The organism is Desulfobulbus alkaliphilus (assembly GCF_016918545.1).
Taxonomy (GTDB): Bacteria; Desulfobacterota; Desulfobulbia; order Desulfobulbales; family Desulfobulbaceae; genus Desulfobulbus; species Desulfobulbus alkaliphilus.
In genome coordinates this window covers 1-56,513 of sequence record NZ_JAFFQC010000020.1, presented here as the reverse complement: position 1 = coordinate 56,513, position 56,513 = coordinate 1, and the positions used below count along the sequence as shown (strand labels likewise).

The 56,513-nt window shown below is 54.9% G+C and carries 58 protein-coding genes, 1 pseudogene and 2 riboswitches (1 of these 61 running past the window's edge); of the genes and pseudogenes, 41 read left to right on the top strand and 18 right to left on the bottom strand.

The features are described from left to right. The 4 genes from nifD to nifH all read right to left on the bottom strand — a co-directional run. Positions 1-371 carry the 5' end (the start) of a nitrogenase molybdenum-iron protein alpha chain gene (gene nifD, locus JWG43_RS11670; RefSeq protein WP_205243109.1) on the bottom strand. Its footprint begins 1,267 nt before the window's first position, so the window shows 371 of its 1,638 coding nt (coding positions 1-371); it begins with the start codon at positions 369-371; the stop codon falls past the left edge of the window. A gap of 28 nt (positions 372-399) precedes the next feature. Next, entirely contained in the window at positions 400-774 is a 375-nt protein-coding gene (locus tag JWG43_RS11665) for a P-II family nitrogen regulator (protein ID WP_205243108.1), read from the bottom strand. Beyond that, positions 771-1,118, bottom strand: coding sequence for a P-II family nitrogen regulator (locus JWG43_RS11660; RefSeq protein WP_205243107.1), 348 nt, complete (start codon positions 1,116-1,118; stop codon positions 771-773). The genes JWG43_RS11665 and JWG43_RS11660 overlap by 4 nt, the downstream gene beginning before the upstream one ends. Positions 1,119-1,253: 135 nt before the next feature. Beyond that, positions 1,254-2,081 carry a nitrogenase iron protein gene (nifH, locus tag JWG43_RS11655; protein WP_205243106.1) on the bottom strand — a complete coding sequence of 276 codons (828 nt, stop codon included), beginning with the start codon at positions 2,079-2,081 and terminating at the stop codon, positions 1,254-1,256. Positions 2,082-2,498: 417 nt separating this feature from the next. Here nifH and JWG43_RS11650 point away from each other — a divergent pair, with 417 nt between their 5' ends. Both JWG43_RS11650 and JWG43_RS11645 read left to right on the top strand, forming a co-directional pair. Continuing rightward, the gene (locus tag JWG43_RS11650) at positions 2,499-3,602 is read left to right on the top strand and encodes a permease (RefSeq protein ID WP_205243105.1); all 1,104 of its coding nucleotides are present in this window, start codon (positions 2,499-2,501) and stop codon (positions 3,600-3,602) included. Positions 3,603-3,606: 4 nt separating this feature from the next. Next, entirely contained in the window at positions 3,607-4,323 is a 717-nt protein-coding gene (locus JWG43_RS11645) for a TIGR03943 family putative permease subunit (RefSeq protein ID WP_205243104.1), read from the top strand. 125 nt (positions 4,324-4,448) lie between these two features. Here JWG43_RS11645 and JWG43_RS11640 read toward each other — a convergent pair whose 3' ends face one another. Beyond that, complete coding sequence (locus tag JWG43_RS11640; protein WP_205243103.1) at positions 4,449-5,765, bottom strand: hypothetical protein; 1,317 nt, start codon at positions 5,763-5,765, stop codon at positions 4,449-4,451. Between the two features lie 135 nt (positions 5,766-5,900). Continuing rightward, a complete protein-coding gene (locus JWG43_RS11635) occupies positions 5,901-6,623 on the bottom strand; it encodes a type 1 glutamine amidotransferase (protein WP_205243102.1) in 723 nt (240 codons plus the stop codon). 554 nt (positions 6,624-7,177) lie between these two features. Here JWG43_RS11635 and JWG43_RS11630 point away from each other — a divergent pair. Beyond that, positions 7,178-7,549 (top strand): hypothetical protein, encoded by a 372-nt coding sequence (locus JWG43_RS11630; protein WP_205243101.1) that lies wholly within the window; start codon positions 7,178-7,180, stop codon positions 7,547-7,549. Positions 7,550-7,624: 75 nt separating this feature from the next. Next, the gene (locus JWG43_RS11625; RefSeq protein WP_205243100.1) at positions 7,625-8,695 is read left to right on the top strand and encodes a cyclic nucleotide-binding domain-containing protein; all 1,071 of its coding nucleotides are present in this window, start codon (positions 7,625-7,627) and stop codon (positions 8,693-8,695) included. Between the two features lie 2 nt (positions 8,696-8,697). On the opposite strand, the gene fabB is transcribed toward JWG43_RS11625, so the two are convergent. After that, positions 8,698-9,906, bottom strand: a complete 1,209-nt coding sequence (fabB, locus tag JWG43_RS11620) for a beta-ketoacyl-ACP synthase I (RefSeq protein WP_205243099.1) — start codon at positions 9,904-9,906, stop codon at positions 8,698-8,700. Between the two features lie 162 nt (positions 9,907-10,068). On the opposite strand from fabB, the gene JWG43_RS11615 reads away from it, so the two are divergent. The 5 genes from JWG43_RS11615 to JWG43_RS11595 all read left to right on the top strand — a co-directional run bounded on the left by JWG43_RS11615 (position 10,069) and on the right by JWG43_RS11595 (position 13,396). Then, the gene (locus JWG43_RS11615; protein ID WP_205243098.1) at positions 10,069-10,212 is read left to right on the top strand and encodes a hypothetical protein; all 144 of its coding nucleotides are present in this window, start codon (positions 10,069-10,071) and stop codon (positions 10,210-10,212) included. A 436-nt stretch (positions 10,213-10,648) separates the two neighbouring features. Beyond that, entirely contained in the window at positions 10,649-11,167 is a 519-nt protein-coding gene (locus JWG43_RS11610) for a ferritin (protein WP_205243097.1), read from the top strand. Between the two features lie 34 nt (positions 11,168-11,201). Continuing rightward, a complete protein-coding gene (locus JWG43_RS11605; protein ID WP_205243096.1) occupies positions 11,202-11,894 on the top strand; it encodes a DVU0298 family protein in 693 nt (230 codons plus the stop codon). Further along, a complete protein-coding gene (rfaE2, locus tag JWG43_RS19670; protein ID WP_240193542.1) occupies positions 11,891-13,165 on the top strand; it encodes a D-glycero-beta-D-manno-heptose 1-phosphate adenylyltransferase in 1,275 nt (424 codons plus the stop codon). The genes JWG43_RS11605 and rfaE2 overlap by 4 nt, the downstream gene beginning before the upstream one ends. A gap of 39 nt (positions 13,166-13,204) precedes the next feature. Next, positions 13,205-13,396, top strand: a complete 192-nt coding sequence (locus JWG43_RS11595) for a heavy-metal-associated domain-containing protein (protein WP_205243095.1) — start codon at positions 13,205-13,207, stop codon at positions 13,394-13,396. A 37-nt stretch (positions 13,397-13,433) separates the two neighbouring features. Here JWG43_RS11595 and cbiB read toward each other — a convergent pair whose 3' ends face one another. The 4 genes from cbiB to JWG43_RS11575 all read right to left on the bottom strand — a co-directional run bounded on the left by cbiB (position 13,434) and on the right by JWG43_RS11575 (position 17,791). Then, positions 13,434-14,396, bottom strand: a complete 963-nt coding sequence (gene cbiB, locus JWG43_RS11590) for an adenosylcobinamide-phosphate synthase CbiB (protein ID WP_205243094.1) — start codon at positions 14,394-14,396, stop codon at positions 13,434-13,436. 8 nt (positions 14,397-14,404) lie between these two features. Then, positions 14,405-15,496 (bottom strand): aminotransferase class I/II-fold pyridoxal phosphate-dependent enzyme, encoded by a 1,092-nt coding sequence (locus tag JWG43_RS11585; protein WP_205243093.1) that lies wholly within the window; start codon positions 15,494-15,496, stop codon positions 14,405-14,407. Then, positions 15,493-17,004, bottom strand: coding sequence for a cobyric acid synthase (locus JWG43_RS11580; protein WP_205243092.1), 1,512 nt, complete (start codon positions 17,002-17,004; stop codon positions 15,493-15,495). Before JWG43_RS11580 ends, JWG43_RS11585 begins: the two co-directional genes overlap by 4 nt. A 271-nt stretch (positions 17,005-17,275) precedes the next feature. Then, on the bottom strand, positions 17,276-17,791 hold the full coding sequence (locus JWG43_RS11575; protein ID WP_205243091.1) for a cob(I)yrinic acid a,c-diamide adenosyltransferase: 516 nt from the start codon (positions 17,789-17,791) through the stop codon (positions 17,276-17,278). A 320-nt stretch (positions 17,792-18,111) separates the two neighbouring features. Here JWG43_RS11575 and JWG43_RS11570 point away from each other — a divergent pair, with 320 nt between their 5' ends. Beyond that, positions 18,112-18,732: a hypothetical protein gene (locus JWG43_RS11570; RefSeq protein ID WP_205243090.1), complete on the top strand. Its 621-nt coding sequence runs from the start codon at positions 18,112-18,114 to the stop codon at positions 18,730-18,732. Between the two features lie 44 nt (positions 18,733-18,776). On the opposite strand, the gene JWG43_RS11565 is transcribed toward JWG43_RS11570, so the two are convergent. Further along, positions 18,777-19,709: a 50S ribosomal protein L11 methyltransferase gene (locus tag JWG43_RS11565; protein ID WP_205243089.1), complete on the bottom strand. Its 933-nt coding sequence runs from the start codon at positions 19,707-19,709 to the stop codon at positions 18,777-18,779. Between the two features lie 586 nt (positions 19,710-20,295). Here JWG43_RS11565 and JWG43_RS11560 point away from each other — a divergent pair. After that, positions 20,296-20,868, top strand: coding sequence for a type I restriction enzyme HsdR N-terminal domain-containing protein (locus tag JWG43_RS11560; protein WP_205243088.1), 573 nt, complete (start codon positions 20,296-20,298; stop codon positions 20,866-20,868). Beyond that, entirely contained in the window at positions 20,865-22,289 is a 1,425-nt protein-coding gene (locus tag JWG43_RS11555) for a class II 3-deoxy-7-phosphoheptulonate synthase (protein ID WP_205243087.1), read from the top strand. Before JWG43_RS11560 ends, JWG43_RS11555 begins: the two co-directional genes overlap by 4 nt. A 282-nt stretch (positions 22,290-22,571) precedes the next feature. Here JWG43_RS11555 and JWG43_RS11550 read toward each other — a convergent pair whose 3' ends face one another. Genes JWG43_RS11550 through lptA form a run of 4 tightly spaced genes read right to left on the bottom strand, consistent with a single transcriptional unit; the run spans position 22,572 to position 25,819 of the window. After that, the gene (locus JWG43_RS11550) at positions 22,572-23,027 is read right to left on the bottom strand and encodes a PTS sugar transporter subunit IIA (protein WP_205243086.1); all 456 of its coding nucleotides are present in this window, start codon (positions 23,025-23,027) and stop codon (positions 22,572-22,574) included. Between the two features lie 9 nt (positions 23,028-23,036). Next, entirely contained in the window at positions 23,037-24,497 is a 1,461-nt protein-coding gene (rpoN, locus tag JWG43_RS11545; protein ID WP_205243085.1) for an RNA polymerase factor sigma-54, read from the bottom strand. Between the two features lie 60 nt (positions 24,498-24,557). Then, the gene (gene lptB / locus JWG43_RS11540; protein WP_205243084.1) at positions 24,558-25,289 is read right to left on the bottom strand and encodes an LPS export ABC transporter ATP-binding protein; all 732 of its coding nucleotides are present in this window, start codon (positions 25,287-25,289) and stop codon (positions 24,558-24,560) included. 5 nt (positions 25,290-25,294) lie between these two features. Then, entirely contained in the window at positions 25,295-25,819 is a 525-nt protein-coding gene (gene lptA / locus JWG43_RS11535) for a lipopolysaccharide transport periplasmic protein LptA (protein ID WP_205243083.1), read from the bottom strand. Between the two features lie 835 nt (positions 25,820-26,654). Between lptA and argB the strand changes: the two genes are divergently transcribed. From argB to JWG43_RS11420, 23 genes are all read left to right on the top strand, one after another. After that, a complete protein-coding gene (gene argB, locus JWG43_RS11530; protein ID WP_205243082.1) occupies positions 26,655-27,539 on the top strand; it encodes an acetylglutamate kinase in 885 nt (294 codons plus the stop codon). Next, the gene (locus JWG43_RS11525; RefSeq protein ID WP_205243081.1) at positions 27,536-28,732 is read left to right on the top strand and encodes an aspartate aminotransferase family protein; all 1,197 of its coding nucleotides are present in this window, start codon (positions 27,536-27,538) and stop codon (positions 28,730-28,732) included. Before argB ends, JWG43_RS11525 begins: the two co-directional genes overlap by 4 nt. Positions 28,733-28,754: 22 nt before the next feature. Beyond that, positions 28,755-29,360: a manganese efflux pump MntP gene (locus JWG43_RS11520; RefSeq protein WP_205243080.1), complete on the top strand. Its 606-nt coding sequence runs from the start codon at positions 28,755-28,757 to the stop codon at positions 29,358-29,360. Positions 29,361-29,604: 244 nt separating this feature from the next. Then, positions 29,605-30,528 (top strand): ornithine carbamoyltransferase, encoded by a 924-nt coding sequence (gene argF, locus JWG43_RS11515; protein ID WP_205243079.1) that lies wholly within the window; start codon positions 29,605-29,607, stop codon positions 30,526-30,528. A gap of 47 nt (positions 30,529-30,575) precedes the next feature. Then, on the top strand, positions 30,576-31,775 hold the full coding sequence (locus tag JWG43_RS11510; RefSeq protein ID WP_205243078.1) for an argininosuccinate synthase: 1,200 nt from the start codon (positions 30,576-30,578) through the stop codon (positions 31,773-31,775). A 2-nt stretch (positions 31,776-31,777) separates the two neighbouring features. Then, positions 31,778-33,178: an argininosuccinate lyase gene (gene argH / locus JWG43_RS11505; RefSeq protein ID WP_275888463.1), complete on the top strand. Its 1,401-nt coding sequence runs from the start codon at positions 31,778-31,780 to the stop codon at positions 33,176-33,178. Continuing rightward, on the top strand, positions 33,175-34,239 hold the full coding sequence (locus JWG43_RS11500) for a fibronectin type III domain-containing protein (RefSeq protein WP_205243076.1): 1,065 nt from the start codon (positions 33,175-33,177) through the stop codon (positions 34,237-34,239). Before argH ends, JWG43_RS11500 begins: the two co-directional genes overlap by 4 nt. 36 nt (positions 34,240-34,275) lie before the next feature. Further along, positions 34,276-35,115, top strand: coding sequence for a diaminopimelate epimerase (dapF, locus tag JWG43_RS11495; RefSeq protein ID WP_205243075.1), 840 nt, complete (start codon positions 34,276-34,278; stop codon positions 35,113-35,115). Between the two features lie 262 nt (positions 35,116-35,377). Further along, a complete protein-coding gene (dapA, locus tag JWG43_RS11490; RefSeq protein ID WP_205243125.1) occupies positions 35,378-36,262 on the top strand; it encodes a 4-hydroxy-tetrahydrodipicolinate synthase in 885 nt (294 codons plus the stop codon). A gap of 36 nt (positions 36,263-36,298) precedes the next feature. Beyond that, entirely contained in the window at positions 36,299-37,108 is an 810-nt protein-coding gene (gene dapB / locus JWG43_RS11485; protein ID WP_205243074.1) for a 4-hydroxy-tetrahydrodipicolinate reductase, read from the top strand. Then, the gene (gene folK / locus JWG43_RS11480; protein WP_205243073.1) at positions 37,083-37,691 is read left to right on the top strand and encodes a 2-amino-4-hydroxy-6-hydroxymethyldihydropteridine diphosphokinase; all 609 of its coding nucleotides are present in this window, start codon (positions 37,083-37,085) and stop codon (positions 37,689-37,691) included. Before dapB ends, folK begins: the two co-directional genes overlap by 26 nt. 357 nt (positions 37,692-38,048) lie before the next feature. Further along, the gene (locus JWG43_RS11475; RefSeq protein ID WP_205243072.1) at positions 38,049-38,330 is read left to right on the top strand and encodes a hypothetical protein; all 282 of its coding nucleotides are present in this window, start codon (positions 38,049-38,051) and stop codon (positions 38,328-38,330) included. Beyond that, positions 38,327-38,971 (top strand): fructose-6-phosphate aldolase, encoded by a 645-nt coding sequence (fsa, locus tag JWG43_RS11470; RefSeq protein WP_205243071.1) that lies wholly within the window; start codon positions 38,327-38,329, stop codon positions 38,969-38,971. The genes JWG43_RS11475 and fsa overlap by 4 nt, the downstream gene beginning before the upstream one ends. Positions 38,972-38,984: 13 nt before the next feature. Then, positions 38,985-39,695: a lytic transglycosylase domain-containing protein gene (locus JWG43_RS11465; protein ID WP_205243070.1), complete on the top strand. Its 711-nt coding sequence runs from the start codon at positions 38,985-38,987 to the stop codon at positions 39,693-39,695. Continuing rightward, positions 39,692-40,264 (top strand): CDP-diacylglycerol--glycerol-3-phosphate 3-phosphatidyltransferase, encoded by a 573-nt coding sequence (pgsA, locus tag JWG43_RS11460; RefSeq protein WP_240193540.1) that lies wholly within the window; start codon positions 39,692-39,694, stop codon positions 40,262-40,264. The genes JWG43_RS11465 and pgsA overlap by 4 nt, the downstream gene beginning before the upstream one ends. A 546-nt stretch (positions 40,265-40,810) precedes the next feature. After that, positions 40,811-41,422 carry a rhodanese-like domain-containing protein gene (locus JWG43_RS11455; protein ID WP_205243069.1) on the top strand — a complete coding sequence of 204 codons (612 nt, stop codon included), beginning with the start codon at positions 40,811-40,813 and terminating at the stop codon, positions 41,420-41,422. Positions 41,423-41,440: 18 nt separating this feature from the next. Beyond that, positions 41,441-42,310, top strand: a complete 870-nt coding sequence (locus JWG43_RS11450) for an MBL fold metallo-hydrolase (RefSeq protein ID WP_205243068.1) — start codon at positions 41,441-41,443, stop codon at positions 42,308-42,310. A gap of 280 nt (positions 42,311-42,590) precedes the next feature. Continuing rightward, the gene (locus JWG43_RS11445; protein ID WP_205243067.1) at positions 42,591-42,923 is read left to right on the top strand and encodes a hypothetical protein; all 333 of its coding nucleotides are present in this window, start codon (positions 42,591-42,593) and stop codon (positions 42,921-42,923) included. A gap of 10 nt (positions 42,924-42,933) precedes the next feature. Beyond that, positions 42,934-43,398 (top strand): prenyltransferase/squalene oxidase repeat-containing protein, encoded by a 465-nt coding sequence (locus JWG43_RS11440; protein WP_205243066.1) that lies wholly within the window; start codon positions 42,934-42,936, stop codon positions 43,396-43,398. Positions 43,399-43,468: 70 nt separating this feature from the next. Then, positions 43,469-44,161: an iron-sulfur cluster assembly scaffold protein gene (locus JWG43_RS11435; RefSeq protein WP_205243065.1), complete on the top strand. Its 693-nt coding sequence runs from the start codon at positions 43,469-43,471 to the stop codon at positions 44,159-44,161. 11 nt (positions 44,162-44,172) lie between these two features. Then, positions 44,173-45,171, top strand: a complete 999-nt coding sequence (locus JWG43_RS11430; RefSeq protein WP_205243064.1) for a GGGtGRT protein — start codon at positions 44,173-44,175, stop codon at positions 45,169-45,171. A 159-nt stretch (positions 45,172-45,330) separates the two neighbouring features. Continuing rightward, positions 45,331-45,396, top strand: a riboswitch (Fluoride riboswitch). A 45-nt stretch (positions 45,397-45,441) separates the two neighbouring features. Continuing rightward, positions 45,442-46,611, top strand: coding sequence for a cation:proton antiporter (locus tag JWG43_RS11425; RefSeq protein ID WP_205243063.1), 1,170 nt, complete (start codon positions 45,442-45,444; stop codon positions 46,609-46,611). Positions 46,612-46,643: 32 nt separating this feature from the next. Then, positions 46,644-47,069 carry a universal stress protein gene (locus tag JWG43_RS11420; protein WP_205243062.1) on the top strand — a complete coding sequence of 142 codons (426 nt, stop codon included), beginning with the start codon at positions 46,644-46,646 and terminating at the stop codon, positions 47,067-47,069. A gap of 355 nt (positions 47,070-47,424) precedes the next feature. Here JWG43_RS11420 and JWG43_RS11415 read toward each other — a convergent pair whose 3' ends face one another. Continuing rightward, positions 47,425-48,768 carry an acetyl-CoA hydrolase/transferase family protein gene (locus JWG43_RS11415; protein ID WP_205243061.1) on the bottom strand — a complete coding sequence of 448 codons (1,344 nt, stop codon included), beginning with the start codon at positions 48,766-48,768 and terminating at the stop codon, positions 47,425-47,427. 420 nt (positions 48,769-49,188) lie between these two features. On the opposite strand from JWG43_RS11415, the gene JWG43_RS11410 reads away from it, so the two are divergent. Together JWG43_RS11410 and JWG43_RS11405 are read left to right on the top strand one after the other, a co-directional pair. Beyond that, entirely contained in the window at positions 49,189-49,491 is a 303-nt protein-coding gene (locus tag JWG43_RS11410) for a hypothetical protein (protein WP_205243060.1), read from the top strand. Positions 49,492-49,668: 177 nt separating this feature from the next. Beyond that, positions 49,669-50,118 (top strand): TIGR03943 family putative permease subunit, encoded by a 450-nt coding sequence (locus JWG43_RS11405; protein ID WP_205243059.1) that lies wholly within the window; start codon positions 49,669-49,671, stop codon positions 50,116-50,118. On the opposite strand, the pseudogene JWG43_RS19665 reads toward JWG43_RS11405, so the two are convergent. Then, positions 50,098-50,353: pseudogene (locus JWG43_RS19665) on the bottom strand (IS66 family transposase); the annotation flags it as partial. The gene JWG43_RS11405 and the pseudogene JWG43_RS19665 overlap by 21 nt on opposite strands. 117 nt (positions 50,354-50,470) lie before the next feature. Next, a riboswitch (cobalamin riboswitch) is annotated at positions 50,471-50,654 on the top strand. A 357-nt stretch (positions 50,655-51,011) separates the two neighbouring features. On the opposite strand from JWG43_RS19665, the gene JWG43_RS11395 reads away from it, so the two are divergent. The 4 genes from JWG43_RS11395 to JWG43_RS11380 are packed head-to-tail and all read left to right on the top strand — an operon-like array spanning position 51,012 to position 55,754. After that, positions 51,012-52,535 (top strand): ABC transporter substrate-binding protein, encoded by a 1,524-nt coding sequence (locus JWG43_RS11395; RefSeq protein ID WP_205243057.1) that lies wholly within the window; start codon positions 51,012-51,014, stop codon positions 52,533-52,535. Continuing rightward, complete coding sequence (locus JWG43_RS11390; RefSeq protein WP_205243056.1) at positions 52,532-53,470, top strand: ABC transporter permease; 939 nt, start codon at positions 52,532-52,534, stop codon at positions 53,468-53,470. Before JWG43_RS11395 ends, JWG43_RS11390 begins: the two co-directional genes overlap by 4 nt. After that, on the top strand, positions 53,467-54,285 hold the full coding sequence (locus JWG43_RS11385) for an ABC transporter permease (protein ID WP_205243055.1): 819 nt from the start codon (positions 53,467-53,469) through the stop codon (positions 54,283-54,285). Before JWG43_RS11390 ends, JWG43_RS11385 begins: the two co-directional genes overlap by 4 nt. Further along, positions 54,282-55,754 (top strand): ABC transporter ATP-binding protein, encoded by a 1,473-nt coding sequence (locus tag JWG43_RS11380; RefSeq protein ID WP_205243054.1) that lies wholly within the window; start codon positions 54,282-54,284, stop codon positions 55,752-55,754. The genes JWG43_RS11385 and JWG43_RS11380 overlap by 4 nt, the downstream gene beginning before the upstream one ends. Positions 55,755-56,513: the final 759 nt, after the last annotated feature.

Genomic DNA, 56,513 nt, shown 5'->3' with positions numbered 1-56,513 from the left:
GAATCCTGCATGTCGGTGGAGAAGCAATAGGTCATGTAGTTTTCACCGTCCACACCGGCATCAGTCTGGTTGCGCCGCGTCAGCCAGGCGTAAAAACTGCAACCGATGGGACCATGCACCAAGTTGACGATGTCCCGGGTCGGCCCCATGATGACACCCTTGCAACCGGCATAGGTGCAGCCGCGCATAGTGATGATACCCGGAATGGTACGGACATTGGCGGTGATTTCAGGGGTGTCGTTTTCCAGGGCCTCATTGATGAGGATCTGTTTGGCCCGCTTCCGCGCCACCTTGGGCGGGTATTTCTTCAGCAGCTCTTCCTTGATATCCGTAGGCTGCAATTCAACCAGCTTTTTCTTTGCTGTTGCCATGATTATGTACTCCTTGGTTTCCCCAGGCTCAGGAAATAGACTGCGCACCAGTTTCGCCGGTTCGAACCCGAACAGCGTCAACCAGTGGCATCACGAAGACCTTGCCGTCTCCGGGTTTCCCTGTTTTATTGGTTGCAATGAGGGTCTCGACCACCGTATCAACAAAACCGTCCTCCACCACGATGGTAATCAACCGTTTCGGATACAGCTTACCCTTCTCCCCAAGGAGAGAGGCCGCCTCTTCATACCCATCGCTGGCGCCCTTAAGCACCTGAGGATTGACAAATCCCTTGCCTCTGCCGGTGGCTTCGTGGACGAAAAAAGCATCCACTCCAGCCTCGGTCAGGGCTTTTTTGTTCTGGTTCATCATGTTCATGCGCACAATGGCGATCACTTCTTTCATGCCGCCACCTCCAGAGCTCCTTCCTGCACTCCGGAGCTGATGGTGTACGCACATTCCACCTCGCTGACGAAGATCTTCCCGTCACCGAAGGCGCCCTTGCCGCTGGAGCGTGCTGTATTCATAATGGTCTTGATGACAAAGTCCTTGTCTTCGGCCCGAACAACGCTCATCAGCATGGTTTTGGGAATCTCGTCGTAGGTCACCTCACCAATTTTGATGCCGCGCTGTTTACCCCGGCCGGCAACCGAGTATTTGGTCACTGCGGGAAATCCTGCATCCATAAGGGCGGCAAGAACGGCATCAGCTTTTTCCGGTCTGATGATGGCTCTGATCATGATCAACATGGGTGTATCTCCTGTGTAGATAGAAAGTAACAGCCTGCAGGACATCGATTCGAAGGCGGGTCAACTCCAGGCATACGGTTTCGATTTCTTTCCCCCTTGCAAAGGGGAAAGGTTGGCCGATTATCTGCTTCTTCTTTACGCTTCCATAAGGCCATAGTCCAAAAGCAGCTGCTCCAACTCTTCAATGGCCAGGGGAGTGGGAATGACGAACATTTCATTTTCATCGATCGCCCTTGCCAAGGTCCGATAGGCATCGGCCTGTTTCGCGTTCGGATTCCATTCGATCACGGTCTTGCGGTTGATTTCCGCCCGCTGGACATCGTTGTCACGGGGGACAAAAGCGATCATCTGCGTACCGAGCTTCCTGGCCAGTTCTTCAATCATCTCACGTTCGTTATCCACGGCACGAGAATTACAGATCAGGCCGCCCAGACGGACATTTCCGGATTGGGCAAATTTCATGATCCCTTTGCAGATATTGTTGGCTGCATACATGGCCATCATCTCGCCGGAACAGACAATGTAGATTTCCTCGGCCTTGCCGTCGCGGATCGGCATGGCAAATCCGCCACAGACGACATCGCCAAGCACGTCATAAAAGGCATAATCCAGCCCTTCACTATCGGCATAGGCCCCCAACTGCTCGAGCATATTGATGGAGGTGATAATCCCACGACCAGCACAACCAACGCCTGGTTCCGGGCCGCCGGACTCGACACACCAGGTCCCGCCGTACCCCATTTTGCGAAGATCGTTAAGCTCCACGTCCTCCCCTTCCTCTCGCAGGGTGTCAAGGACCGATTTCTGGGCCAGACCACCGAGCAGCAGCCGGGTTGAATCCGCTTTGGGATCACAGCCAACCACCATGACCTTTTTGCCCATCTCCACCAGACCTGCCACCGTGTTCTGGGTGGTGGTGGATTTGCCGATACCGCCTTTTCCGTAAATTGCTACCTTTCTCATGACCTTGGCTCCTTCCTTATGAATGCGGGATACTGCTGGTTTATTCCAGTCCGCTGTCAGTGTTCCTGAGCAGGCGAAAAAAACCGCCTTGTTGCCTTGTCTAAGGCAAAGCCTGTGCCACAAGGGGTAAATCCACTTTAATCGTTTAATATCAAATACTTAAAAACTTCTTTTTTGTTGAAATTGCCCGAACGGTCCGGCAAGGGCCCAATCCATGATTGTCGCCACTGCGACAATTTGGAAGCTCATCAACAAAAGTGTCACTTTAAGCGGATTCTCTTCTCATTGACATTTTCCGGAGCCAGGATAGAGTGTCCCCCTGGTAAAGCAAGAGGAAGCCTGGAACGGGCAACGCATAAGCCGGATTGCAGTTTTCTCCTCCTGCCGCCACCCCCAATCCGGCCTTTTCTCAGTGCCATGGACCGAGACGATCAAGATTACACCCCTCGCGGGCCGATACCCATGTATCAACCGGTCCCCGCATCCTCCCAGGCTCCAGGGCTCTCGCAGGCACTGGCCTGGCTGGTCGGCATCCTCTTTCTAACGGTTTCCGTGCTGCTTTTCTTTTTGGGCAGGACACCGGCCTGGCACGGCCTGGTCAACAATATCGCCATCAATTTCCTCGCCATCATGGTCGAGGCCCTGCCGTTCATGCTCATCGGTGCCCTGGCCGGCGGCCTGATCGAAGTCTTTGTGCCCGTGGCCTGGATAGAAAAAATGTTTCATCGCCACCGCACCCGCTCCGTCCTGCTCGCCGGCACCATGGGCCTTTTTTTCCCGGTCTGCGAATGCGCCATCATCCCCGTGGTCAGACGATTGCTTGGCAAAGGTATACCCCTGGCGGCCGCCCTCACTTTTCTGCTCGCCGGCCCTATTGTTAATGTTATCGTTGCCTTTTCCACCGCCGTTGCCTACAACTACGACTGGGTGGTGGTGGCCGTGCGCCTTGGCAGCGGTTACTGTATCGCTGTCTGTATCGGATTGTTGCTGGGACGATGGTTTAATCGGGACAACGGCATCCTGCCTGAATGGCGCAACAGCGGTGCGGCTTCCTGCGGTCACCAGAGCTGTGCCCACGACCGGAACAACAGTGGTGCACTTGCAGATCGTGTCCGCCATGCCCTGGGACATGCCTGCGACGATTTTTTCAGTGTCGGTTTCTATCTGGTTATCGGTGCCTTCATTGCTGCCCTGGTCCGCAGCATAACACCGATGGATATTTTCAGTCATCTGCTCGCCAATCCCGAGCAGGCCATCGTACTGATGATGATCATGGCCATGCTGCTCAATCTCTGCAGCGAAGCCGACGCCTTTATCGCTGCCAGTTTCAGAGGGGTGCTGCCGGGCAGTGCCCAGATGGCCTTCATGGTATTGGGGCCGATGCTGGACGTTAAACTGCTCCTGATGTATTTCAGCGTCTTTCGCAAACGCCTCATTATTGCTTTGTCCCTGTCGGTTTTCATCGTGGTTCTGCTATGGATGATTGGCCTGCAGACCTTCTTTCCTGCCCTCCTGCTGTAGTTCCATGCTCTACCGAATTCTGAAAAGTTGCGTTCTGGCCGCCTGGATCGTTTTCTTTGCCTGGTTGGTCACATACGGCCAGAGCAGTCTGGCCCGACTTCTCCATCCTCAACTCTGGTGGCTTGTGGCCTGCGGTACCGTGATTCTGGTGTTGTTTCTGGCAGTGAACCTGACCAGGCCGGCGGTGGAGCAAGCCAATCCGAACATGCTCCGCTGGCAATGGCCAGCCCTGGTCATTCTGCTCGTTCCGTTGCTGTACTGGGTGCCGGTCCATGAGGCCAGATTGAATGCCGACACCTTTTTGCAAAGAAGTTTACGGACCGCGGATGGTTTATTGATCCCTGGATTTATCGAAAAGAGGGCCAATGGGGAAGCATGGGAGGATGAAACGAGGGGCGAGGTGTCCCTGACCGGATTGTACCGGAACAGCGATCGATATCTTCATGAGGAGGTGGAGGTGGTCTGTCGGCTGCTGCACGACCCGCAGCTGCCTGAGGAATTCCTGGTCTGCTACCGGTTCAGGATAACCTGTTGCGCCGCCGATGCCCTGCCGGTCTTCGTTCTTATCGACCCAAAAGAGGACAGCGACCTCGCCAATGACAGCTGGGTTCGCGCTCGGGGACGGCTGACCCTGTATGCAAGGCACGGCTTCACTATTCCCCTGATCATCGATACCACCTTGTCGGCAGAGAGCGAGCCCGCTTTTCCTTATCTGTTTTAGAAACTACGAAAGATCGAATCCGCGTCATATAAGATGATTCCAGCAAGATATATCCAAAACAACAGCAGCCGTCACGGATTCAGGCAAAGGAAAGTCTGCCCGACCTGGAAACTGGCCAAGTTGCATCAGTTTTCTTCGATCTGTTTTCGAAACCAGGCCAGTTGATAGGCACGGATCCTTTCCAGGTCCAGGTGATAGATATCCGGGGGAAAAAGAAAAGCGACTACGCCGGTATCGAATATACGCTTGACCTCGTATTCATCATGGGCCACGTCGCGCTGATAGATGTAATTGAGATAAGAGCGATTGGTATGGAGAATGAATTCGATGCGCATGCCGCCGGTCCGGGCAAAGAACTTCAGCATCGAGGTTTGACCTGAACTGCCGGTGGCCGTGCCGTGGTAGGCACCGCCGGTCAAGGTGTCGGAAATATCTTCCAGGGTCATGAACGATTCGGCCCTGGCTGCACTGCGGGTGAGGTGACGTACGAAGCGTTTAACATCGTTGACTGAATTGAGCACGGCCATCAATCCCAGCTCATCGTCCACCGCGGTGGCGGGATTTTTTTCATTTTTACGCAGAAGTTTGAGCACCTTGGCCGAGGGCGGCTTTTTACGAATCGTCACATATATGGGAATGTCGGTGTTCTGGTCGCGAAATCTGCGACGCTTGACCAGTGTCAATTTCTCCCCCGGAGCCGGAGACATCATCAAGGCCTCCTCCTCCCCAAGAACCCGGACGGTGCTACAGCTGAAATCATCGGGGTCATGAGTGGAATGGAGATAGCTGATATCGAGATCTCCAATCTTGCAACCAGGATTCCAGACAAAAGAATTGAGAAAGTCGAGAAAAACGGAGAATTTTTCCGCTATTCTCGTCTCCCGCTCCCTCTGGTCGATGGATCCGGCCAGCCCCATGAGCGCCAGTTTTCTTTTCGCCTCAAAGCGGGCCTTGCGATGATAGCGGTCATCAAAAAGGATCAGCAACAATTCAACCGGATCCCAGGCCGTAACGATCTCGTTGGTGGTTTCGATGTGGGCACTGTACGGGGCAAGGACCTTGGCTCGCAAGGAGGTGATAACATCATCGGCGGTCCGGGCATATTCACGCAGATGCCCGACAATTTCCTGACTGTTTCCGCCTTTGAGATCAAACATGTTGCCAAGCAGCAAATAGGCTCGATCCGCTGCCCTGGCCCGCAGCCGCCGATCATGGATCAGGGCCAGAACCTCATCGAAGGTGTTGATGCCGAGAAGATCGAAAATCTGATTGCGGACGGAACGGTATTTGGTCTTGAGCAACTGGTTGGTACGGATGGTCTGCACCCAGGCCTTTGCCTCCCGGGAGTATGGGTGATGGTCCAGAGGTGGCGCCTCTTCCACCGCAAAGGGTCCATCCTGCAGCATGGCGGAGAAAACGGAATGCTGACTTAAGATGCTCATGGGAAAAGAGTGCCGGGATGCACAGCCCCTGAGGATGGGCACCCGTCAGAGGTTATAAGTGCGGCGCCTTTGTGTTCCATAAGCCGGCACCCGTCGCCCTTCGGAGTTTTTTTCAATACGCTCATGGATCGAGAATTATTTTTTCAGCATGGTGAAGAAATTATGCATCATGGATCTGAAGGTCGTGGCGAGAACAGCTGCTCTGACTTCAGCTTGTTCCACAAGTCCCTGGGTCCTTGGGTGATCGGCCTGACCGATACCGACCATCTCATGGGCGATCAGTCGTGCTACATCCTCAGGGGCGCCAAGATGGTTGTCACATTGCAGACCGATGATATGGGGACGACCCTCCAGGCAACATGCTTCTACCATGCAGTCCTTTGAGGTGGCAAGCAAAACCATGTTTCGCGGCAGAGGTGATTCAATGGCCCGGGTGTGCCATTTAAAAAGGGGAAAGGAAGAGCTGACACCGAGAAAAAGGGGATGTTTTTTCCCCTGGTGGGTTTGATGTCCGTCGATGAATCCGATACTGGTACCATACCCGGTACCAATGGATGCGCCAGCGGTCTCGGCCAACAAGTGCTGTCCCAGATTGAATCCCAGACAGGGCCGGTTCAAATTAACCCAGGCACGAATGAGCCGTTTTTCCTCGCGAAGAAAAGGGTATTGTTTCTCCTGATCGTTCTGAAACGGTCCGCCGAGAATAATCAAGCCATCATAATCGGCAAAGTCAGCGGCGCTTTCCTGGCTGACGTTGATTCTGTGCAGCCTGACCCTGCTCTCCCTGGCAGACTGCAGCAGTAATTTCCCGGGAGACTGCCATTCGGCATGCTGTAGCACGAGAACTCGATACGCCATATGTTCTGTTTTCGAAAAGGAAAAAGGCTGCCCCGCAGAGAGGAGGAGATCGGGGCAGCCCAAGGAGGAGGTGGAACAGAATCTCCTGCTGCCAATAAACAGGAGAAACAATGCCGGCCAATGCACCGGCTCCAGACAAAAGGATAGACAAGGTTCGACACAAACCGTGACACACCCACATGGTGCCTGCTGTCGATCCTTTACTGATCAATAACATTACAAGATGTATGCCAATAACCTCGATCAAGCCTTTTTATCCTCTAACAACGAGAACTACACAGAAATATAAGGCTTTTTTCCCTTGACCGCGAGACGGGCAAAATTCCCCTCCTGCTTGTTCATTTCATTTTTGTGCTCTTTTTGGAACGGTTGAAACAAAAACGACACATAAAGCGGTTGCTGAAAAAACCCTTTCTCTGGTTTTCATTTTGACAGCACCCACCGCGCATTGATACCATACACTAGCAGCAGAAGACTGCGCAGCCTCGACCAACATCTCAACCCAGTTGCGTAACCCTGCATCATGTCATTTCAGGTACCACAGGAGAATAACAGTGAATTTCGGTTCAATCATCGATACTGCCCTGGAAAAGACCAGGACCATCACCGCACCCATCGGCGACTTTCTGGAAACGACAAACCTGCCGCAGCAGATCAGCGAAGTCGATTTCAGTGGCTTATTCACCAATCCCTGGTTTCTCGTCCCCTTCATTGCCCTCGTTGCCTACCTGCTTTATAAACAAGCCTTCCGCGACCTGATCATTTTCGCCGTGCTCCTGGGGGTCTGGTACGCCTCGGGCACGGAATACATGCAGACCTTGGTGGTAGGAGATGAGTTACAGGTCAACAAAGTACTGCCGGTGCTCTTTGGTGGAGCAGCTATTCTCGGCTTCATCATTTACCTGCTCTTTGGCCGTTCCGATTGACCACCTCAGCAGACCACCTCGCCGCCGGACTATTCAGGCGGCATATCACAATGAATCAGTTCCCGTTGGAGTAGCATGGAGTACCGTAACGCAATTTTTATTGTCAGCGAGGAACGCTCCTGTCCGATTTATAATGTTGGCGAGGAATTCAAGGTCGAGGACATGGCGCTGACCGTCCCCGAGGCCAAACCGGCCTGCCTGATGATGGTACGCGAACTGATGAAGGCGGTCTCAACCGCACAGAGCTTTGAACGCTTTACCCATTACGGGATCAGAAAAGTGAAATTTGAATGCGGCGGCTGCACCGGTATCATCCGGTTCGAATTCAAGAAAGAAAAAGAATTCGCCACGTTGCAAATGAAACTACTGGCAGCGGCGGAGCAGCGGGCCAAGATGCGTCATCTGGATAAATTTTACGATACCCTCCGCGGCCTGGAGATTTTCGAACCTCTGGATGAGGACAGCCTCCGCGATCTCTCCGCCCAGCTGCGGCTCAAGGAATACCGTGAAAACAAAATTATTCTGAAAAAAGGAGACCCGGGCACCAATCTCTACATTGTGCTCGAAGGTCGGGTGGCGGTCATCGGTGATGAGGGGCAAACCCTGTCCGAGATGGGCGTCGGCGATATTTTCGGAGAAATGAGCCTCCTGTCCGGGGAACCGGTAACCACCTCCATTCACTCCCGCGATCGAACACGCCTTGCCACCCTCTCCAGCAAGGACTTCAAGCATGTCCTCAACAGATACCCCGTGCTGCAGGTTTTCTTCTACCGCATGCTGGTGGAACGCGCTCAGGCTAACACCATGCGGTCAGGAACCATCAGCTCGGGCATGACCGGTCGACTCTCGGAAATCAATGCGGTTGAACTGTTCCAGTTAATCAACTCCAGCCAGAAAACCGGTAAAGTCCTGCTGACTCTTGATGACGGCAACGCGGTGGTCACCTTCAACGAAGGCGAGCTGGTCAAGGTGCAATACAGAGAAATCACGGGCAAGGAGGCCTTTTTCACTCTTCTGGCCAAGGGGGAAGGAAACTTCACCTACACATCCGGACTGAGCCCTGAAGACATGGAACTACCGGTGATCGGCGGTTTCATGGGGCTGATCATGGAAGGAATGCGGCGGATTGACGAGCAGGAAGGATAGCGTCAGATCTTCTGGAACACCAGGCAGGCGTTGGTCCCTCCGAACCCATAACTGTTGCTCATCACCACAGCCAGGTCGGCATCACGGTTTTCGGTGACAATATGCATCCCCACCGCATCCGGGTCCATATCCTCGATGTTGACCGAACCGGCAATAAAATTATTCTGCAACATCAGCAGAGAATAAATTGCTTCATGCACCCCAGCCGCTCCCAGGGAATGGCCGGACAGAGACTTGGTCGAACTGATCGGCGGTGTATCGCCCCCAAAAACCTCCTTGATGGCGCGTAATTCCACCAGATCACCTATCGGAGTGGAGGTACCGTGGGCATTGATGTAATCGACGTCTGCGTCCGTGGAGGCAAGCGCCAGACGGATACAGCGGACCGCCCCTTCGCCGGAAGGAGACACCATCTCATAGCCATCGGCGGTAGCGCCATACCCGACAACTTCTCCGTACATCCTGGCACCCCGTCGCCTGGCTCGCTCCAATTCCTCGAGAACAACAACGCCCGCCCCGTTGGCCACCACAAAACCATCCCGATTGCGGTCGTACGGGCGGGATGCTTTTTTCGGGGTATCGTTGAACCGGGTGGAAAGAGCCCCCATGGCATCAAACATGGCGGTTTGCGTCCAGTGTTCTTCATCCGAACCGCCGGCAAAGACCAGGTCCTGGCGGCCCATCATGATCTGCTCCATGGCGGCACCTATACAATGTGATCCAGTGGCGCAGGCCGAGGAGATGGAATAACACAGCCCTTTAATGCGAAAAGCACTGGTCAGGCAGGCAGACACCGTACTGCTCATGGTACGAGGGACCATGAAAGGGCTGAGGCGCTTGAGCCCTTTTGCGCGCATGACATCCGCGGTAGCCACCACATTTTCAGCCGAGGTTCCTCCGGATCCGATGATCAGACCCGTTCGGGGATGGGAAACCTCGTCTTCCTCGAGACCGGCATCGGCGATGGCCTGCTGCATGGCAATCGATGCATAAGCCGCCGCATGACCCATGAAACGGAGATTTTTTTTCTCAATCTGTTCTTTCAAATTGATGCGGGTAAAACCACCGACCAGCGAACGAAGCCCGATCTTCCGGTAGGGTTCATGGTAGCGAATGCCGGAACGGCTTTCGCGAAGGGAGGCGAGCACCGCTTCCACGGTATCGCCAAGCGGTGAGACAATACCCATTCCTGTTATAACCACTCTTCGCATGAGATGTGTTTTTTACCCTGTCCTTCAATAAATCCTGAATCGTGACGGCTGGACGCTTGTTTCGGATATATACTGCTGCAATCATGTAACAATTGCAGCAGAATCCTTGCCAATAACCTTCACCAGCCGCCCTTGGGGGCGTTCGCTCACGGATCCAGGTACATGAAAAAAAACCAGCGCTGCCAAGCGGTTTTCCTGCACTGTGGCGAGGAGCATCACCTTGTTGATACTTCTCATCAACGCACTCTGTTTCAAAATCCTGTCAAGAAAACAGGTTTAGTTTCAAAAAACAACATTTTTCAATGAGGATATGGAATTCCCCACGGTTATGCTTATAATGCAACCGATGGGTTGTCAGCGATTGCGACCACCCCGGGCGGCATGATCTCGACTGCCCGCATAGGGGGGACAACAGTGGGTTTCCACGCCTGGACGGATTCAAGGCACCTGTGTGACCGCTTTAATGTGACCTGAATCCGTGACGGCTGGACTCTTGTTTTAGATATACTTTGCTGTAATAATGTTTTAATTGGAGCGGAATCCTTGGTACTGAATTTCACCAGCCGCCCTTCGAGGTACCCGCTCACGGATTCAGGTGTGAGGAAACCCTGCCTACCGCACAGGTGCACCCCGTACTTGGTTGCCATGGAGCCCTTATCCCCCTTCACCCGACCCCTGAACGTCCAAATATTGAGGACACAACCGGTTGTCACCGTGAACGCGTCAACCAGAGGAGAGCGCCATGTTGAAGAAAACGATGCAGCAAGCGATGAATGATCAGATCAATGCGGAAATGTATTCTTCTTATCTGTACCTGTCCATGGAAGCCTATTTTCAGTCGATCAGCTTGAATGGATTTGCGGCCTGGATGCGCGCCCAGGTTCAGGAGGAGTTGATGCATGCGATGAAATTCTACGATTTCGTCCATGAGCGTGGCGGCCAGGTTACCCTGGAATCCATCGCCAAACCCGATACCACCTGGTCCTCCCCTTTGAACGCTTTTGAGGCCGTTCTCAAGCACGAGCAGCACGTCACCAGCCTGATTAATGACCTGGTGGACCTGGCTATCAGTGAAAAAGACCACGCTTCCAACATTTTTCTCCAATGGTTCGTCACCGAGCAGGTCGAAGAAGAGGCCAGTGTCGGTGAGGTAGTCGAGAAACTGCGCCTGATTCAGGACAATCCCTCCGGCTTGTTTATGTTGGATGCCGAAATGGGCAAAAGGACCTTCTCCGTCACTCCAGGAACCCCCGGCGAGTAAAATCCAACGGGGGAGTAGAGGCTTGAGCCTGAGGATGATCAAAACCAAGGTCATGGAACTGCTCCAGAGCCACGATCTGGCCGCCATCAGGCCAATACTGGAGCAGTATCCGGCCAAGGATGTAGTCAATGCCCTGTTTTCGCCCATCTGTCGCGAGGATCCGCTGATACGTTGGCCGGCGGTGATCAGTATGGGGGACGCGGTCATACGCCTGGCCGCGACAGACATGGAAGAGGCGCGGGTTGTCATGCGTCGTTTTCTCTGGAGCCTGAACGATGAGTCGGGAGGGATCGGCTGGGGGGCGCCCGAATGCATGGCCGAGATCATGTGTCGCCATGCCGGGCTGGCTGAAGAATACATCCACATGCTTATCTCCTATATGCGGCAGGATGGTGATGAACCCCTGCAGGACGGCAATTTTCTTGAACACCCGATTCTGCAGCGTGGACTTTTGTGGGGTATCGCCGGCCTGAGCCGTGCCCGTCCGGAGCTGCTGGTGGCAAAAGGTGCTGCCCGGGACATTCCTCCCTATCTCACGGCGCCGGATCCGGAAACCAGAGCCCTGGCCGCTCTGGCTGCCGGCGAGCTTCGCCTGGAAACAACACGGCCTGTCCTGCACCAGCTGAGCTCCGATCCCTCCCCGTTGACCCTGTACCTGGGCACCGACTTTGTCAAGACATCAGTCGGTGCCATGGCCAAGGCCGCACTTGATACTCTGAACCAATGAGCATTCCCTCCCTTTTCCCCGCCGCGGCCTGTGTGCAGTTCAACGTTGCTTTCGGCGATATTGATAAAAATATCGAACAGGTCGAGCACCTGATCAACAGCTGCCGGCCAGCGCCGGACACCCTGCTGCTGCTGCCGGAGATGTGGACAACTGGTTTTGACTATGCCCACACCGCCGAGCTGGGTGCCCGGACCCCGGAAATCGTCTCCTCCATGGAGCGGATGGCAGCACGGCATCAGATCTATCTGGCCGGAACCCTGACCGAGCTGCCGGGCAATGAAGCCCTGCCGTTCAACATGCTCTACCTGGTCGGTCCCGAAGGAGTGGTCGGCCGAGTCGCCAAGCAGCACCTCTTTGCCCTCTGGCATGAGGACCAACACTATCAGGGTGGACAGACTGCACCGCTGCTGCAGACCCCTCAAGGCCCCTTGGGGGCGCTGATCTGCTACGAGCTTCGTTTCCCGGAACTGGCACGCCGGCAGGTCTTTGCCGGTTGCCGTATTGTGGCGGTATCCGCCCAATGGCCCCTGGTGCGGCTCGACCACTGGCAAACCCTGCTGCGGGCCCGTGCCATTGAAAACCAGAGCTATGTTGTGGCCGCCAACGGATGTGGCCGGACCGGCTCGATGGAACTGGCCGGTCACTCCATGATTATTGGCCCGGACGGCACGGTCCTGCGTGCCGCCGGGACCACCGCAACGGTTATTGCCTGCCCCTTGGACACAGCCCAGGTGGATGGACAGCGCAGCAGGTTTTATCCCGCCGGCCGGCGGGCCTGGTTGAGCGCTGACAGCGAAAAGATCAAAACCCTGGACGAGCTGCTTGCCGAACTAACCCTGATCCGAAGGGACGGGAGTCGCATCGCCTTTACCAATGGCTGTTTTGATATTCTCCACCCCGGTCACGTCAGCTACCTTGAAGAAGCCCGTCGCAGCGCCGACTGCCTGGTGGTGGGGGTCAATACCGACATTTCGGTCCGGGCTCTCAAAGGGGCTGATCGGCCGATCAACGGTGAAGAAGACCGGGCCCGGGTGCTGGCGGCACTGGGCTGTGTCGATTATGTGGTGCTCTTTACCGAAGAAACGCCCCTTCACCTGATCACCGCCATCATGCCCGATGTACTGGTCAAGGGTGCCGACTGGGCAGAAAAGCAGATCGTCGGCGCCGCTGAAGTCAAGGCACAGGGGGGGCGACTGCTGCGCATACCCTTTACCCACCAGTGCTCGACCACTACCCTTATCGACAGAATCAGAACAGCAGTTCCCGATTAAAAATTCTCAACAACATGTTCCCACCAAGGAGAACCACTGATGACAACCGTGAAAATTCAAGGCATGAGCTGCCAGCATTGTGCTGCGGCGGTGCAAAAAGTTGTACAAGAGTTGGGCGCCACCATGGTGCAGGTTGATGTAGCCCGGGGCGAAGCCCGCTTCGAGGGCAAGGTGGACCAGGAGGCCTTGCGGCGGGCGATGGCGGCGCAAGGGTACGAAGTGCTTGCTTAACCGGGCACTGGCATCCTACCTCGGTAGCCCTGAACAGCTATAAAAAAACAGCCAGGGACATCAACCAGCCGACCGCACAACCCAGCACAGAGGTTGCAAACATCAGTCGACAGGCCTGGCGGATATGGCATGTCCGCACCGCTGCCAAGCCCACCCCGATATACGGTTTCTCCACCAGCACCCCACCATAGGTATTGGGGCCATTCAATCGCACCCCCAGTGCTCCGGCAAAAGCCGCTTCCGGATAACCGGCATTGGGGCTGGCATGCCGCCGGCCTTCATGCCAGGCGGTGACCAGAGCGGATCGACCTGCGGCGCCGATCAGCCAGGCGGCCAAAGCGATGAGCGGCACAGCCAGCCGGGCGGGCAGGAAATTGGCGGCATCATCGATTCTGGCCGCGGCTCTGCCAAAAAACAGGTAGCGGGGATTCTTGTACCCCACCATCGAATCCAGGGTATTGACCATCTTGTAGGCCATGGCCAGGGGTGCGCCACCGATGACAGCAAAAAAGAGCGGGGCGAGAACACCGTCCACTGCGTTTTCAGCCACGGTTTCCACCGTGGCCCTGCCAATATCATCGGCCTGGTACTGCTCCACATCCCGGCCGACAATCATCGCGACCTTGGCGCGGGCCTGATCAACTTTTCCGTTGACCAGCAGGGCATGGATCTCCAGGCCTGCCTGAGCAAGGGAACGAGCCGAAAAACAATAAAAGAGGAGTACCGTCTCGACCGCAAAGCCCAGGGCACCATGGATCCGATAGGACATGAAAACCGTACCGGCGGCAAGTCCCCAGCATCCGAGGATGAGCACAGCGGCGAAGACAAGACCGGCAAGGAACTCACGGGCCAAAAGACGACGAAAAAATGGCTCGGCAATCTCGATGGCCCGGCCCATCCAGCGAACAGGATGGGGAAGGCGCCGTGGGTCGCCAAAGCAGGCATCAAGAAAAAATGCTGTCGGCAGAGCCAGCCAGGGCAGCAGATCGAGCAAGGTCATGGCCGACCTCAGGCCCGGTCAGAGCCGGAGCCGACCAGGTCAAGAAGATACCCGGCAACGATTTCATTGGTGGATGGATCCTTGAGGGCAATGCGGATATAGCCTGTATCGAGGCCATGAAAATTGCTGCAGTTGCGGATAAGGTAGCGTTGCCTGGCCAGAGCCTGGCAGACAACCTCAGCCTCAAGCGGCTTGGGGAGGGCCATGAGAAAATAGGAGGTCTCGCTCGGATACAGAGTGAGCCTGGCCAACCGCATCCGATCCCTCAACAGGCGACCCTCCCCGGCCAGGTAGCCGTGGGTGCGGGCAATAAAGGCCGTCGCCTCATCAACATTGGCTCCGAGAAAACGGACTGCCTCCTGGGCCAGGCTGTTGACGGACCAGGGTTGCATGTAGCGGCGAAACCCCTCGAGAAGCACTGGATTGGCAATCAGAAACCCGGCCCGCAACCCGGGCATGCCGAAAATTTTCGACACCGACCAGAGGACCAGAACATTGTCGAGCCCGCAATGCCCCATCCCCTTGCCCTCCTCCGAGGCGACAAAGGGCAGATAGGATTCGTCAATGATGAAGCGCACCGCTGGAAACCGGCGGCACAAGGAGAGCAGAGCGTTGTGCGGGATCAACTGACCGGTGGGATTGTTGGGGTTGCAGAGAAAGACCGTATCATAGCCCCCAAGGGTCGCCTCCAGCCGCTCCGGATCAAGGACAAACCCGGTGGCTGCAGTCGCCAGGAAGAAGTCGGGTTCGAGACCATGCATTCTGCAGCCATCGGCGTAATCAGCATAGGTGGGGCCGACAATCAGGACCTTCCGGCAGTTGAGCGCGGCACAGGCTGCATAGATGAACTGGGTGGTGCCGCCACCGGCCAGAATACGCTCCTCCGCGATCCCCAGGAGGGCGGCAACGCCCCGTATTGCCGAACGACCGTCTGCCTCGGGCAGAACCCGGATGCGATCCAGGTGTTCACGCAGATGCTCGAGCAACCCGGGCAAGGTTCCCAATGGGTTGATATTGCTGCTCAGATCAACAATCTCTTCCGGCCTGCAGCCCAGTTGCTCGGCCACGGCAAAGATGTTGCCGCCATGCCCCTGGATCATCGCTCCATCCTCTGCAGACTGGACGGCAACAGCGCCGCGATCGCCCTGATATCAAGGTGGCGGGCCGCATGTTCAGCCAGCAGTTCGTAGGCTTGATCCCGGGCCGCTGGTCCATGGAGTTCATCAACGACCACATCCCCAAGCCCGAGACCAGCCAACCAATGACTGGTAATGGCCGGGGTATCGAACAGCCCGTGCATGTAGGTGCCGATGACCCGGCCATCCTCACTGCGGCAGCCATCGACATCCTCGCAGGCCTCTGCATTCCGACGCTGGACCTCCATCAGAACCCGGCCGGCGGACAACCTTGTCTGTCCCATATGGATTTCGTACCCTGTACCGGCGATGGCATCCCAGGTGAAATCGGTGAGCGTGGTGGTTTTGGGCGCCTTGAGCACGGTCTCCACCGGCAGCAGGCCCAGGCCGGCGATGGAACACGGTTCCCCCTCAATGCCGTCTGGATCGTGGACCCAGGTACCCAGCATCTGGTAGCCACCGCAGATGCCCAGCAGATGTCCTCCGCCCCCGCTGTAGTCGAGAATTTTTTTCCGCCAGCCGCTCGTCTCAAGCCATTGCAGATCGCTGCTGGTACTTTTTGATCCTGGCAGGATCACAGCTCGAAATCGATCAAGGTCTTGCGGTGACTGCAGATAGACCAATCGGCAGCCCTCCAGCTTGGCCAGGGGATCGAAATCGGTGAAATTGGAAATATGAGGCAGGCGGATAACGGCAATGGCTGGTTCGGATGAAGTGGACGGATCAAAAGGCCGGGTATTTTCGATCACCACTGCATCCTCGGCCTCAATGTGGAAATGCCGGTACCAGGGAAGGACTCCGAAAACCGGCTTGCCGGTCCGCTGTTCGATCCAGCTGATCCCTTTGTGGAACAGGGCGATATCACCCCGGAAACGATTGATAATAAAGCCCCGCACCCGATCCTGCTGCTCAAGAGAAAGACAGGCCAGGGTGCCGATGATCTGCGCAAAAACCCCACCGCGATCGATGTCGGCCACCAGGATAACCGGAGCATCGGCAGCAGCGGCGGCGCGCAGATTGACAATATCATGCTCCATCAGATTGACCTCGGCACAGGAGCCGGCCCCTTCCATGATGACCAGGTCACAACCGCGGCGGAGACGCTCCAGGGCGGCGCAACTTTCGCTGAACAGATATTCTTTCTGGGTGTAATAGGACTGTGAGGAGGCCTCCATCCAGGCGCGGCCGTTGAGCACCACCTGCGATCCCACATCGCTGACCGGCTTGAGCAGGACCGGATTCATGTCGGTGTGCGGGGCGATGCGGGCCGCCTCTGCCTGCACGATCTGCGCCCGACCCATCTCCAGCCCTTCGGCGGTGACACCGGAATTATTGGACATATTCTGAGCTTTGAAGGGTGCTACCCGGATACCCTGGTTGGCAAAAATCCGGCACAGGGCCGTGGTGACAATACTTTTTCCCACATCCGATCCAGTCCCCAACACGGCCAGACATGCTGCCTTTTCTGCCATTTTTCCCTCCGCCCAAAGGTTGCTCTTCGTCCACTTCTCGTTGGTATACCTTAGCCAGCACTCTCGGGTTGCCCTCCCCGGCTGATTGACCAGCTCATATATCCCTTGCCAACTCGATGGCCAGGGGGAAGAGCGCCGCCCGGGAGTCATGACCCTGGATCCGTGCGGACGGGCGGCTGGTGAAGGTTCTCTTTAAGGATTGTGCCGCAATTATAATATGATCACAGTAAGATATATCGAAAACAAGCGTCCAGCCGTCACGGATTCAGGATTACCCCTCGATGCCTTTACGGGCACTGATGCCTCGGTCATAATAGTGTTTGACTGCCCGCATCTCGGTCACCAGGTCAGCACGCTCCAGCACCGATGGCGGCGCTCCCCTGCCGGTAAAGACCAGTTCCACCTCCGAAGGCTTCCGGGCGATGAGAGCAAGCAGGTCACCTTCGCCGAGCAGCTTGAGTGCCACCGCCACATTGATCTCATCGGCAATCACCACATCATATCGCCCGCCGACCAGAGCCTGCTCGACCGCTGTCAAGCCCTGCCTGGCAGCATCTACATCCTCCTGGCCCGGTTCAACCAGCAGGAAACACCCCCGGCCAAACTGTTCGACAGTGATGACATCGGCAAGGCGCTGGAGAATCTTAAGTTCACTGTACTCGGCATTCTTGATGAACTGGCCGAGATAAACCCGGAGACCCGCACCGGCAGCACGTATGGCCAATCCCAAAGCTGCTGTGGTTTTTCCTTTGCCGTCACCGGTATATACCTGCACCAAACCGCGCATAAGCAGACCCTCCGAAAAATACCCGTATCGCAGCCGATCACGGGGCTGGCACCTGATAGCAAGGGTGCAGGGTAATGCAGAAGAGTATTAGAGAATCAACGGAGAACAGTCAACAGCTTTTCGTTCTCAGAACCCGAGGGAGAAAAGCAGCAGATTGATCTATTGAACCTCACCGAGGAAAATCCTTCAACCGGGATTGGCTGACAAATCGATGATCATCGAGCTTCCGACTTGGCAATCTGCCAATATAACATTGAAAAAAAACAAAAAAAAGTTTAGCTATTCAGTCAAATCATACTTTTTTTGCATGGAGGAACATCATGAAAACAACCAAGAGGTCGCACTCCCTGTCCGCACCATATCACCTTGGTGCCCTCGGTGCCCTTGCCGTCCTTTTCTGTCTTCTTGCAGTGCGACCGGTCGCTGCTGGTAACGAGTTCAGGGTCGGGGCCGTGTTGCAGGTCCCGTTCAGCATCTCCGGTTCCGGTGTCGCCTTTAATCAATCCGGCATCCGGCTCGGCCTGACCGGGCAATATGCGGATATTGATGACGACACGATCATTATCAATCGCTTTATTGACAACCAACCCGAAACTGACGGTCGTCTCACCCGGCAGGTCGTTACCCGGGAGACCGTAAAGAAAGATGAAGGTAACAGGGTTATCGGCCTGGAGGCCAACCTGTTTTTCGAAATCTTCAACAACTGGAACGGAACAGTCGAACTCCTTGGCTTCTATGGAACCAACGATGTCCAGGGAGCCCTGGGAGCCGGATACAGCTTTACCCACGATCTGTTTGTGGTCGGCAAACTCATGTTTCCCTATTCTGAGGTCGGTCTCCGCTACATGTACCTGCCGGAGATCTTTTTCGGCGTCAAAACCCTGGGCTCGTTCAGCCCGGACACGACCACTTATATAAACGAAATCATAACAAATAAATAATCACGTTATTGTATCCCCGGATCCGTGAACGAACGCTCACGGATTCAGGCTTTTGCCAACAGAAGCGCAACCCATTCCTCCTCGTACAGCTGATTCACCAACGTACACCCCAAGGCGTGATACACAGCGATGACGTGCTGCTCCTGGTCACCGGCAAGAAGGCCAGCCAGGACCAGCCGACCGCCGATAGCAGTCAACCGGGTCAGTTCAGGGGCCATCTCCACCAATACATCGTGCACAATATTGGCGCAGACCAGCTGGTATGCGCCAGCAATCGCCGCCAACGGTGTGTCAACAACTTCGATTTGATCATCCAATGCATTCCGCAGGATATTAGCCCGTGCCACTGTCGTCGCATCTGGATCGTTGTCCGTGGCGAGAATGCGTCCAGCCCCGAAGCGAGCCGCCGTCATGGCCAAAATGGCCGTGCCGGTCCCGACATCCAGTACCAGATCCACAGCGCATTCCCGCAGACTTTGCCGGATGAGAGCCGAAGCCATCCGGGTTGAAGCATGCTGTCCGGTTCCAAAGGCCATGCCGGGGTCCATTTCCAGCACATGCTCCCCCGGAGCCGGCTGATAGACCTCCCAGGAGGGCTTGATCACCAGACCAGGGATCATTTCAAAGGGTTTAAAATACTGCTGCCAACTGCTAGCCCAGTCCTGGTCAGCCAGCAGAGTGGTCATCGGCTCGTCAAGCGAACAATTATAGAGGGCAAAAAGCCTGGTCATCTCATCGACACATGCGGCAAGGGTTTGTTCGGCCACGTCCCGTTGTGCACGAGGGTCATGACTTTCTCCCAGGCGGAAAAAACCGGAAAGAAAAGCCCCACCAGCCTCCTCGGGACTTATCTCCACCCCCGAACCACTGAGCACGCCCATGAGGTCACTGGCTGGCTCCAACAGCGGTGAAGGGCAAAAAAAAGTAACCTTCAGCCAGCGGCCTCCGGCAGGATCGTCATCGTTCAGAGGTTCCATACCACTTCTCACAGGTTTGAAGAGGATTGGCGCGGATATATTTTCATCTACCCACCCAAAAAAAGAGACAGTTGACGATAAACATACTCTGATTGAACAGCCCGGGCGAGGATTTCTCTTGCTTTAAACCGCAGCCATGCTTGGTGAGCTAAGCTTATTCCTGAATCCGTGACGGCTGGACAACGCTCACGGATCCAGGTTATATTTCTCATACCATGGACACCAGCTGCTCGCTCCCGGACAGGTTTCAGTGCCCAACGTCATTTGAAGATTGACAAATATGTCGCCATGGGATTAGCTGGTTTCCAGTGATTGTTTTTTGTTCTGTATCTGCCGGCTTCGAGGAAAAAATCAGCCTGGCAAGGTCGACCTGATACCAGTTATTGCCCATCCAGAAACAGCTCTACTCCCCTGGCTCTTTGTTGTACCGCAAAATGTACGCCTCGTACTCTTCATTATATACTCGCGGGTACATTCGCCAGCACGCCTCGATGCAGAAAAAATATCTCGTTTCTGGATGACCACCGGTCAGGTACCATATTTCATGCCTGCCCCGACATTCTTTGCACTTTCCCAAGGGTGACCCATGATCGATACCTCCGGCCATCACCTTGTCTACGGTGAGCTTCAGGATTATCTCACCGGTGAGATCCTGCCGGATACCGATGATGAGAGAATCAGGCAAAGCCTTGCCCGGATTTTAGTGGAACAACTCGGATACAGCAAAGAAGAACTGGAACCGCGGTTGATCATTGATTCCTGCTTCAACAACAACCAGACCCGGACTCTGATTGAGCTGACGGCACGAATCAATGGACAGCGCCTGTTTATTCTTCGCTACGGACCAGGCTCTCTGGTGACCAGAGAAACCGCGGCGGTTGCCGCGGCTCGCATCCTCGATCCTGCCTACCGTATTCCCCTGGCCATCGTCACCAACGGCCGGGATGCGGAATTGCTTGAAACAGACAAAGGAACAGTGCTGGCTTTCGGCATGGCCAGTATCCCGGATCGCCTGCAGGCTGAAAAAATGGTCCGGGAATATGCCTTCGAACCATATAACGATCCGGAGCGGCGTGATAAGGCTCTGCGGATTCTCAATGTTTTTGACCAGGAAGTCTGCTGCCATGGCAGCGACTGTACGCAGGAAGGAACAACATGAACGATGGAACGACCGCCCCGGGCTGTGGCCTTAAACTGCGGGCAAAAAGTGAAACACCACCTCAGAAGACAAGTGTGGAGCCAAGCCTTACCTGGAGCAAATCCAGCTGGCAGCAGCACCCGGCCAAGCAGCAGCCAAAATGGCCGGACAAGGAGCGTTATGATGAAATAATCCGCACCCTTTCCCTGCTGCCGCCACTGGTTTTTGCCGGTGAAATCAGGGATCTGAAAACCATGCTTGCCAAAGCGGTCAAAGGAGAAGCATTCCTCCTCCAGGGAGGGGACTGTTCCGAAGAGTTCTCCCGTTGTACAGCCCCCAATATCCGTGAGACCCTCAAAGTGCTGTTGCAGATGGCTGTTATTCTCACCTATGCCGGTAATAAACCGGTGGTCAAGGTGGGGCGCATCGCCGGCCAGTATGCCAAGCCTCGTTCCAGTGATACCGAAAAAGTCAACGGCATTGAAATTCCCAGCTATCGCGGTGATATGGCCAACGCCGCCGAACCGATACTGGCAGCGCGTATTCCCGATCCGGAGCGCCTGCTCAAAGGCTATCACATGTCCGCGGCGACTATGAATCTACTGCGCGCCTTCACCCGCGGTGGTTTCAGTTCCCTGCATCGGGTCCAGGCCTGGAACCAGGAATTTGTCAAACAATCACCCATGGGTCGCTCCTACGAGCGAATGGCCAAACAGATCAGTTATGCGCTCAAATTCATGGAAACCATTGGCATTTCCACCGACATTCCCCAGATGAAGGAGGCCCAGTTCTTCACCTCGCACGAAGCGCTGTTCCTTGGGTACGAGGAGGCACTGACCCGCGAGGATTCTATTACCGGAGGATGGTACGATTGTTCCGCGCACATGCTGTGGATTGGTGACCGGACCAGGCAACTGGACGGAGCCCATATCGAGTTTCTGCGTGGAGTGCGCAACCCTCTGGGCATAAAAGTGGGACCAAATTACCAGCTAGATGATATCCTGGCTATCATCGAACGGTTGAATCCGGAAAACGAACCCGGTCGAATCACTTTGATCACCCGCTTCGGTGCCAAAGCTATCGACAAGCTTCTGCCGCCGCTGTTACGAGCGGTAAAAAATTCCGGTTTTCATGTTCTGTGGACCTGTGACCCCATGCACGCCAACACCTACAGTGCCGGATCCGGCCACAAGACCAGGGATTTTGAAAACATTCTCTCCGAACTGCGGTGTTTTTTCGAATTGAACTGGGTGGCCGGCACGATACCCGGCGGCGTGCACTTCGAGTTGACCGGTGACGATGTCACCGAATGTATTGGTGGTGCCCGGGAGCTTTCCGACGCCCAGCTCGGACTTCGCTACCTGACGACCTGCGACCCGAGGTTGAATGCGGAACAGTCACTGGAAATGGCCTTTCAGATCGCTGAGATGATCCGAACCTGAATCCACGGCAAGCCGAAAAAAAAGCTGCATTCACTGTTTTTTCTGACCGGGCAGGTCGATGGACAGCCAGCCGGCCGGTTCTGTCTTTTTTCCGGGATCGCTCGCCGGATGCTACAAATGCTTGCCTGGCCCCCGGCTGATGATCTGCGCTCCGGGCTCCGGTACCCCGTAAACGAACTTTGAACAAGGTGCACCGGGTGCAGGAGAAAGAAGGTCCAGAGTCCGTGACGGCTGGACGAACGCTTACGGATCCAGGAAGGTATGACCTGGTGAAGGGTCCCTTTATTTGTCTTCTTCGGCAAAAGCGGCGAACAAAGCCGCAACCTCCGCCCGGCTTTTGCTGTTCAGCAATTGCCGCCGGTTCTCATTTTTCTTGAGAATTCTGCTCACCCACGCCAGGGCGCGCAGGTACTCCGCAGCCTTGTCCGCCGGCGAAAGCAGCAAGACAAAGAGATGGACAGGCCGGTTGTCCACGGCATCAAAATTGAGCCCTGCCCTGCTGCGGCCAAAACACAGGAGGATATCCTCGAGGCCGACGATTTTTCCGTGCGGTATGGCCACCCCGTTTCCGACTCCCGTCGACCCCACCGATTCCCGCTCCAGGAGTACATTGTACAGGACCTCTTCGCTGAAGCGGCCACTCTGCTTTGCTGCCAGGGCTGCCATTTCCCGCAGAGCGCTTTCCTTGCCGACCGCCTTCATCTCGAGAATGACTGCCTGTTCATCAAGCCGATTCATGAACCGCTCTCAGGTATTCCGTGCCTGACGCCGATGTTTGACCGGCAATATTTTTAACTGATCCCGATATTTGGCAACCGTCCTCCGGGCCACGCTGATGTTTTCCTCAGCAAGCAGTTCCGATATCTTGTTGTCGCTGAGCGGTTTCTCCGGATTCTCGTTATGGACCAGCTGCCGTATCCGGGTTTTAATGGCCTCTGCTGCCACCGTATCGCCATCGGCAGTAGCCACCGCTGTGCTGAAAAAATACTTCAGCTCATAGATACCCTGGGGTGTATGCACATATTTGTTGGACGTAACCCGGCTGACGGTGGATTCATGCATCCCTATATCCTCGGCAACGTCGCGAAGGATCAACGGCTTCATCGCTCCGGGACCCTGCTCAAAAAAATCACGCTGAAATTTGAGCAGACTCTCCATCACTTTATAAATCGTTCGCTGCCGCTGCTCGATGGATTTAATGAACCACTCGGCATTTCTCTTGTTTTCACGAAGAAATCCTCGTGATTCCGAAGTCAGGGCACTCTTCTGCTTGAGCAATTGCTGATATTCTTCTGAAAGCCGCAGTTGCGGCAGCCCCTCGGCATTGAGTTGGATGACAAATTCACCGTCTATTTTGTACACATACACATCAGGGACCACATAATGGGTCTGGGCATTACTGAATTCATTGCCGGGATACGGAGTCAATTCCTGAACAATGGCAACGGCTTCGTTCACTTTTTTCAGTGAAACCCCGGTTTCACGGGCCAACTGAATATAATTTCTCGCCTCAAGCAAGGACATGTACTGATCAACGATCAGATACGGGAGTAGGCCATAGTAATCAAGACGATCGAGCTGCAACAGCAGGGATTCACGAATATCACGCGCACCGATCCCGGGTGGGTCGAGACTCTGCACCAGACGCAAAACACCTTCAGCCTCCTCTTCGGTGCACTGGCAATGCCGACAGACATCGCTGATGTCGGCATCAAAAAAACCGTGCTCATCAAGATTCCCTATGATGAAATGCGCCAGCTCTGTGTCCTGTTCTGTCAGTTCCAGGTGGGTCAACTGCCATTGCAGGTACGAAGCAAGTCCGGGAGTTGCAGAAATAAAATCAAACTGGGAGGGAGCGTCCGCCGGCGGGGTTTCATGGGCAAAGGAAAAATCAGCGTCAAAAGAATTAGCGTAATCTTCCCAGTTGACTTCGGCAACAGAGGCCGGATCATCTCCTTTGACCCGATCGGTCACCGGGGCCTCATCCGAAATGCCTGACACCTCTTCAGCGGAGAGAGCATCCGGGTGACCGGGGAGTTCAAGAGGAAGCGGAATCTCCTCGAGCATCGGGTTTTGCTCGATTTCGGCCTGGAGAGCATCGGTGAGCTCCAGGCGACCGAGTTGGAGCAATTTGATAGCCTGACGCAACTGGGGCGTCATCACCAATTTCTGCGCGAGCTTCAGGCTCTGTTTGAGTTCAAGTGCCATGCCCTACCGCTGCTCCGGTTGCCTTTGCAGACAATTCCCCTGCATCGCCATCATGTTCGCTCACATTTGAAAATTGTCGCCGAGATACATTTTGCGGGCGACAACACTTTCAATGATATCCTTGGCCACGCCGCTGGTCAGAATCTGACCATTGTTCATAATGTAGGCAAAATCACAAACCTGCAACGTCTCGCGAACATTATGATCGGAAATAAGCACTCCGAGTCCTTTTCGCTTCAACTCACGAATGATCTGCTGCAGATCGGCCACCGATAAAGGGTCGACACCCGCAAACGGCTCGTCGAGCAGAATAAAGCGCGGTCTGGTCGCCAATGCCCGGATAATTTCAACCCTCCTTCTTTCACCTCCGGAAAGAGCGTGCCCCTTGTTACCGGCAAGATACTCGATTTTCAGTTCCGCCAGGAGTTCCCGGATTCGGTGGGTGATCTCATTTTTCGGCAAACCCAATGACTCAAGGACAATGCGGATATTTTCCTCCACCGTCAATTTCTTGAAAACCGAGGGCTCCTGCGCCAGGTAGGTAATGCCGCGGGCGGCCCGCTGATGAATCGGCAATTCGGTAATGTCCTCATCGTCGAGAAAGATGGCCCCGGCGCTGGGACGGATGAATCCGACTATTGAATAGAAAGTGGTGGTCTTTCCCGCACCGTTTGGCCCCAACAGGCCCACCACCGAAGAATTCGTCACCCGCAGACTGACCTGATCAACAACTCGACGCTTGCGGTACTCCTTGACGATATCTCTGGTTTCCAGAAAAGAGGTGCTGGTCATGGTTGTTAATTACCATCCGGATGGAGCACGGCCCTGACCCGACCCTGGGTGGTCTCATCCTGCTCGACGATCGATCGTTTTTCATCCAGGTAGTAGATTATGGTCTTGCCGGACACCATATTCTGCCCTTGCCAGGCTTTCGCGTTTCCGGAGAGGATGACCTTACGTTCGTTGGCGAAATAATCCATCCGATCGCTGGTTCCAAGCCAGTCGTCCTGGATGACCTGAACATTGTTGATGCAGATAAGCTTTTCCATCTGACTGGATACCTGCTGGCCACCATCGCCCGTGCTCTCAGTGTAAAATACAGTCATCTCGTCCGAACGGATGGTGAGCGCGCCTTGACGGGCATCGACATTACCGATAAACACCACGCTGTTGTCGTTTTCCTGGGAGATCATCCGATCTGCCTCAATGTTGATCGGTTCGGAAAAAACCGGGGTCGCAATACAGAAAATCGCCAGGAAAATACATGTGCGGACGATAGTTTTTCCAAAGGTTTCTTGCACGATGGGAAAGAAGGTCTTCATAAGAATAATCTCAAAAATGCAGTAAGTAAAAGACAGCTGTTGTTTCGGGTTTGTTTTTTGCAAGCATTGATTACAATACTGCGGTATCAAACATTTGTAAAGAGCTTAACACGGGCGTAGTGCACCCTCTCAGGGCAGACCACGAGGACCCGTACAGACCCTCTATGCGAGAGCCTGCCCGTACAAGGATGGGGCCCTGATCGTTTCAGGAAGACCTTTTGCCACAAATGTCTACTTCAGAGACAATATGGAGCAGATAAGGCCACAACCTGAATCCGTGAACGTTCGTCCGTGCGTCAGCTTCGTTGTTCGTGACCGTTCGATTAAAGTACACTTTATCGGACGGTTACGGGCAATGAAGATGGCGTGCGGACGAATGCCCCGAAGGGCGGCTGTTGAAAGTTTTTTTCAAGGGTTTAGTTGCAAATATAACATGATTACAGCAAGATATATCCAAAAAATGGTCCAGCCGTCACGGATTCAGAAAGGTAGCCCAGTGACCGTGCCTGCTCCGCGAAATGTTGCAGCATGCCAGCAAGCCAAAGGGTCTGTTCAGCCGCCGTCTATCATGGTTAAAATCTTGGATTTGCTTATTTTTTCGGTTGTCACCCACAAAGACACAGACAGATCCGAAATTCGATCCTGACCAACCAGTGAAATACGCAAACAAAATTCAAAAGTTTACAGACAATTGAAGCAGGAGTAAAATAAATATTTGTCTGCACAAGACTGCTGGTTGACAAGACCTGACCGTTTACCGGCTGCAATACCTGAGAGCTGAGAGCCGTATCCACTCACTCACAAGACAACCAGACCATCATCCAGGGAAACAAGCATGCGTGAAGAAGTCGCCAAGGCAAAAATCCTCATTGAATCGCTGCCATACCTGCGGGAATTCAGAGAAAAAACAGTAGTGATCAAGTACGGCGGCCATGCCATGGTTGACGAGGACTTGAAGCGGAAATTCGCCCTTGACATCATTCTGATGAAGTACATCGGCATCAATCCGGTTATTGTCCATGGCGGTGGCCCTCAAATCAACCGTTTTCTTGAAAAAATGCATATCGTCCCCAGCTATGTGCAAGGTATGCGGGTCACTGACGGCGAAACCATGGATGTAGTGGAAATGGTTCTGGTGGGTAAAGTCAATAAAGAAATCGTCGGCCTGATCAACCATTGCGGCGGCAAGGCGGTCGGCCTTTCCGGCCGCGATGGCGACCTGGTGCAGGCGCGAAAACTTGCCATCAAATCCAAAGTCGCCAGTGAAGACCGACCACCGGAGCTGATCGATATCGGTCGGGTCGGCGAAGTCACCCGGGTCAACCCCGATATCCTTACCGCCCTTGAACGACGCGGCTTCATCCCGATTATCGCCCCGGTGGGGGTTGGCGAAGATGGTCAGGCGTTCAATATCAACGCTGACCTGGTGGCCGGGGCTGTTGCCGCTGAACTGCAGGCAGCCAAACTGATTCTGCTCACGGATGTCGAAGGGGTCAGAAACAGTCATGACGAGCTGATTTCAACCATATACCGGGATCAGATCGATGACCTGATCGCAGCCGGCGTTATCAGGGACGGCATGATCCCCAAGGTCAACTGCTGCAAGGCTGCCCTCGATGGGGGTGTTGCCAAAGCACATATCATTGACGGCCGGCAGGAACATGCCGTACTGCTGGAAATTTTTACCCGCAAGGGCATTGGAACGGAGTTGGTGAAATGACCAATACAGAGTGGGCTGATCGGGGCAACAACATGTTTATCAATACCTACAATCGGTTTCCCGCTGCCATGGTGCAAGGGAGCGGCTGTCGGCTGCGCGATGCCGATGGCAGGGAATACCTCGATTTTCTCGCCGGCATAGCTGTCTGCTCGCTGGGCCACTGCCATCCCAAGGTCACCGAGGCCATATGCCGCCAGGCGGCAACCCTGGTGCATGTGTCCAACCTGTTCCACATGCCGCCGCAGATCGAACTGGCCGAGTTGCTCACGACCCACAGTTTTGCCGACCGGGTCTTCCTCACCAACTCCGGCGCCGAGGCCAACGAGGCCGCGATCAAACTGGCACGGATCCACAGCGTCCCGGAAAAATTCGAGGTGATCTCCCTGGAGGGATCTTTTCATGGGCGTACCCTGGCCACTGTTGCCGCCACCGGCCAGTCACGGTTTCATGAAGGCTTCGACCCCCTGCCCCAGGGATTTATCCACGCGCCCTTTGGCGACCCTCACGCGCTCGAGGCGTTGATCACCCCACAGACCTGCGCCATCCTCTGTGAACCGCTGCAGGGCGAAAGTGGTGTCCGTCCTCTGGCGCCCGACTACCTCCAGGCGATTCGAGCCATCTGTGACCGCCATGGCCTGCTGCTGATCTTCGATGAAGTGCAAACCGGTCTGGGCCGTACCGGCACCCTGTTTGCCTACGAGCAGACCGGGGTCACTCCGGATATCATGACGCTTGCCAAGGCACTGGGTAATGGTCTGCCCATTGGCGCCATGCTTACCACCAACCGCATCGCCTCCTCCCTCATCGCCGGCAGCCATGCCTCCACTTTTGGCGGCAATCCGGTCTGCGCGGCCGCTGCGGTTGCAACCTTGCAGGTTATCCTGGCCGACGGTTTCCTGCCATCGGTGCAGGAAAAAAGCCGCTACTTCATCTCCAGACTGGAGGAGGTGGCCGCCCGCTACCCGCACCTGGCCACCGGTGTCCGCGGCCAGGGCCTGCTTCTCGGGCTGGTGTTGACTGAAAAAGGTATCGAACAGGGGCTTTCCATGGTGGAACGCCTGTTTGCAGAGGGAGTCCTGATCAATTTTGCCGGCAACCGGGTGCTGCGCTTCATACCGCCGCTGATTGTCGAGACCACGGACATCGATCTGCTCATCGACAAACTCGTCCTGGTTTTCGATTCGCTAACCTGAGTCATCGGCAGTATACTCGCCCATGGACATCCTGTCCATTTTCGGCATTGCTGTTGCTCTGGCTATGGATGCCTTTGCCGTGGCTCTGGCAGCAGGTGCGACCCTTCGCCCGCTGACGTTCCGCCGGTGCTTTCGCCTGGTGTTCCATTTCGGGCTGTTTCAAGCCATGATGCCGGTGATCGGCTGGCTTGCCGGCTTGACTGTCCAGTCCTTTGTCGCAGCCTGGAGCCATTGGCTCGCTTTTCTCCTGCTGACGATCATCGGCGGGCGGATGATCTTCCTGGCTGTATCCGCTGAACAGGAACACAACAAGAATACCGCCGACCCCAGCAAAGGCCTCACCCTGGTGGCGCTTTCCATCGCCACAAGCATCGATGCTTTGGCAGTGGGCCTCACCCTGGCCATGCTCGAGGTGGAAATCTGGCTGCCGGCCCTGATCATTGGCCTGGTGGCCGGCGGCTTCACCCTCACGGGTCTTTTCCTGGGCAGCCGGGCCGGTACACTGTGGGGAAAACAGATCGAAGTGGCGGGCGGGGTGCTGCTGATCCTCATCGGTTGCAAGATCCTGCTGACTGCTTTATGGAATGATGGAACCACCGTCGTTTCCCTGCTGACCGGTCTTTCCTGACCGCTCTCATCCCAGCACAGCCATAACCCCTCATCGGGTGCGGGTGTTCGAATGTCCTATCCGCAATGAAACCTTTGCGCAGCTGGACAAACCCGGGAATTGGACTTCCTTGTATGAATCCCTTTGCAAACGTTCTGTTTTTTTTGTATCAATTACATTTTTATCAAGACGATCTGCTACGGGAAGAGAACGTAATACTCAAGGAAGACCGTGATGATCGCTCCTGGAACATATGGACCGAGTTATGAAAAACCACCTCTTGGCACTGGAAGATTTTTCCCGGGAAGAATTGCGCGCCCTGATCGACCGGGCGTTGCAGCTGAAAGCAGAGCGATCTCAAGGCATGCGCCATCAGCAACTCAGCGGCCGGACAATCTGTCTGCTTTTCGAAAAGCCATCGACCCGGACCAGGGTATCCTTTGAGGCGGCCATGTTTGGCCTGGGTGGACAGGTCACCTTCATGTCGACCAGGGAATCACAACTGGGACGCGGTGAGCCGTTGAAAGACACAGCCAGGGTCCTCTCCCGCTATGTTGACGCCATAGTGGTCCGTACCTTTGGCCAGGATGTCGTTGAGGAACTCGCCCGCTATGCTGCCGTTCCGGTGATTAACGCCCTGACGGATCTGCATCATCCCTGCCAGGTCCTCAGCGATCTGATGACAGTCATCGAAAAGAAAGGCGGTCCGGAAAACCTCAAAACCGTCTGGATCGGTGACGGCAACAACATGGCCAACTCATGGATCGAAGCCGCCGCGGTACTTGATTTCCCTCTGACCCTTGCCTGCCCAAGCGGCTTCGGCCCTGATCAGGCTATTCTGGAAAAAGCGCGAAGCCGCGGTTCCAGGCCGATCCTGGTTTTCGAGGATCCGGTCGAGGCCATCCGGGATGCAGACGTGATCAATGTCGATGTCTGGGCCTCCATGGGACAGGAGAAGGAACAGGCAGAACGTCTGCGCCAATTTCAATCCTATCAGTTGAACAGTACCCTGCTGGCCGGAGCCAGGGACAATGCCATGGTCCTGCATTGCCTCCCGGCACATCGGGGGGAAGAAATCACCGAAGAGGTCCTCGAAGGACCGCAAAGCGTTATCTTTGATCAGGCGGAAAACAAAATGCACATTCATAAGGCGATCCTGGAACACTTCATCGCCGGTGCGATACAATAACATTCTCAACATTCTAACTCCACAGGAAGTTCTCTCAGAGCACAGCAATGCGTGTACAGAAAATTGTCCTTGCCTATTCCGGCGGTCTGGACACCTCGGTCATCCTCAAATGGCTGGCCCGGGAATATGACTGCCCTATCATCGCCTACTCCGCCGATATCGGCCAACATGAAGACTGGACCGCCGTGGAGGCCAAAGGGCTGGCCACGGGTGCGGAGAAGGTGATCATTTCCGATCTGCGCGAAGAATTTGTCCGTGATTATATTTTCCCGGCATTCCGAGCCAATGCCATTTACGAAGGCTCGTACCTGCTGGGTACCTCACTCGCCCGGCCGTTGATTGCCAGGGAACAGATCAGAATTGCCGCCCAGGAAGGAGCCGATGCTGTCAGTCATGGCGCCACCGGCAAGGGCAATGATCAGGTCCGCTTTGAATTGAGCTACCTGGCCCTTAACCCAAAAATAACGATCATCGCCCCCTGGCGTATCTGGGATCTCAATTCCCGCCAGAAACTGCTCGCCTTTGCGCGGGAACACGACATCCCTGTACCGGTCACCCGGAAAAACCCCTATTCTTCCGACGAAAATCTCCTTCATATCAGCTTTGAAGGTGGCCTCCTCGAAGATCCCTGGAATGAACCGGATGAGGATATGTTCAAGCTCACCGTCTCTCCGGAAAAGGCACCTGACCGACCCACCTATATCGAAATTGATTTTAAACAGGGGACTCCCGTGGCCGTGGATGGGCAGCGACTCGGCCCCGTTGAGATGATGACCCGACTCAACACCCTTGGCGGCGCCAACGGTATCGGTCGCCTTGATCTCGTGGAAAACCGTTTTGTCGGCATGAAATCCCGCGGCGTCTATGAAACGCCCGGCGGTACGGTGTTGCGGATTGCCCACCGTGACCTGGAAACCATCACCATGGACCGGGAGGTCATGCAGATTCGCGATTCCCTGGTGCCACGTTATTCACAACTCATCTATAACGGTTTCTGGTTCGCTCCGGAAATGCAACTGCTGCAACGGACCATGGATGACACCCAGAGCACGGTCAACGGTACGGTTCGTCTTAAACTCTACAAAGGCAACTGTATTGCCGTGGGGAGGAAATCGGTCAACTCTCTCTACTCCGAATCCTTTGCCACCTTTGAAGAGGACGAGGTCTACAATCAGGCCGATGCCACCGGATTTATCCGGCTCAATGCCCTGCGTCTGCGGATTCAGGCCCACCAGCGGTTGAAATGAGCATGGACAACAGGCAGCAGTCCGGCAAGATGTGGGGCGGTCGCTTTGCCGAAACCACCGCGCCATCGGTGGAGGCCTTTACCGCTTCGATCCACTATGATGCCAGGCTGTACCGCCACGATATCATGGGATCCAAGGCTCACGCCCGCATGCTGGCGCGGCAGGGCCTGATCACGGCTGAAGAGAGCGAAGCCATCATCCTGGGCCTGACTGAAATCAACACGGCAATCGACCGGGGAGAATTTATCTTCAAGCCGGAACTTGAAGATATTCACATGAATATCGAAAAGGCGCTGACGGATAAAATCGGCCCGACCGGAGCAAAACTGCATACCGCCCGTAGCCGCAACGATCAGGTCAACCTTGATTTTCGCCTGTACCTGCGCGACGAGGTCGATACGCTGGACCAGCTGCTTCGCGAAGTACAGAAAGCCTTTGTCCGTCAGGCCAGAGTCCACCTTGGCGTGATCATGCCCGGGTATACTCATCTCCAGCGGGCCCAGCCGGTGCTGCTCTCCCATCATCTCCTGGCCTATGTGGAGATGTTCCAGCGCGACCGGGACCGTCTGTGCGGATGTCGGGCACGGATCAACATCATGCCCCTGGGGACCGCGGCCATGGCCGGTACCGGCTTACCCATCGATCGGGAATCGGTTGCGGAAGAACTGGGATTCACCGCCGTGACCGCCAACTCCATGGACACCTCCGGAGACCGCGACTATGCCCTTGAACTGCTTTTCTGTCTCAGCCTGATTCAGGTCCACCTCAGTCGCCTGGCCGAGGAACTGGTCCTCTGGTCCAGCAGGGAATTTGATTTCATCCGCATGGCCGACCAGTATTGCACTGGCTCTTCAATCATGCCGCAGAAAAAAAATCCTGATATCCCCGAACTGATCCGGGGTAAAACCGGCCGGGTGACCGGCGCTCTGATGGGTTTGCTGATGACCGTGAAAGGACTGCCGCTGACTTACAATCGTGACCTCCAGGAAGATAAAGAACCGGTCTTCGATGCGGTCGATACAGTCAAGGCCAGCCTGGCCATCACCGCTGAGCTGCTCGACCATACCACCTTCAAAATCGACCGATTACAGGCGGCCACCATGGGTGGTTTCATGACCGCCACCGACCTCGCCGATTACCTGGTTCGCCGGAACATGCCTTTTCGTCAAGCCCATGGCGTAGTAGGACGAATTGTCGCCCTCTGTCAGGAAAGGGAGTGCGAACTCATCGATCTATCGCTTGAAGAAATGCGGGGCTTTTCCGAATTGATCGAATCGGATATATTCGATATCTTATCTACCGAAGGATCGGTACACAGCCGAAATTCCGTCGGTGGAACGGCCGGGGTCAGGGTGGAAGAAGCCCTGAAGAGGGCGGAACAATCACTGGGAATAACATCATGATCAACCTCAGCAGGCATGTAGTACGATCCATCTTGACCCTGATGGCCCTTGCCATTCTTCTGCCGCTAGCAGGATGCGGTTACAAGGACAAACCGGTTCCTCCCCAGCACATAGTCCCTCGCCCGGTGAACGACCTGCAGTATCAATTGACCGAAAACGGTGTCACCCTGTTCTGGAGTTACCCCAGGGAGACGGTCACCGGCAGGAATCTCGACAACATAACACGATTCAACCTGTATCGAGCCGTTGTACCGGTTGATTCGTATTGTGACACCTGCCCGATTCCCTTTGCCCCTCCCATCGCTCTTCCTGGTGGTGCCGTGCCCGAACGAGGCGTCAAAACTGCCACCTATCAAGTTACCGTCCTGCGGCCCGGTCACCTCTATTTTTTTAAAGTCCGCAGCAAAAGTGGCTGGTGGTCTGAATCCGAAGATTCCAATATTGTTTCCTTTCTCTGGGATACCCCCCCCCCGGCCCCTGACAATCTTGTGGCCACCGCCGGTGACAGAACAATCACTCTTCGCTGGAATGCGGTGGCCCGCCATGATGATGCCACCCTGGCCTCCATTCCGGTCCATTACCAGATATACCGAGGTGTCGATGGCGGTCCCTTGAGAAAACTCGGCGAACCTATCGCAGCCACCACCTTTACGGACAGGCAGGTGATCATCGGAAAAAACTATGCCTATCAGGTGCAATCCGTCGCCATGTATGAACAGGGGTCCGTGGGTGGCGGCATGACCGCCTCCGTTTTTGCCACCCCTTTGGACCTGACTCCGCCACCGATCCCCTCAGGGGTCCAGGCAGTTAAAACGGATGTTGGTATCAAAATTTTCTGGAACCATGTCCAGGACGACGATCTGGCTGGATATCGTATCTATCGCCGGAGCGCAACAGAGACCGAACCCACCTTCGTCGGTGAGGTCAATATGCCCTACAACCTGTTCACTGATACCGCCGCGCCACTCAATCAACGACTCTATTACTCGGTGTCCAGCATAGATCAGCAGACCCCTGCCAATGAAAGCGCCAGATCCGCCGAGGTGATGGTCGCCAACTGATCGTTGCCGGCCGGCGGAACAGAAAGAGTTGCGGATATGCGGACCATTAAAATGCCAGTACCGTTCTGCAAGATGAGCGGAGCAGGCAATGATTTTATCATCATTGACCACCGCAAAGCCGTGGTCCCGGTAGCGTTGATGCCGGACTTTGTCAGGCTGGTCTGCCGGCGACGGTTTTCGGTGGGGGCGGACGGCTTATTTTTCATTGAACTCTCTCGCCATGCCGATTTCAAATGGCGTTTTTTCAACTCGGACGGTTCCGAAGCGGCCATGTGCGGCAATGGTGCCCGGTGCGTGGCCCGTTTTGCCTATATGCACGGCATTGCCGCTGCCCGGATGCGATTTGAAACACAGGCCGGCATTATCGATGCTGCCGTTGCCGACACTCAGGTGACCATTGGCATGCCCCCACCCCAGGCCATGCGTCTTGACCTGGCGGTGAACATTGGCAAACAGCGGTTCATCGTCCATAGTGTGGATACCGGGGTTCCCCATATTGTCCTCTTTGATGAAGAGGTTGATGATGCGAAAGTGGCGGAACTGGGCAGGCAACTCCGGCATCATCCCCTCTTTGCCCCAGCCGGCACCAATGTTAATTTTGTCGCCAGGAGCCAGGAGGGATTCCACCTGCGAACCTACGAACGGGGTGTTGAAGCGGAGACCATGGCCTGCGGCACAGGTGCGGTTGCCTGCGCCCTGGTGGCCGCCGCCAGAGGCCTGGCTCAATCACCGGTAACGGTATGCACATCCGGAGGCACGCCTCTGACCGTTCGTTTTATCGGTGGAGGCGATCAAAAGCCGATTGAACAGGTCCTGCTGCAAGGGCCGGCCCATCTTGTTTATCGGGGAGAGATCACGGCTGAGGCGCTGCTCTGATCGCTCTCAGGTCGGCTGCTCGATACCGGCCTCACCAGCATGCCTTGCGCAGGAGACTGATTGCCCTGCAGAGAATGGAGCAGAGGTCAACAACCTGATGTCCGCCTACGAATAGCTGGTGCATGGGAACATTGATTGAACGAGCATATCGTCAATTTGTCCTCCCCCTGAAGACTTCTACAAAAATGGCCAGATGCACCGGGAGCCCATGCTCTTCTTCCCCGGTTATTGTCATGAACAGTCAGACTGCGAGGAAACAATGATGAAGACTTTACAAGGGGCGATAACCGCTCTGGTCACTCCCATGGCCAACGGCGTGGTTGACGAACAGGGTCTGGTCGATCTGATCGAATTTCAAATTGCCGGCGGTATCCATGGCATTGTTCCCTGCGGGACTACCGGTGAGTCGGCTACCCTCAATTTTGAGGAACACAAACGGGTCATCGAATTGACCGTCAAGACGGTGAACGGCAGAGTGCCTGTTATTGCCGGCACCGGAGCCAACAGCACCCTGGAAGCCATTGAACTCACCGAATCCGCGCGCAACAGCGGGGCCGATGCTGTCCTGTCGGTGGTTCCCTACTACAATAAGCCCAGCCAGGAAGGGTTGTACCAGCATTTCAAGGCCATCTTGGACGCCGTCGATATCCCGATGCTTCTCTATAATGTTCCCGGGCGGACGGTGACCAATATGCTCCCGGCTACTGTGGCCAGACTGGCGGCCCTGCCCAATGTTGTCGGTATCAAGGAAGCCAGCGGCAGTCTCAATCAGGTCAGTGAAATCATCCAGATGTGCCCGGATGATTTCACTGTCCTTTCCGGTGACGATTTCACCGCCATGCCCACGGTGCTGGTGGGCGGTAAAGGCGTCATCTCGGTGGTGTCCAACCTTGAACCTGGTAAAATGGCCGCCATGATCGCTGCTGCTCTGCGCGGCGACCTGCTGGAAGCCAGGGCCCTCCACTATGCCCTTTTTCCCCTCATGGGGGCCATGTTCTGCTACCCCAGTCCTGCCCCGGCCAAAAAGGGTCTGGAACTGATGGGTAAAATCAGCTCGGCCGAGGTGCGGCTGCCCATGACCCAGATTGACGATCAGGCCTGCCTGGACCGATTGCAGGCCGACATGCGCGAACTCGGCCTCCTCTAAGATGGAGTCCTTGAGGCATAACCACGGGAAACAGAGATGATCAAGGTAATTGTAGCCGGCGCCGCCGGTCGTATGGGCCAGCGCATTATCCACATGGTCGATGCTCATCCGGGCCTGGAGTTAGCCGCAGCCTTTGAAACAGCCGGTCATCCCGCCATTGGCAGGGACGCTGGAGCAATGAGCGGCCAGGCAGACACTGGTGTTCTGATCACCAGCGGTCTGGAATCAGCCATCGACCGGGGTGATGTTGTCATTGATTTCACCTTCCACACAGCCTCGGTGCATTTCGCCCAAATAGCCGCGACCCATGGCAAGGCCATGGTTATCGGCACAACCGGCCTCAGCGCGGATGAACTGGCGCGCATCGGCGAGTTTGCCGCCCATTTCCCCTGTGTGCAATCACCCAACATGGCCGTGGGGGTCAACGTATTGTTCAAACTGGTGGAAAAAACCGCGGCGATTCTGGGTGACACCTATGACGTGGAGATCGTTGAAGCCCACCATCGCATGAAAAAAGATGCTCCCTCGGGAACAGCCCTGAAACTCGGGCAGATGGCCGCCGTCGGCCTGGGCCGGGATCTGGCGGAGGTTGGGGTCATGGAACGTAACGGGATCATCGGTGAACGGACCAACACCGAAATCGGTATCCAGACCGTTCGTGGCGGTGATATTGTCGGCGAGCATACGGTCTATTTTGCCGGTGCCGGGGAACGACTGGAACTCGTCCACCGAGCCACCAATCGGGATAATTTTGCCCGGGGAGCGGCGCTGGCCGCGGCCTGGGTCGCAGCCCGACCCAACGGCATGTACACCATGTTCGATGTCCTCGGCCTGGACAGTCTGTAACAGGGAACAGCGCCTTCATCGCTTCCTGTCTGTCGCGATGCTGCCATTCACTGATGCGGCCAGCGTTCGAGGCCAGGTCGCCGGCATTGGATTCGGTGCCAACATCGGTCCTGCGCTGCAGACCCTGCAAGACGCCTGGAGGCGGGTACAGCAGCATCCCCGGATCCATCCCCTGACCATCTCATCGCCCTATCGAAGCCGACCGGTCGACATGAACAGTACCAACTGGTTTATCAATGCCGTAGCCCTAATCCGGACCACACTGCCTCCCCAGGCACTCCTGCATCTCCTCCAGACCATTGAAGAAGAATTTGGCCGGACCCGCATTCTTTCCGGCTCCGTACCCCAAGATCGCACCCTTGACCTGGACCTTCTTTTCTACGCTGACTGCAGGATGCAGACAGAAACACTCACCCTTCCCCATCCCCGCATGGCAAAGCGCCTGTTCGTTCTCGATCCGCTCGCTGAAATAGCCGGGGACCTTATCTTGCCGTCAACGGACCAACCTGTGCGGACAGTACGGGACAGCCTGCGTCTCGGCGCAGCCAATCAGCAGGTGGAAAAAAGCTGCTGGCCCTCCTGACTCGGTGCTGCCTGTGGCGGATTTTGAAAAATTTCCTGGCTGCCGACAAATCATAGACTTTTAGCTCCCCATGGCTATAATAAACCATGTTTGAACAAAAAAGATTTGCCTGAATCCGTGAGCGTTCATCCGTGCGTCAGCTTTGTTGCCCGTACCCGTTCGATGAATGGACACTGTATCGGACGAGTACGGGCAATGAAGATGGCGTGCGGATGGATGCCCCGAAGGGGCTGGTGAACGTTTTTTGCAAGGGTTTAGCTGCAATTATACTATGCTTACAGCAAGATATATCCACAACAAGCGTCCAGCCGTCACGGGTTCAGGTTATGTATTGACTCTATTGGATGGCTCTTGTCCATGATACCCTTTCGTCTGCTGATACTGGCTATCCTGTGCTATATCGGCTGGTGGTTTCTCCGCCGTTTTATTTTCACCAAACCAGCCGAACCCGAAATTGAAGAAACCGGCCAGGAGCACAATTCCGAGCTGCAGGACGTGCTGGTCGAAGACCCGGTCTGTCACACTCTCATTCCGAGAAATCAAGCTATACGTCTGCGCAAAAACAATACAACCCACTATTTCTGCAGCGAAAAATGCTGCGATCAATTCTCAGAGAACTACGAAAAAGGAGAGCAATGAAATTCTTTATTGATACCGCAAATATTGAAGAGATCAAAAAAGGGCTGGACTTGGGAATGGTCGATGGTGTCACCACGAATCCATCACTGGTTGCCAAGGAGCAACGTCCTTTCAACGCCATTCTCGCAGACATCTGTGCGCTGGTCAATGGCCCGGTCAGTGCCGAGGTCGTCAGTCTTGATGCGGTAGGCATGGTGGCCGAAGCCCGGGAACTGGTAAAAATAAGCAACAATATCGTTATCAAGGTGCCGATGATCGAAGAGGGGCTTAAAGCCGTCAAGCAGTTGACTGCAGAGGGCATCAAAACCAATGTCACCTTGATCTTTTCAACGACCCAGGCTCTGCTTGCCGCCAAAGCCGGCGCTACCTATGTCAGCCCTTTTGTTGGTCGGCTTGACGATATTTCTGTTAATGGTCTTGATCTGGTTGCCGATATAATGACTATACTGCGCAACTACGGATTTGCCACCGAGGTTATCGTGGCTTCAGTCCGTAACCCGATGCATGTTGTAGAATCAGCTTTGCTCGGCGCGGATATCGCAACCCTTCCCTACAAGGTCATTGCTCAGCTAGTTAAACACCCGCTCACCGATATCGGTATGGAAAAGTTTCTAGCTGACTGGGAAAAACGTCAAAAATAGCAAAAGGTGAACCATGAAACTTCCTCTCTCCCTGACAGTTCTTCTCCTTCTGGTGACGGCACTGCCGGTTTCGGCACAAGCGGCCATGTATGCTTATGTTGATGAAAGAGGAATACGCCACTACACCAATGTCCCGGGAGACGGACGCCACCGAGTCAATCTTGATCCTCGACCAGTCCGACGTCCCGGGGATACTGAAATGCAATTGATCAAAACCATATCCAAAAACCCAAGGAATGTCTCACGGCCAACCGCGACAAGACAAGCTAGATCCCGGTTGGCACCGCATACACTCAACAGGTACATTCAAACAGCAGCAGTAAATCATAAGGTCGATCCTTTACTGATCAAGGCAGTGATTAAAGCCGAATCAAACTTCGATCCGAATGCCGTCTCACCCAAGGGAGCGCAGGGCCTCATGCAGCTCATGCCGGGAACGGCCAAGGATCTTCGCGTCACCAACCCCTTCGATCCACGCCAGAACATCAATGGAGGCACCAAGTATCTGCGCTACCTCCTCGATAATTATCACGGCAATGTGGAATTGAGCCTGGCTGCCTACAATGCGGGGCCGGGCCGGGTCACACCCAACGGTACCATCCCCCGTATCCCGGAGACCATCAACTATGTCGCCAAGGTCATGGAATTCTACCGCTCCTACAGTGACAATGGCATGCCCACGCCCTCCAGTATCAATGTCCAGCAGTTGGTGACCATCCATTGAATCGTGGCGCTAAAGTCCTGAACCTGCCGAACATGATTACAGGCAGCCGGTTCATCCTTTCCGGCTGCCTGATGTTGCTGCTGCTTCAGGAACAAACCATCCCACTTGCTTTGTTATCCTGCCTGGTGTTCACCGTGGCCGCTGTCTCGGACTGGGTCGATGGCTATTTCGCCCGCCGCTACGAGGCTATCACCGTGCTCGGCAAACTGATGGACCCCCTGGCCGACAAGGTGCTGGTGGCCACTGCCCTGATCATGCTGATCCCCAGCGGCAAACTACCCGCCTGGGTCGCCCTGATCATCCTCTGGCGGGAAATCATCGTCACCGGCCTGCGCGGAGCGGCATCGTCATCCGGCATCGTTGTCGCCGCCAGTAACCTGGGGAAATTGAAATCCACCCTGCAGTACATCGGACTGGGTATTCTCATTTTTCCCCTTGGGGTCCTCCCCATCCCCTACCTGCACCACATCGGCATGGCCATCATGTATCTGGCTCTCCTGCTCACCATCTGGTCCGGAGCCGATTACTTTTACAAACTCCGCCGTCTTTTTCTCGAAGACGCCCGGTAACACACCTGTTCTGTTTTCCCTTTCACTGACAAGGACCTGAATCTGGGACGGCTGGACGTTTTTCTGGATACATCTTGCTGTCATCAGACTATAATTGCAGCAAAATCCTTGGCAATACCCTTCACCAGCCGCCCTTCGGGTGCCCGTCCGCACGCTCACGTATCCAGGAAGGAGACAACCACCTGGAGAGCAGTACCGACTGGGCAAACCGGCAAGCTTTTCCTCGAATTCCTGGAAACAAATATCGACATCGAGCAATGTCTCGTACTCCGGAAAGAGCTGCTGTATCTCTTCAATCTCCGCCTGTGTTTGCGCCATTTTAATGGTCATGTTCGCTAACCGTGCTTATGTATGTCCAAGGGAGAAAATATCCTGTTTCTTGGCACCTTTTGCGTGCTGATGCACCCCATACAAGAAGACCAGACTTTATTTAGTGAACAAACAGGAAGAGATTCGTTCCCCATTTTTTATCCTTGATCACGGTTGCGGTCTGATTTTTCCGCGCTGTGGCCCGTGGTCGGGAAATCTAATCACCATGGAGACGTTATGGCAGTGCAGGAAATTTCGGTTCTCGCCGCGGCGCAGACAGATGCGCAACAAACAATTTTTATCGATGTGCGTACATCGGCGGAGTTCGCCGGTAAACGCCCGGCACGGACGCTGGCTTTGGCCCCGCTGACAGATCTGTCCCCCGAGGACTTTGCCCTGCGGCACGGCATTCTACCGGACACACCGCTGATCCTGCTGTGCAGCAGCGGTAACAGGGCTCAAAAAGCGGCGGAAAAATTCGTGGAGGCCGGCTTCAGTGATGTGAAGGTCTTGCAAGGCGGTGTCAATGCATGGGAGCGCGAGGGCCTGCCCCTGCATGGTACAAACCCCACCCCCGACACCCGCGGCCCCATCTCCCTGGAAAGGCAGGTGCGCATTGCCGCGGGGAGTTTGGTGGTGCTGTTCGGCGCACTGGGATTTTTCGCGGCCCCGGTTTTCATCTGGGGTGCGCTCTTCGTGGGTGCGGGCCTTGTCTATGCTGGCATAAGCAATACCTGCGGCATGGCCATGCTGCTGACGCAGGCACCGTGGAACAAAAGCGGCTGTACGGGAGGCGTATGCTCCATCGGCAGTCAATCCAAGAGCAGCCCTGGCGCCAGCTGCCAATAGACAACAAGGAGAAATGCCATGCAAAAGCCGACAGTCCGTGCTTTTTTTGATGAGGACACAGCCACATGGTCGTATGTTGTCTGGTCTGCGACAGATCCGCAAAAACGCTGCGCCATCATCGACAGTGTGCTGAATTTTGATCTGCCGTCCTGTACCTCCAGCACGCGGTCCGCGGATATCATCATCGCCTTTATCAAAGAAAAGCAGCTTGTTGTCGAATGGATACTGGAAACGCATATCCATGCTGACCATCTGACCGCTGCCCGTTATCTGCAGGAGCGGCTGGGGGGGAAAATAGCCATCAGCAAGCATATCCTGGCCATCATCGCCACCTGGGTTCCTGTTTTTCAAACCCAGGAGGACACAAAGCTCGACGGTTCCCAGTTCGACCACCTGTTTGCCAATGACGAACAATTTACCGTGGCTGACATGCCGGCCACTATTCTCCATACGCCCGGGCACACTCCTGCTGACACGACCTACGTCATCGGCAACGCCGTGTTTGTCGGCGACGCGATCTTTTTACCCGACGTGGGCTCCGGACGTTGCGATTTTCCCGGGGGCAGTGCTGAGCATTCCTATGATTCCTCGCGTCGTCTTTTTGCATTGCCCGATGAATACCGCCTGTATGTGAGCCACGACTACCCGCCCGAGCATACCCGCGGTCCACAGTGCATGACCACCATCGGCGAGCAGAAGCAGCATAATATCCGTTTGCATCTCGGTATCAGCAAGGAGGAATTTATCCGGCAAAGACAGCACGACGACACGGGTAAAGCCGTACCCCAGCTGCTTCTGCCGTCCATTCAGGTAAATCTGCGCAATGGACAGTTCGGCAAGGAGGTTGAAGGAACCCAATTCGTCAAGCTTCCGGTGAACAAGTTTTAGACGCCGACACAAAGCATCGTGCTCCAGACCTCTTTGGCGGGCGGAGAACGGATACTCATCATCCGGCTTGCATAAAAAAGCGCGTATCGACGATAATCAGATGCGCATCATGCGAACTCTTGAAGGCAGAATATCTTGCACATTCTTCACAAATTATCCATCATATATACTGATCAGGCTCAGTGAATCTCACGGGGATGCACCTGGAAAAGCCCCTTGGTAATGAGAGCAACTGGTGCCCCGTACATGGCAGACCGAAACCGTACCCACAGGAGCAGATATGGCGAGAAAAACAATCCCCAAAGACATTCAACAAGAAATCATGACCCGTATCGAACAGTTCAACCAGCAGGAACTCCAGGGTGAATGCCAATATTCCGCAAAATTCAAGGGCTTGTTTTTATATCTCAATCGTGCCGATTACGGCGGTCGTCCCCATCCGATTGCCCGTCTCTCGTACACCGGCACCATCGACGGTTGGGAATTCGTCATTTATAAGTACAGCCGGGACGACTACGATCCGGACGAGTGGATGTTCCCCGGCACCCAGTTTCTCGATGGGACCATCGAGGGAGCCATGCGGTGCGGGCTGGAGGCATATACGCTTTTATGAGCAATGACTCATGGACTGTCTTGCCCATGATGTCTCCATGACCGTCGATCTGCTGAGAAGCAAACAAGAGGCCTCTCGATACATTCTTGCCCGATCGTGTCTGCGGGGAGGATTTTGTATTTACCTTCTTGATGAGCCAAGTCCTCACGACACCTATTTCGCGCTGGCCTCCCTCGATCTCTTGCAGGTTCCCTGCGACCCTGCACCAACCATCGGCTACCTTCAGGCTCTGCAACAACCTGATGGCCGATATTCCTCCATGGCCCAGGCCTTCTACGTTCTTTCCAGCCTGCAGATTCTCGGATGCCAGCCACTTGCTGATCCGCAAACCGGGGTTGAAACCTTGACCGCGCAATTGATCGATCTCGCCCTCCGGCCTGCCGACCTCTCTGCGTCCTTCTTTCAAGCCTTGCATCAGCTTGCCACGCTACGAGCAACTTTGGGTTTGGAATGGCACGATACCCAGAGACCGTAGCTGATGATTGTGACCAACTGATGAGCAGGAAAGACTCCAGCCCTATCAACCCCACAACCCAAGGTGCTTTATGATCTATGCAAGCGAAGTAACCAACATGACCTGCGTGGCCAAGGGACCCGATCACGGTCCCGCGCCTATTCCCCAGGAAGGGCGATGGACCCAGGCCAAAGAGATTAAGGACATCGCCGGGCTGACCCACGGGGTCGGCTGGTGCGCACCCCAACAGGGCGCCTGCAAACTGACCCTCAATGTCAAGGACGGTATCATCGAGGAGGCCCTGGTCGAGGTGATCGGTTGCTCAGGCATGACCCACTCGGCAGCCATGGCGGCCGAAATTTTGCCCGGAAAAACCATCCTTGAAGCCCTCAACACCGATCTGGTTTGCGATGCCATCAATACCGCCATGCGCGAACTCTTCCTCCAGATCGTTTACGGTCGCTCGCAGACCGCCTTTTCCGAGGGCGGATTGCCCATCGGCGCCGGGCTAGAAGACCTGGGCAAGGGACTGCGCAGCCAGGTTGGCACCATGTACGGCACCAAGGCCAAAGGTGTGCGCTATCTCGACATGGCCGAGGGCTACGTGACCCGGCTCGGACTCGATGCCAACGACGAGGTCATCGGCTATGAGTTTGTCCATCTCGGCAGGATGATGGAGATGATACACCAGGGCATGGCCGCCGACGCGGCGCTGGCCAAGGCCACCGGCAGCTACGGTCGCTTCGCCGAGGCGGTGCGGACCATCAACCCCAGGCACGAATAAGGAGACGGATCATGGCGCTTTTTGAAGGATACGAACGAAGAATTGAGAAGGTCAACGGCGTGCTCGGCCAATACGGCCTTGCCTCCCTGGAGGAGACCAAGGCGCTGTGCGCAGCGCGGGGTGTGGATGTTCATGCCATCGTCAAGGGCATCCAGCCGATCTGTTTTGAGAACGCCTGCTGGGCCTACACCCTGGGAGCGGCCATCGCCATCAAGAAAGGGGACCATCAGGCAGTGGATATCGCCCGCACCCTGGGCGAAGGGCTCCAGGCCTTCTGCATCCCCGGCTCGGTGGCCGAGGATCGCAAGGTGGGTATCGGTCACGGCAACCTGGCTTCCATGCTCCTTTCGGAGGAAACCAAGTGCTTTGCTTTCCTCGCCGGCCACGAGTCCTTTGCCGCCGCCGAGGGAGCGATCGGCCTGGCCCGTTCGGCCAACAAATCCAGAACCGAACCGCTGCGGGTGATCCTCAATGGCCTGGGCAAGGACGCGGCCCAGATCATTTCCCGGATCAATGGCTTCACCTATGTGCAGACCCAATTCGATAACGCCGCCGGCACCCTGAGTGTTGTCCGCGAGATAGCCTACTCGACCGGAGAGCGGGGCAAGGTGCGCTGCTTCGGCGCCGACGATGTCCGCGAAGGCGTGGCCATCAACCACCACGAGGGTGTGGATGTATCCATCACCGGCAACTCCACCAACCCCACCCGCTTTCAGCACCCGGTGGCCGGCACCTATAAGAAGGAATGCCTGGAGCGGGGCAAGAGATACTTCTCCGTGGCCTCCGGCGGCGGCACCGGCCGTACCCTGCACCCTGACAACATGGCCGCCGGTCCAGCCTCCTACGGCATGACCGATACCCTGGGACGGATGCACTCCGATGCCCAGTTCGCGGGTTCCTCCTCGGTTCCCGCCCATGTGGAGATGATGGGCTTCGTCGGCATGGGCAACAATCCCATGGTGGGTGCCTCGGTGGCGGTAGCGGTAGCCTTGGCGGGAGCCTCTGTTTGATGTGACCCTGATTCCGAAGGGAGACACTCTCACGGATCCAGGTTGATCTAATCATATAAAAATAGATTAAAAAATTACAGCCGTCACGGATTCAACAGGGATTTTTCAGCGCTTTTTTTCCTATTGACCTGCTGGTTGGTCTGTGCTTTAAAAAAGCATACTATGCATGGCGATGGGGTTCGCCGAAAACGCTTTGCCGGTAAAGCTGATGACTCCTGCTTCTTCATGAGAAGAACAGGAGTCTTTTTTTTTTCATAAAGGAGGACCACTATGCATGAAATATGGGCAATGGCAGCCCTGTGGATCGGGTTGGCACTTGCTGCAACAATGCTGTCTATCTGGTTTCGCATTGCCACCTCTCTTTCGGAAATCATGGTGGGGATCGTCGCTCAGTTGATCTTTGGGGCGCTCCTGGGAGCATCATTGGGCGCGGATGCTCCGTGGATCAAATTTCTGGCCGGAGCCGGGGCCATTGTGTTGACCTTCCTCGCCGGGACTGAACTGGATCCCGTGGTCTTTAAAGCAAAGCTGAAGGAGGTCACACTCATCGGGTTCGTCTCTTTTCTTGCGCCGTTTTTGGGGTGCACCGCAGCCGCCTACTACTTGCTGGGCTGGTCGATCCCGGCGAGTTGGCTGGCCGGGGTGGCCCTTTCCACCACCTCGGTGGCAGTGGTCTATGCGGTCATGCTTGAACTGGGGTTGAATAGAACCGATTTCGGGAAGGCAATTCTAGCCGCCTGTTTCATCACCGACCTGGGAACCGTGCTCGCCCTGGGGATGATTTTCGCCCCATTCACCATCAAGACCTTGATCTTTATTGGTGGCAGCGCAGTGCTTTTCTACCTGTTGCCGCAACTGACCCCCTGGTTTTTCAAAAAATACGGTGGTCGCCCCTCGGAATTGGAGGCCAAGTTTCTGCTGTTTTTTCTCTTTGGTCTGGGCTCGCTTGCTGTATGGGCGGAGAGCGAGGCGGTTTTACCCGCCTATATCCTCGGCATGGTTCTGGCGGGTACAGTGGGCAAGGATCATGCGCTCATCAGACGACTGCGAACCCTGACCTTTGGTTTTCTCACTCCTTTTTATTTCATCCGTGCCGGTTCCTTTGTCTCATTGCATGCGCTGATCGCAGCCCCCCTGGCCTTGACTGTTCTCTTTTTTGCGAAAATGGTGACCAAAATCGTCGGAGTCTATCCAGCCACCATGCTCTGCAAGTACAAACAGAAAGAAAGAATCTACACTACCCTGCTCATGTCCACCGGTTTGACCTTTGGCTCTATCTCCGCTCTTTTCGGCTATTCCCACAACATCATTGACCAGCAGCAATATTCGGTGCTACTGTTCGTGGTGATAGCCAGCGCAGTGGTGCCGACCTTGATCGCCAACGCCTTTTTCATCCCTCGCTATCTGCTGCCTAAAAAGAAGGAACAGGATCCCCAATGATCCCTGGTTCCGCACGGGAAAGGAGGAAAACCATGCTCAAGAAGATCCTGATTGCCTTTGATGGTTCCGAGCCGTCACGGTACGCTTTTTCCTATGCCTTGGAACTGATACACCATTTCAAGGCCGAACTCCCTGAAATAACCGTCGTTGCAGTAGCACAGCTGCCGGAGCCGGCTGATATTGTCGAGATCGATGCGATCATCGACAACGCCACCGAGTATTACAAGGCACTTTTCAAGGAATTAGAGGCGCAAGCCGAAACAATGCAGATGAAAATTAAAACCGAGGTCCTGGTCGGTCATGCAGCGGATCAGGTTATCCGCTATGCCGGGGAGAATGAAATCGATATGATCTTTGCCGGACAGACCGGAAAATCGAAGATCGAAACCTGGCTTATCGGTTCGGTATCACGGCGAATAGTGGCGTACGCCCATTGCCCGGTGACCATCGTCAAATAGTGACGCAGAGGAATCCACGATCGGTTCCAGGATAAAACAGAGAGCACAACAGAGAGGGGCGTCGGCGGCACTGCCAACACCGGTTCGGGCACTGGCAAATACAAGGGGTTGACGCGCCATCGAGCCTCTCTGCTGCACGCGAAGATGGTGAGGACAAAGGGGCGGTGAAACCACACCCACTCTGGCAGGGCTGCAACAGAGTGGGTCCTGAATCCGTGAGCGAACGCCCCGAAAGGAGGCTGGTAAAGGTTGCCATTAATGGTGATGACTACAATTACAAAATGATTACAGCAAGATATACCAAAAAAAGCGTCCAGCCGTCACGGATTCAGGTGGGTGTTACAATCCTTAGACCTTATACCTTATTCGATCTCCTCCAGATGCCCTGGGCTTCCGCCGCCTGCACCAATTCGTCTCGTACTGCCGGATGAGCAATACCGATGAGCCCTTCTGCCCGCTGCCAGACAGTCATCCCCTTCATGGCGAACTTGCCATACTCGGTTACGATGACATCGGCCACAGATCGTGGATCGGTGACGATGCCACCTTGGGCAAGGGTTGGCACGATGCGGGAACGAATCGATCCATCTGCACCGACATTTGCCGAGGGCAGACAGACAAAGGACTTGCCGCCTTTCGAGTCCCAGCCAGCCAGCACGAAATCAAGCTGTCCACCAGTCCCGCTGATGTGGCGTGTTCCCGCTGATTCCGAACAGACCTGGCCATAGATATCCACTTCAACCGCATTATTGATTGTTATGAGATTGTCGTTGAGTGCAGCATTCGAAGGCTTATTGGTATAATTCACAGGGTATATGGCACATTGCGGATTGTCATCGATGAAATCATAGAGGATGTTTGTTCCCAAAGCAAAGGTATAGACCAGTTTATTCGGGTCGATATTCTTTTTTGTACCGTTCATCCTTCCTGAATTGACCATATGAACATACGCATCGACCAGCATCTCGGTATGGCAACCCAGGTCTTTCAAGTCCGACTCGGCAATCATCATCCCAACTGCATTGGGCATACCACCAATGCCAAGCTGAATACAGCTCCCGTCACGGATCTCCTCCATGATAAACTCGGCCACCTTCCGGTCAACATCCGTCATTGGCGGGGCAGGAATCTGTGTCAACGGCTGATTAGTCCCTTCGACAATGTAATCAACCTCCGAGATATGGATGCCTTCCTCATACCCGCCAAGGCATCTGGGTTGCTTTTCGTTGACCTCGACGATCACGATCTTCGCCTGATCACAGGCCGCTTTTGTGTGGGTACATTGGGGGCCGAAATTGAAGAACCCATGCTTATCCATGGGACATACCTGGATCATGGCCACATTGATGGGTTCGATCCGCTCACGGACATAGCGAGGTAATTCGGAATATTTCATCGAGGAATAATAGACCGGTTTTCCTGCCTTGGCTATTTTCCGGTCAGCGCCGGATAAATGCCAACTGTTCCAGGTGAACACATCCCCTGTGGGATCAACTATGTTCACTTCAGTAGGATACGGGTTCACAAGACTCCAGATCTTGATATCTTTCAGCTCATCCTTTCTCTCCGCCAGGGCCTTGTCGAGATCGCGAACCTGCCCGCAGAATGAGCCGAAATCCACCCAGTCCCCAGATTTAACAACCTTGACCGCCTCATCAGCAGAAACACATTTTCTTTTGTATTCATCCATGATTCCCATACATCATTCTCCATTTATGTTGTTGTTGGTTGAACAGCACTGCATCATAACATTTTGTTATTTTGAGTATAAATTATTGAGAGCAAGGTCAGGCATCCTGATCTCGGAAGAATGTGTCACCACGCCAATACTTAAGCCAGCCGGAATTCGGCGCCTGGACATTCCATGCGGGTGGCATGCACATTTCCCCTGGGTGGCAAGCATTCAAACCCGATCCTCCGGGAAAAGGCAGGAAAACCGTACGTGTGGTGGAGTTGATTTCCGACAGGCTTTCAGGTCGGTCAAGGAATTTCACCCATTCCCCCGACATACTGTACCGCGGGGATTCGATGGGTTTGACCCGGGTGCAGCCGCAAGTATCCGCCCGGGAGCTCAAGGCTGCATATCGTTGATATCATAGATGAACACAGGCAGAGTGCTGTGAACATGGGGGATGGTTGTACCCTGGCGTTTACAACCGATGTTCTGGTTGATCAGGGCGATGCCTTCGGGAAAAAAGAGCAGTTGCAATCGGGGCATGGCGGCAGTCCATTTGAAGAAGGTGATTTTGCGTTTTCTGCTATCTTCGCAAAATCCACGGTCATCGCGCAGTATCTTTGCCGTCGCCAGGGAAGTTGTGGTTTTTATGCCTTGATCTCAGGTTGGCAAGGTAAAAGCGACTACGATCATTGCATTGGCCGAGTCCAGGAATTCTGCTCCCTGAGTTTGGCATTTCGCACCTGAACTGCCGGCAGCATAGGCAGGTGCATCCCCAACCGGGTCTTTATAAAACCGGTTATTCAATGGCAGGCATTTTCTACCCGGTTTTATACCCGGCTGTCAACCTGAAAGGCATTGCAGCGACAATCCCCAAGCCTTCTATTCTTGTTGCAAAGAAGTGTACGGACCGCGGATGGTTTATTGATCCCTGGATTTATCGAAAAGAGGGCCAATGGGGAGGCATGGGAGGACGAACCGAGGGGCGAGGTGTCCCTGACCGGATTGTACCGGAACAGCGATCGATATCTTCATGAGGAGGTGGAGGTGGTCTGTCGGCTGCTGCACGACCCGCAGCTGCCTGAGGAATTCCTGGTCCGCTACCGGTACAGGATAACCTGTTGCACCGCCGATGCCCTGCCGGTCTTCGTTCTTATCGACCCAAAAAAGGACAGCGACCTCGCCAATGACAGCTGGGTTCGCGTTCGGGGACGGCTGACCCTGTATGCAAGGCATGGCTTCACTATTCCCCTGATTATCGATGCCACCTTGTCGGCAGAGAGCGAGCCCGCTTTTCCTTATCTGTTTCTGTTCAGTACAAATGGGATTCGCACTCCCATTCATGAAAGCCGGTCAATTCCCTTGGGAGAGTAAACGCAGCGCTTCGGGCTCAGTAAGGCCTTGTTCTCTACATGTTGAAATGTAGCTCCGTATGCGGCAGAATATTTCCGCGCCTTCAATGGATTGGAAGCATACCCGATATCCTTTGCTGCACCTTAATCATCCGCAGGTCATTTTCTGCCAGAGTATTGGTGAAGGGAACCTGCGGATCATCCAGGAACCGGAGAACTTCACTTTCAAAGTCCTGCAAGCGCTCTAACAGGTTCCTTAATTGTCGGAAAAAATTTACTTTAATCGCACGATAACGGACAACAGATCTGACCCACGGACCAATACTCGTAAATTCAGGTTGAATTTTTTAATTGATTTATCCGCGCAATCTTTTTAATTAAGGCGACTTTCAGGTGTCCCGCAAGGGATGAAAAGGGAACTCCGTGGAAATCGGAGACGGGCCCGCCGCTGTAACCGGGGACGAAAGCCGCACCTCTGTCACTGACCGTTTGGTTGGGAAGACGCGGCAAGTAGGGTGAACCGGAAGTCAGAAGACCTGCCTGAAGCAAGAGACGTTTTCCCCGTGGACAAGGGAAGCGTGGACGATACGTGGAGACAAAAGGGCATCCCCGGATCATTTTAATGATCCGGGGATTTTTTTTTGCCGATATCACTCTCCTCCTCTTCCGGTCTTTTGATGTCCACGCTCCTGCATGCAGATATATAAATAAACCCTTTCATTTTTTGAATGTTAAAAAAATATTGACTGAGTTAAAATATCAGCTACATTCGTAACTTCTAACTTTTAAAGGAAAAACTAATTTTTCACAAATGCTCGCACCGACCACGGGTAGTCGGTCGGAATTGTTGTGAGGGAGCGTGTCATGTTCCCGGGGATAGAGTTTTTTTGTCAAAATTAAACAGGGAGAGAGATAATGAGTAAAATTTTAGGTGCTTTTATGGTGGTGTTGGTATTGTTGCTGCCTTTTTCTGCCTTTGCGGCGCCGCCGATGATCCAGATCGTTGCTCCTTGGGAGATATCATCCAAGGATCCTTCCCGGGCCGGATTTGTCTATGGCCGATTGGAAGTCGCTGAAACCCTGGTAAACGTTGACCTCAATGGGTCCCATATCCCTGGGTTGGCCGCCTCATGGGACACCTCCGATGACGGGCGGATCTGGCGGTTCACGATTCGGCCTGATGTACGATTTCATGATGGCACCCTGATGACGACGGAGACGGTGGTCAATTCACTGCTCATCGCCCGACAGAAACCCGGCGTGCTCAACCGGGCCCCTGTGGAAAGCATCGAAGCAGACAATGAAGCTATTGTCCTCACTCTGAGTGAACCTTTTTCACCGATTCTGTCGTTTCTTACCCATTATTCAACCATGATTCTGGCACCGGCAGCGTATGACGAGAGCGGCAATGTGGTCGAGGTCATCGGCACCGGACCGTATCGAATCACCCTCCTGCAACCCCCACAGAAAATGGAAGTTGCCGTATTTACCGAATACTGGGGGCCTCAACCCAAAATTGAGCGAGCCGGATATCTTGCCGCCGGTCGAGGTGAAACCAGGGCTCTGCTCGCGGAAAGCGGTGAGGCCCACGTCGTGTTCACCATTGATCCCGCCAGCGTACAGCGCCTGGCCCGAAGAGATCATCTGGAGATTCGTACCGTTCCCCTGCCACGCATTGTTTCCTTGAAGCTTAATTGTGCCCATCCGGGTCTGGAAGACGTCCGGGTCAGACAGGCCCTCAGTCTGGCCATCGATCGAGCCGGGATCGCGCAAGCCATTCTCCGCCAACCGGATCTGGTTGCCAATCAATACTTTCCTCCGAGCATGCAGGCTTGGCATCTTTCCGACAGCGCACCTCTGCGGTACGACACCGAGCAAGCCAGGCACCTGTTGCAGGAAGCAGGGTGGCATGTCAATGATGCCGGGAAACTCGAGCGTGACGGTCAACTGTTGCAGGTGGAAATAGTCACCTATCCTGACCGTCCAGAATTGCCTCTTATTGCCGCCGCGGTCCAGGATCAATGGCGATCGGTCGGGGTTGAGGCGACCATAGCCATCAGTAATTCCAGTGTCATTCCGGCTCGTCACCAGGACAACTCTTTGGAGATAGGATTGATTTCCAGATTGCTCGCGCTGGTTCCTGATCCCTTGGGCATCCTGGTCCAGGATTTTGCACCCGGTGGCGGGGACTGGGGGGCCATGAACTGGAACAGTGATCAATTATCTGCAATTCTGGCGAAGTTGATCGTCTCCGGAGAGAACGACACCGCCGAGGAGTTGAATAGACAGGTCTCGGAAATCCTGCACGAGGAAATGCCGATTATTCCAATCAGCTGGTATCAGCAAACCGTTGCTGTTTCCCGTCAAGTCACCAACGTGATCATAGACCCCTTTGAACGTGTTTATAATATTTCGGCAATGGAGTGGAACGAACAATGAATCAGGCGACCATTGGATACCGGGTTTTCCAGGCCTTTCTGGTTGCTTTCCTGGTCGGTCTGGGCACTTTCATCATGGTACGGGTTCTGCCTGGAGACCTCGCCTATCGCATAGCCGCCGGTCGGTATGGGTATGATCTGGTGGACAGCGTCGCCGCCGAGGCGGTCCGGTTGGAGCTGGGGCTTGACGGATCCCCGATTCTCGCTTTTCTGTCCTGGTTCTGGGATCTCATCCGATTTGATCTCGGATATTCCCTGGTCACCGGGGAGTTGGTTCGTGATGCCATTTTTCATGAACTCGGCCATTCGGTCGACCTGGCCGCCACAGCCTTGATTCTATCCCTGTTCATCGGTCCGCCCCTGGGATTACTGGCCGGTTTTCGACCCGGAAGTATCATCGACCGGCTGGTCCTGGCCTCTTCGGTTGTTTTCCGCTCGATCCCTCATTTTGCCATCGGCCTGGTGCTGATCATGATTTTTTCCATCCAGGCCGGTCTGCTGCCGGTTGCCGGCCATGGGCACCCGCTTTCCCGGGTTCTTCCTGCCTTGACACTGGCTCTGGGCCTGGCGGCCGTATCCAGCAGGATCGCCCGGGATGCGATGATTAAAGTGAGAGAATCCGATTATTATCTGTTTGGCCGCACCAAGGGGCTGTCTGAGAGTCAGGTTTTTTTTCGACACGGTTTACGCAATGTCAGTGTGCCGATCATTACCTATCTGGGGATGCAATTTGTGTATCTCATTGAAGGGGTTGTGGTGGTGGAAACACTTTTTGCCTGGCCGGGCATTGGGCACTCCCTGGTGCATGCCATCGTGGCACGTGATATCCCCATGATACAGGGTACGGCCTTTGTCATGGGGTTGATGTTCGTGTTCCTCAATGCCCTGGTGGATTTTCTCAATCGTCTGGTCGACCCAAGGGAGAGGGTTGTATGAAGAAGCAAGGAACGGGAAACAGCAAAGCTGTCTCCGTGTATCGGACCCGAATGATTGGCAGTGGTCTTCTTTTCTTTCTTATTGCCTTCGGGATGGTGGGACCGTTCCTGGTGAGCGGCGATCCCGGCAGGCAGAATCTTTCCGCGATCCTCAGTACTCCAGGGAAAGAATACCTGCTGGGGACGGATCATCTCGGTCGGGATATGCTGCTGCGCCTAACGGCTGCAATTCGTGTGTCCGTGGCCATTGCCCTGATAACCACAGCGACAGCATCTCTTATTGGGGTCAGTCTGGGCATCCTTGCCGCTACCAGAGGAGGATTGGCGGAGCGTTGCACCTCTTTGCTCGCCGACACTTTCCTGGCTCTGCCCGGTCTGCTGCTGGTGCTGTTACTGGTAGCCATTGCTCCGGGATCCTTCTGGCCGCTTTACCTGGGTATCGCGATGATACTGTGGGTTGAACAGTTTCGCATGACCAGGGCTCTGGTTCAGCCGCTGGCTACCTCTCCGGCTGTCCAGGCGACCAGGTTGCTTGGTTTCGGACCCTGGTACGTCTTTCGACGGCATTTCTGGCCTGAACTGCAGGCCAATGTTCTGACTCTCAGCGCCTTTGGCGCGGCAACAGCTATTCTTTCCGTGGCCGCCCTGGGGTTCATCAGTGTCGGCATTCGGCCACCAACACCAGAACTCGGTCAGATGATGATTGAATTGCTGCCGTATTACCAGGAGGCGCCCCTTATTTTTCTCCAACCCATTCTCATTCTTTTTCTCCTGGTGCTCAGTCTCAATCTCATTGCTGGAGGAAAAATTCGATGAAAACACTGCTCGACATCAAGGAACTGACGGTCAGTGGTGAAAAAACCATTGTGCACCCTGTCTCTCTGCAGGTCCGTACCCGCGAACCATGCACCATTCTGGGAGAAACAGGATGCGGTAAGAGCCTCCTGGCCCAGGCTGTCATGGGGGTATTGCCCTCGGAACTGCGGGCCCAGGGACGGATTTTCCTGGGAGAACGGGATCTGCTTGGCCTGATACCGAAGCAGCGCCGGGCAATCTGGGGCAGGGAGTTGGCGATATTGCCCCAGGAACCCTGGCTGGCCCTTGATCCGACCATGCGGGTTCTTCCTCAGGTCAAGGAAGGATATATGGTTGCGGGGGCCGTCTCCGGTGCGTCAGCGGGTCGCTTGGCTCAAGCTACCTTAAGCGGGCTTGGTTTGACTGATGCCGCGGGAAAATTACCATCGGAATTGTCCGGAGGCATGGCCCAACGGGTTGCCTTTGCCGCTGCCAGTGTCGGTGGGGCCGGTATATTACTGGCGGACGAACCAACCAAGGGCCTGGATGCCCAGCGCTGGCAGGATATTGTCGATCTTCTCCTGCAAAAAGTTGCTGATGGAATCGGCCTGCTGACCATCACCCATGATATTGGAGTGGCCCGTCGCCTTGGGGGGCACGTGGCGATTATGTGCGAAGGCAGGATCGTTGAGCAGGGACCGGCCGCCAGGGTTTTGCAAAATCCAGTTCATCCTTACAGTAAACGATTGCTGGCGGCTGATCCCGCGTCCTGGGAAAAATTGGGGGGCCGGGCCAGCAATGGTGTCAGCCCGGTGATTAAGGCACATTCGCTGGGTATTACTCGAGGGGGCAAACAACTGTTCAAGCACCAAAATTTTAGCATTGCTCCTGGAGAAATCGTCGGCGTGACCGGACCCAGCGGCTGTGGCAAGAGTACCTTCGGTGACCTGCTGCTGGGCCTGCTGCAGCCGGACACCGGCACAGTCTGGCGGGATGGCTCCCATCCACCATTGCGATATCAGAAACTTTATCAGGATCCACCGGCCGCTTTTCCCCGCTCGATAACCATTGGTCAGGCGGTTGAAGATCTGATCCGGCTCCATGCGCTGCAACCCGGGATCAGGGATACCTTGATGGACGAGCTTCGGTTGCAACCGGAGTTGCTCGATCGTCTCCCTGAGCAGATCTCCGGTGGTGAATTACAGCGTTTCGCCCTGCTGCGGGTTCTGCTTCTTGATCCGATCTTTCTGTTTGCCGATGAACCAACGTCACGGTTGGATCTGATTACCCAGCAGGAGATGATGAATCTGCTGGTGCGTTGTGCCCGCGAACGGCAGTGTGCCATCCTTCTGGTCAGTCATCATGCTGATCTGATCGGAAAGGTAGCTGATCGGCTCCTTTTCCTGGGAGAGGAGGCGATCAGCAGGGACGCTGCATTTTCCGCTTGTCACCAAACAAGTCCGCGAGAACATCCGGTATACGGTGCTTAAAGACCTCGTGAAGGAGTCCAGCTCTGTTGAAATAATCGCTCTTTTTCTCGTTCGCCACACTCTCTGCCGGGAGTGGAAACCGGTTGAAAAATTTCCAGTACCCCGTCTCGGGCATGCGAACAGTGTTGATGACGTTTAGCAAATACCACACACCAGCCTGACGCTCATCGGGGGCGCGGATTACAGCATCGTACTACCTGCAGAATCAAGTACTTACAACGGTGTGCCATTGCCGCCATCCGCTTAGTATCTTTTCAGAAATTCCAATATGGGCCCAGACTCTGGCGCGAAAGACATATTCGTTGCTGATGGCAATGACAGAGGTGGCAGATCCAGACGAACCAAGGTAACAATAGGTTTAATCCGAGTGAACTGTCGCGATTTCAAAGAGCTATTAAGCTTCCTGGCCTAGCTGCCAGGTTCCGTTTGTTTTTTTGCGGTACAGCCGGCAATCAACAGCATTGTGCAGCCAATCAAAAGGAACACCAGGAAAGGATCAGGGGACGCGTGCGTTTTCAACGGAGGCCTCGCTGGTTGTGGCAGCAAAATGTGTTATACGGACCTGCTACAGTATTGAACTTATTCTGAAATAATATTGCCTGGACTGTTCTTTTCAAGCCGGTTTTGCCTGTTATCTGTACCCAGCTGGTCCAAGGCATTTTGCTGCCGAGACACGCTTTTCGCATCTACGATATCCAGAGTTCCCCTTGAGTCTTATTATTAATTCCCCCAGAAAATCCCCCGGCAAAGCCGGGGGAT

Excerpts from the sequence above, each read along its gene's own strand:
- JWG43_RS11665 (WP_205243108.1), bottom strand. The coding sequence starts at position 774 with ATGAAAGAAGTGATCGCCATTGTGCGCATGAACATGATGAACCAGAAC.
- JWG43_RS11660 (WP_205243107.1), bottom strand. The coding sequence starts at position 1,118 with ATGTTGATCATGATCAGAGCCATCATCAGACCGGAAAAAGCTGATGCC.
- nifH (WP_205243106.1), bottom strand. The coding sequence starts at position 2,081 with ATGAGAAAGGTAGCAATTTACGGAAAAGGCGGTATCGGCAAATCCACC.
- JWG43_RS11650 (WP_205243105.1), top strand. The coding sequence starts at position 2,499 with ATGGACCGAGACGATCAAGATTACACCCCTCGCGGGCCGATACCCATG.
- JWG43_RS11645 (WP_205243104.1), top strand. The coding sequence starts at position 3,607 with ATGCTCTACCGAATTCTGAAAAGTTGCGTTCTGGCCGCCTGGATCGTT.
- JWG43_RS11640 (WP_205243103.1), bottom strand. The coding sequence starts at position 5,765 with ATGAGCATCTTAAGTCAGCATTCCGTTTTCTCCGCCATGCTGCAGGAT.
- JWG43_RS11635 (WP_205243102.1), bottom strand. The coding sequence starts at position 6,623 with ATGGCGTATCGAGTTCTCGTGCTACAGCATGCCGAATGGCAGTCTCCC.
- JWG43_RS11625 (WP_205243100.1), top strand. The coding sequence starts at position 7,625 with ATGGAGTACCGTAACGCAATTTTTATTGTCAGCGAGGAACGCTCCTGT.
- fabB (WP_205243099.1), bottom strand. The coding sequence starts at position 9,906 with ATGCGAAGAGTGGTTATAACAGGAATGGGTATTGTCTCACCGCTTGGC.
- JWG43_RS11615 (WP_205243098.1), top strand. The coding sequence starts at position 10,069 with ATGAAAAAAAACCAGCGCTGCCAAGCGGTTTTCCTGCACTGTGGCGAG.
- JWG43_RS11610 (WP_205243097.1), top strand. The coding sequence starts at position 10,649 with ATGTTGAAGAAAACGATGCAGCAAGCGATGAATGATCAGATCAATGCG.
- JWG43_RS11605 (WP_205243096.1), top strand. The coding sequence starts at position 11,202 with ATGATCAAAACCAAGGTCATGGAACTGCTCCAGAGCCACGATCTGGCC.
- rfaE2 (WP_240193542.1), top strand. The coding sequence starts at position 11,891 with ATGAGCATTCCCTCCCTTTTCCCCGCCGCGGCCTGTGTGCAGTTCAAC.
- JWG43_RS11595 (WP_205243095.1), top strand. The coding sequence starts at position 13,205 with ATGACAACCGTGAAAATTCAAGGCATGAGCTGCCAGCATTGTGCTGCG.
- cbiB (WP_205243094.1), bottom strand. The coding sequence starts at position 14,396 with ATGACCTTGCTCGATCTGCTGCCCTGGCTGGCTCTGCCGACAGCATTT.
- JWG43_RS11585 (WP_205243093.1), bottom strand. The coding sequence starts at position 15,496 with ATGATCCAGGGGCATGGCGGCAACATCTTTGCCGTGGCCGAGCAACTG.
- JWG43_RS11580 (WP_205243092.1), bottom strand. The coding sequence starts at position 17,004 with ATGGCAGAAAAGGCAGCATGTCTGGCCGTGTTGGGGACTGGATCGGAT.
- JWG43_RS11575 (WP_205243091.1), bottom strand. The coding sequence starts at position 17,791 with ATGCGCGGTTTGGTGCAGGTATATACCGGTGACGGCAAAGGAAAAACC.
- JWG43_RS11570 (WP_205243090.1), top strand. The coding sequence starts at position 18,112 with ATGAAAACAACCAAGAGGTCGCACTCCCTGTCCGCACCATATCACCTT.
- JWG43_RS11565 (WP_205243089.1), bottom strand. The coding sequence starts at position 19,709 with ATGGAACCTCTGAACGATGACGATCCTGCCGGAGGCCGCTGGCTGAAG.
- JWG43_RS11560 (WP_205243088.1), top strand. The coding sequence starts at position 20,296 with ATGATCGATACCTCCGGCCATCACCTTGTCTACGGTGAGCTTCAGGAT.
- JWG43_RS11555 (WP_205243087.1), top strand. The coding sequence starts at position 20,865 with ATGAACGATGGAACGACCGCCCCGGGCTGTGGCCTTAAACTGCGGGCA.
- JWG43_RS11550 (WP_205243086.1), bottom strand. The coding sequence starts at position 23,027 with ATGAATCGGCTTGATGAACAGGCAGTCATTCTCGAGATGAAGGCGGTC.
- rpoN (WP_205243085.1), bottom strand. The coding sequence starts at position 24,497 with ATGGCACTTGAACTCAAACAGAGCCTGAAGCTCGCGCAGAAATTGGTG.
- lptB (WP_205243084.1), bottom strand. The coding sequence starts at position 25,289 with ATGACCAGCACCTCTTTTCTGGAAACCAGAGATATCGTCAAGGAGTAC.
- lptA (WP_205243083.1), bottom strand. The coding sequence starts at position 25,819 with ATGAAGACCTTCTTTCCCATCGTGCAAGAAACCTTTGGAAAAACTATC.
- argB (WP_205243082.1), top strand. The coding sequence starts at position 26,655 with ATGCGTGAAGAAGTCGCCAAGGCAAAAATCCTCATTGAATCGCTGCCA.
- JWG43_RS11525 (WP_205243081.1), top strand. The coding sequence starts at position 27,536 with ATGACCAATACAGAGTGGGCTGATCGGGGCAACAACATGTTTATCAAT.
- JWG43_RS11520 (WP_205243080.1), top strand. The coding sequence starts at position 28,755 with ATGGACATCCTGTCCATTTTCGGCATTGCTGTTGCTCTGGCTATGGAT.
- argF (WP_205243079.1), top strand. The coding sequence starts at position 29,605 with ATGAAAAACCACCTCTTGGCACTGGAAGATTTTTCCCGGGAAGAATTG.
- JWG43_RS11510 (WP_205243078.1), top strand. The coding sequence starts at position 30,576 with ATGCGTGTACAGAAAATTGTCCTTGCCTATTCCGGCGGTCTGGACACC.
- argH (WP_275888463.1), top strand. The coding sequence starts at position 31,778 with ATGGACAACAGGCAGCAGTCCGGCAAGATGTGGGGCGGTCGCTTTGCC.
- JWG43_RS11500 (WP_205243076.1), top strand. The coding sequence starts at position 33,175 with ATGATCAACCTCAGCAGGCATGTAGTACGATCCATCTTGACCCTGATG.
- dapF (WP_205243075.1), top strand. The coding sequence starts at position 34,276 with ATGCGGACCATTAAAATGCCAGTACCGTTCTGCAAGATGAGCGGAGCA.
- dapA (WP_205243125.1), top strand. The coding sequence starts at position 35,378 with ATGAAGACTTTACAAGGGGCGATAACCGCTCTGGTCACTCCCATGGCC.
- dapB (WP_205243074.1), top strand. The coding sequence starts at position 36,299 with ATGATCAAGGTAATTGTAGCCGGCGCCGCCGGTCGTATGGGCCAGCGC.
- folK (WP_205243073.1), top strand. The coding sequence starts at position 37,083 with ATGTCCTCGGCCTGGACAGTCTGTAACAGGGAACAGCGCCTTCATCGC.
- JWG43_RS11475 (WP_205243072.1), top strand. The coding sequence starts at position 38,049 with ATGATACCCTTTCGTCTGCTGATACTGGCTATCCTGTGCTATATCGGC.
- fsa (WP_205243071.1), top strand. The coding sequence starts at position 38,327 with ATGAAATTCTTTATTGATACCGCAAATATTGAAGAGATCAAAAAAGGG.
- JWG43_RS11465 (WP_205243070.1), top strand. The coding sequence starts at position 38,985 with ATGAAACTTCCTCTCTCCCTGACAGTTCTTCTCCTTCTGGTGACGGCA.
- JWG43_RS11455 (WP_205243069.1), top strand. The coding sequence starts at position 40,811 with ATGGCAGTGCAGGAAATTTCGGTTCTCGCCGCGGCGCAGACAGATGCG.
- JWG43_RS11450 (WP_205243068.1), top strand. The coding sequence starts at position 41,441 with ATGCAAAAGCCGACAGTCCGTGCTTTTTTTGATGAGGACACAGCCACA.
- JWG43_RS11445 (WP_205243067.1), top strand. The coding sequence starts at position 42,591 with ATGGCGAGAAAAACAATCCCCAAAGACATTCAACAAGAAATCATGACC.
- JWG43_RS11440 (WP_205243066.1), top strand. The coding sequence starts at position 42,934 with ATGGACTGTCTTGCCCATGATGTCTCCATGACCGTCGATCTGCTGAGA.
- JWG43_RS11435 (WP_205243065.1), top strand. The coding sequence starts at position 43,469 with ATGATCTATGCAAGCGAAGTAACCAACATGACCTGCGTGGCCAAGGGA.
- JWG43_RS11430 (WP_205243064.1), top strand. The coding sequence starts at position 44,173 with ATGGCGCTTTTTGAAGGATACGAACGAAGAATTGAGAAGGTCAACGGC.
- JWG43_RS11425 (WP_205243063.1), top strand. The coding sequence starts at position 45,442 with ATGCATGAAATATGGGCAATGGCAGCCCTGTGGATCGGGTTGGCACTT.
- JWG43_RS11420 (WP_205243062.1), top strand. The coding sequence starts at position 46,644 with ATGCTCAAGAAGATCCTGATTGCCTTTGATGGTTCCGAGCCGTCACGG.
- JWG43_RS11415 (WP_205243061.1), bottom strand. The coding sequence starts at position 48,768 with ATGGGAATCATGGATGAATACAAAAGAAAATGTGTTTCTGCTGATGAG.
- JWG43_RS11395 (WP_205243057.1), top strand. The coding sequence starts at position 51,012 with ATGAGTAAAATTTTAGGTGCTTTTATGGTGGTGTTGGTATTGTTGCTG.
- JWG43_RS11390 (WP_205243056.1), top strand. The coding sequence starts at position 52,532 with ATGAATCAGGCGACCATTGGATACCGGGTTTTCCAGGCCTTTCTGGTT.
- JWG43_RS11385 (WP_205243055.1), top strand. The coding sequence starts at position 53,467 with ATGAAGAAGCAAGGAACGGGAAACAGCAAAGCTGTCTCCGTGTATCGG.
- JWG43_RS11380 (WP_205243054.1), top strand. The coding sequence starts at position 54,282 with ATGAAAACACTGCTCGACATCAAGGAACTGACGGTCAGTGGTGAAAAA.